This window comes from Alteromonas sp. OM2203 (assembly GCF_048517045.1).
GTDB lineage: Bacteria > Pseudomonadota > Gammaproteobacteria > Enterobacterales > Alteromonadaceae > Alteromonas > Alteromonas gracilis.
Genome location: NZ_CP183209.1, coordinates 2593248 through 2650918, shown reverse-complemented (window position 1 = coordinate 2650918; position 57671 = coordinate 2593248). Strand labels below are relative to the sequence as shown.

At 43.2% G+C, this 57671-nt stretch carries 53 protein-coding genes and 2 pseudogenes (2 of these 55 cut by a window edge); 33 read left to right on the top strand and 22 right to left on the bottom strand.

Annotated features, from left to right (window positions below):
* The 3 genes in view from recC to recD are tightly spaced (at most 8 nt apart) and all read left to right on the top strand, a layout consistent with a single transcriptional unit that may run on beyond the window.
* Positions 1-22 carry the 3' end of an exodeoxyribonuclease V subunit gamma gene (recC, locus tag ACM0P2_RS11865; RefSeq protein ID WP_419226630.1) on the top strand. It extends 3608 nt beyond the left edge of the window, so 22 of the gene's 3630 nt are visible here — the last part of the coding sequence; its start codon lies off the left edge, out of view; it ends in the stop codon at positions 20-22.
* On the top strand, positions 19-4023 hold the full coding sequence (gene recB / locus ACM0P2_RS11860; protein WP_419226629.1) for an exodeoxyribonuclease V subunit beta: 4005 nt from the start codon (positions 19-21) through the stop codon (positions 4021-4023). The genes recC and recB overlap by 4 nt, the downstream gene beginning before the upstream one ends.
* An 8-nt stretch (positions 4024-4031) precedes the next feature.
* Complete coding sequence (recD, locus tag ACM0P2_RS11855; protein ID WP_419226628.1) at positions 4032-6179, top strand: exodeoxyribonuclease V subunit alpha; 2148 nt, start codon at positions 4032-4034, stop codon at positions 6177-6179.
* Between the two features lie 47 nt (positions 6180-6226).
* Here recD and ACM0P2_RS11850 read toward each other — a convergent pair whose 3' ends face one another.
* A complete protein-coding gene (locus ACM0P2_RS11850; RefSeq protein ID WP_173359951.1) occupies positions 6227-6634 on the bottom strand; it encodes a hypothetical protein in 408 nt (135 codons plus the stop codon).
* Between the two features lie 162 nt (positions 6635-6796).
* On the opposite strand from ACM0P2_RS11850, the gene ACM0P2_RS11845 reads away from it, so the two are divergent.
* Positions 6797-7114, top strand: coding sequence for a hypothetical protein (locus ACM0P2_RS11845; protein ID WP_159117668.1), 318 nt, complete (start codon positions 6797-6799; stop codon positions 7112-7114).
* Positions 7115-7132: 18 nt separating this feature from the next.
* Here ACM0P2_RS11845 and ACM0P2_RS11840 read toward each other — a convergent pair whose 3' ends face one another.
* From ACM0P2_RS11840 to ACM0P2_RS11830, 3 genes are all read right to left on the bottom strand, one after another.
* Positions 7133-7705: a DNA-3-methyladenine glycosylase gene (locus tag ACM0P2_RS11840; RefSeq protein ID WP_419226627.1), complete on the bottom strand. Its 573-nt coding sequence runs from the start codon at positions 7703-7705 to the stop codon at positions 7133-7135.
* 15 nt (positions 7706-7720) lie between these two features.
* A complete protein-coding gene (locus ACM0P2_RS11835) occupies positions 7721-7939 on the bottom strand; it encodes a DUF2945 domain-containing protein (RefSeq protein WP_159117670.1) in 219 nt (72 codons plus the stop codon).
* A gap of 116 nt (positions 7940-8055) precedes the next feature.
* The gene (locus ACM0P2_RS11830) at positions 8056-8928 is read right to left on the bottom strand and encodes an EamA family transporter (RefSeq protein WP_159117671.1); all 873 of its coding nucleotides are present in this window, start codon (positions 8926-8928) and stop codon (positions 8056-8058) included.
* A gap of 438 nt (positions 8929-9366) precedes the next feature.
* Here ACM0P2_RS11830 and ACM0P2_RS11825 point away from each other — a divergent pair, with 438 nt between their 5' ends.
* Positions 9367-10221, top strand: coding sequence for a hypothetical protein (locus tag ACM0P2_RS11825; RefSeq protein ID WP_419226626.1), 855 nt, complete (start codon positions 9367-9369; stop codon positions 10219-10221).
* Positions 10222-10350: 129 nt separating this feature from the next.
* Here ACM0P2_RS11825 and ACM0P2_RS11820 read toward each other — a convergent pair whose 3' ends face one another.
* From ACM0P2_RS11820 to ACM0P2_RS11810, 3 genes are all read right to left on the bottom strand, one after another.
* Entirely contained in the window at positions 10351-11391 is a 1041-nt protein-coding gene (locus ACM0P2_RS11820) for a methionine synthase (protein ID WP_419226625.1), read from the bottom strand.
* Positions 11392-11522: 131 nt separating this feature from the next.
* Entirely contained in the window at positions 11523-12509 is a 987-nt protein-coding gene (locus tag ACM0P2_RS11815; protein WP_419226624.1) for a DUF1852 domain-containing protein, read from the bottom strand.
* A 172-nt stretch (positions 12510-12681) separates the two neighbouring features.
* Positions 12682-12945, bottom strand: a complete 264-nt coding sequence (locus ACM0P2_RS11810; protein WP_159117674.1) for a DUF7218 family protein — start codon at positions 12943-12945, stop codon at positions 12682-12684.
* Positions 12946-13299: 354 nt separating this feature from the next.
* Between ACM0P2_RS11810 and ACM0P2_RS11805 the strand changes: the two genes are divergently transcribed.
* Entirely contained in the window at positions 13300-14031 is a 732-nt protein-coding gene (locus ACM0P2_RS11805; RefSeq protein WP_159117675.1) for a hypothetical protein, read from the top strand.
* Positions 14032-14328: 297 nt separating this feature from the next.
* Complete coding sequence (locus tag ACM0P2_RS11800) at positions 14329-15510, top strand: pyridoxal phosphate-dependent aminotransferase (protein ID WP_419226623.1); 1182 nt, start codon at positions 14329-14331, stop codon at positions 15508-15510.
* A gap of 160 nt (positions 15511-15670) precedes the next feature.
* Here ACM0P2_RS11800 and ACM0P2_RS11795 read toward each other — a convergent pair whose 3' ends face one another.
* The 4 genes from ACM0P2_RS11795 to yegQ form a co-directional block, all read right to left on the bottom strand.
* Positions 15671-16846 carry a saccharopine dehydrogenase family protein gene (locus tag ACM0P2_RS11795; protein ID WP_419226622.1) on the bottom strand — a complete coding sequence of 392 codons (1176 nt, stop codon included), beginning with the start codon at positions 16844-16846 and terminating at the stop codon, positions 15671-15673.
* Between the two features lie 136 nt (positions 16847-16982).
* Positions 16983-18194 (bottom strand): aminotransferase class I/II-fold pyridoxal phosphate-dependent enzyme, encoded by a 1212-nt coding sequence (locus ACM0P2_RS11790; protein ID WP_419226621.1) that lies wholly within the window; start codon positions 18192-18194, stop codon positions 16983-16985.
* A 117-nt stretch (positions 18195-18311) separates the two neighbouring features.
* Positions 18312-18557: a YfhL family 4Fe-4S dicluster ferredoxin gene (locus tag ACM0P2_RS11785; RefSeq protein ID WP_120959039.1), complete on the bottom strand. Its 246-nt coding sequence runs from the start codon at positions 18555-18557 to the stop codon at positions 18312-18314.
* A 3-nt stretch (positions 18558-18560) separates the two neighbouring features.
* Positions 18561-19934: a tRNA 5-hydroxyuridine modification protein YegQ gene (gene yegQ, locus ACM0P2_RS11780; RefSeq protein ID WP_419227702.1), complete on the bottom strand. Its 1374-nt coding sequence runs from the start codon at positions 19932-19934 to the stop codon at positions 18561-18563.
* A 399-nt stretch (positions 19935-20333) separates the two neighbouring features.
* Between yegQ and ACM0P2_RS11775 the strand changes: the two genes are divergently transcribed.
* The 4 genes from ACM0P2_RS11775 (at position 20334) to ACM0P2_RS11760 (ending at position 24088) form a co-directional block, all read left to right on the top strand.
* On the top strand, positions 20334-22781 hold the full coding sequence (locus ACM0P2_RS11775) for a zinc-dependent metalloprotease (protein WP_419226620.1): 2448 nt from the start codon (positions 20334-20336) through the stop codon (positions 22779-22781).
* A gap of 15 nt (positions 22782-22796) precedes the next feature.
* Positions 22797-23453, top strand: coding sequence for a hypothetical protein (locus tag ACM0P2_RS11770; protein WP_419226619.1), 657 nt, complete (start codon positions 22797-22799; stop codon positions 23451-23453).
* Positions 23454-23546: 93 nt separating this feature from the next.
* On the top strand, positions 23547-23804 hold the full coding sequence (locus ACM0P2_RS11765; protein ID WP_159117682.1) for a type II toxin-antitoxin system Phd/YefM family antitoxin: 258 nt from the start codon (positions 23547-23549) through the stop codon (positions 23802-23804).
* Positions 23792-24088: a type II toxin-antitoxin system RelE/ParE family toxin gene (locus ACM0P2_RS11760; RefSeq protein WP_159117683.1), complete on the top strand. Its 297-nt coding sequence runs from the start codon at positions 23792-23794 to the stop codon at positions 24086-24088. Before ACM0P2_RS11765 ends, ACM0P2_RS11760 begins: the two co-directional genes overlap by 13 nt.
* Before the next feature lie 314 nt (positions 24089-24402).
* Here ACM0P2_RS11760 and ACM0P2_RS11755 read toward each other — a convergent pair.
* Positions 24403-25563, bottom strand: a pseudogene (locus tag ACM0P2_RS11755) (serine hydrolase domain-containing protein).
* Between the two features lie 662 nt (positions 25564-26225).
* Here ACM0P2_RS11755 and zapE point away from each other — a divergent pair.
* On the top strand, positions 26226-27701 hold the full coding sequence (gene zapE / locus ACM0P2_RS11750; RefSeq protein ID WP_159117684.1) for a cell division protein ZapE: 1476 nt from the start codon (positions 26226-26228) through the stop codon (positions 27699-27701).
* Between the two features lie 116 nt (positions 27702-27817).
* Here the strand turns inward: zapE and ACM0P2_RS11745 are convergent, their stop codons facing one another.
* From ACM0P2_RS11745 to ACM0P2_RS11735, 3 genes are all read right to left on the bottom strand, one after another.
* Entirely contained in the window at positions 27818-28924 is a 1107-nt protein-coding gene (locus ACM0P2_RS11745; RefSeq protein ID WP_159117685.1) for a methyl-accepting chemotaxis protein, read from the bottom strand.
* A 444-nt stretch (positions 28925-29368) separates the two neighbouring features.
* Entirely contained in the window at positions 29369-30487 is a 1119-nt protein-coding gene (locus ACM0P2_RS11740) for a succinylglutamate desuccinylase/aspartoacylase domain-containing protein (protein WP_159117686.1), read from the bottom strand.
* A 91-nt stretch (positions 30488-30578) separates the two neighbouring features.
* A complete protein-coding gene (locus ACM0P2_RS11735) occupies positions 30579-31349 on the bottom strand; it encodes a HesA/MoeB/ThiF family protein (RefSeq protein WP_159117687.1) in 771 nt (256 codons plus the stop codon).
* Positions 31350-31473: 124 nt separating this feature from the next.
* Here ACM0P2_RS11735 and moaB point away from each other — a divergent pair, with 124 nt between their 5' ends.
* The 7 genes from moaB to ACM0P2_RS11700 all read left to right on the top strand — a co-directional run bounded on the left by moaB (position 31474) and on the right by ACM0P2_RS11700 (position 36389).
* Positions 31474-31980 (top strand): molybdenum cofactor biosynthesis protein B, encoded by a 507-nt coding sequence (gene moaB / locus ACM0P2_RS11730; RefSeq protein WP_014949775.1) that lies wholly within the window; start codon positions 31474-31476, stop codon positions 31978-31980.
* A complete protein-coding gene (gene moaC / locus ACM0P2_RS11725) occupies positions 31977-32456 on the top strand; it encodes a cyclic pyranopterin monophosphate synthase MoaC (protein WP_159117688.1) in 480 nt (159 codons plus the stop codon). Before moaB ends, moaC begins: the two co-directional genes overlap by 4 nt.
* A gap of 158 nt (positions 32457-32614) precedes the next feature.
* Entirely contained in the window at positions 32615-32863 is a 249-nt protein-coding gene (locus ACM0P2_RS11720) for a MoaD/ThiS family protein (RefSeq protein ID WP_159117689.1), read from the top strand.
* A gap of 2 nt (positions 32864-32865) precedes the next feature.
* A complete protein-coding gene (locus ACM0P2_RS11715; RefSeq protein ID WP_159117690.1) occupies positions 32866-33339 on the top strand; it encodes a molybdenum cofactor biosynthesis protein MoaE in 474 nt (157 codons plus the stop codon).
* Positions 33339-34478 (top strand): molybdate ABC transporter substrate-binding protein, encoded by a 1140-nt coding sequence (gene modA, locus ACM0P2_RS11710; protein ID WP_159117691.1) that lies wholly within the window; start codon positions 33339-33341, stop codon positions 34476-34478. The genes ACM0P2_RS11715 and modA overlap by 1 nt, the downstream gene beginning before the upstream one ends.
* A gap of 2 nt (positions 34479-34480) precedes the next feature.
* On the top strand, positions 34481-35176 hold the full coding sequence (gene modB, locus ACM0P2_RS11705; protein WP_159117692.1) for a molybdate ABC transporter permease subunit: 696 nt from the start codon (positions 34481-34483) through the stop codon (positions 35174-35176).
* A 1-nt stretch (position 35177) separates the two neighbouring features.
* Positions 35178-36389: an ATP-binding cassette domain-containing protein gene (locus ACM0P2_RS11700; RefSeq protein ID WP_159117693.1), complete on the top strand. Its 1212-nt coding sequence runs from the start codon at positions 35178-35180 to the stop codon at positions 36387-36389.
* Here ACM0P2_RS11700 and hemN read toward each other — a convergent pair.
* Positions 36376-37752: an oxygen-independent coproporphyrinogen III oxidase gene (gene hemN / locus ACM0P2_RS11695; RefSeq protein WP_159117694.1), complete on the bottom strand. Its 1377-nt coding sequence runs from the start codon at positions 37750-37752 to the stop codon at positions 36376-36378. The two genes, ACM0P2_RS11700 and hemN, sit on opposite strands and share 14 nt — an antisense overlap.
* Positions 37753-37832: 80 nt before the next feature.
* On the opposite strand from hemN, the gene ACM0P2_RS11690 reads away from it, so the two are divergent.
* The 7 genes from ACM0P2_RS11690 (at position 37833) to ACM0P2_RS11660 (ending at position 44761) form a co-directional block, all read left to right on the top strand.
* Positions 37833-38585 carry an SGNH/GDSL hydrolase family protein gene (locus ACM0P2_RS11690; RefSeq protein WP_159117695.1) on the top strand — a complete coding sequence of 251 codons (753 nt, stop codon included), beginning with the start codon at positions 37833-37835 and terminating at the stop codon, positions 38583-38585.
* A 124-nt stretch (positions 38586-38709) separates the two neighbouring features.
* Positions 38710-39348, top strand: coding sequence for a DsbA family oxidoreductase (locus ACM0P2_RS11685; protein ID WP_419226618.1), 639 nt, complete (start codon positions 38710-38712; stop codon positions 39346-39348).
* Between the two features lie 27 nt (positions 39349-39375).
* Positions 39376-40368: an XdhC family protein gene (locus tag ACM0P2_RS11680; protein ID WP_419226617.1), complete on the top strand. Its 993-nt coding sequence runs from the start codon at positions 39376-39378 to the stop codon at positions 40366-40368.
* A 343-nt stretch (positions 40369-40711) separates the two neighbouring features.
* Entirely contained in the window at positions 40712-41398 is a 687-nt protein-coding gene (locus ACM0P2_RS11675) for a histidine phosphatase family protein (RefSeq protein ID WP_159117698.1), read from the top strand.
* Between the two features lie 11 nt (positions 41399-41409).
* On the top strand, positions 41410-42639 hold the full coding sequence (locus ACM0P2_RS11670; protein WP_105930104.1) for an acyl-CoA dehydrogenase family protein: 1230 nt from the start codon (positions 41410-41412) through the stop codon (positions 42637-42639).
* Positions 42640-42659: 20 nt separating this feature from the next.
* Positions 42660-43712, top strand: a complete 1053-nt coding sequence (locus ACM0P2_RS11665; protein ID WP_159117699.1) for a phosphotransferase family protein — start codon at positions 42660-42662, stop codon at positions 43710-43712.
* 74 nt (positions 43713-43786) lie between these two features.
* Positions 43787-44761: an NADPH:quinone oxidoreductase family protein gene (locus ACM0P2_RS11660; RefSeq protein ID WP_159117700.1), complete on the top strand. Its 975-nt coding sequence runs from the start codon at positions 43787-43789 to the stop codon at positions 44759-44761.
* Between the two features lie 108 nt (positions 44762-44869).
* Here the strand turns inward: ACM0P2_RS11660 and ACM0P2_RS11655 are convergent, their stop codons facing one another.
* The 3 genes from ACM0P2_RS11655 to ACM0P2_RS11645 form a co-directional block, all read right to left on the bottom strand.
* Positions 44870-45013, bottom strand: a complete 144-nt coding sequence (locus tag ACM0P2_RS11655; protein WP_159117701.1) for a hypothetical protein — start codon at positions 45011-45013, stop codon at positions 44870-44872.
* Between the two features lie 78 nt (positions 45014-45091).
* Positions 45092-45694, bottom strand: a complete 603-nt coding sequence (locus ACM0P2_RS11650) for a YchJ family protein (RefSeq protein WP_159117702.1) — start codon at positions 45692-45694, stop codon at positions 45092-45094.
* 186 nt (positions 45695-45880) lie between these two features.
* Positions 45881-46291: a deoxyguanosinetriphosphate triphosphohydrolase gene (locus ACM0P2_RS11645; protein WP_159117703.1), complete on the bottom strand. Its 411-nt coding sequence runs from the start codon at positions 46289-46291 to the stop codon at positions 45881-45883.
* A gap of 328 nt (positions 46292-46619) precedes the next feature.
* Here ACM0P2_RS11645 and ACM0P2_RS11640 point away from each other — a divergent pair, with 328 nt between their 5' ends.
* Positions 46620-47018 (top strand): YqaA family protein, encoded by a 399-nt coding sequence (locus ACM0P2_RS11640; protein ID WP_159117707.1) that lies wholly within the window; start codon positions 46620-46622, stop codon positions 47016-47018.
* Positions 47019-47032: 14 nt separating this feature from the next.
* On the opposite strand, the gene ACM0P2_RS11635 is transcribed toward ACM0P2_RS11640, so the two are convergent.
* The 3 genes and pseudogenes from ACM0P2_RS11635 to ACM0P2_RS11625 all read right to left on the bottom strand — a co-directional run.
* Positions 47033-47701 (bottom strand): sulfite oxidase heme-binding subunit YedZ, encoded by a 669-nt coding sequence (locus ACM0P2_RS11635; RefSeq protein ID WP_159117704.1) that lies wholly within the window; start codon positions 47699-47701, stop codon positions 47033-47035.
* Positions 47702-47808: 107 nt separating this feature from the next.
* Positions 47809-48816 carry a protein-methionine-sulfoxide reductase catalytic subunit MsrP gene (gene msrP, locus ACM0P2_RS11630; protein ID WP_173359960.1) on the bottom strand — a complete coding sequence of 336 codons (1008 nt, stop codon included), beginning with the start codon at positions 48814-48816 and terminating at the stop codon, positions 47809-47811.
* A 465-nt stretch (positions 48817-49281) separates the two neighbouring features.
* Positions 49282-50292 (bottom strand): annotated as a pseudogene (locus tag ACM0P2_RS11625) (anti-phage deoxyguanosine triphosphatase); the annotation flags it as partial.
* A gap of 86 nt (positions 50293-50378) precedes the next feature.
* Between ACM0P2_RS11625 and ACM0P2_RS11620 the strand changes: the two are divergent.
* The 6 genes from ACM0P2_RS11620 to dgt all read left to right on the top strand — a co-directional run.
* Positions 50379-51653: a hypothetical protein gene (locus ACM0P2_RS11620; protein WP_240701318.1), complete on the top strand. Its 1275-nt coding sequence runs from the start codon at positions 50379-50381 to the stop codon at positions 51651-51653.
* Positions 51646-53940 (top strand): hypothetical protein, encoded by a 2295-nt coding sequence (locus tag ACM0P2_RS11615; RefSeq protein ID WP_130051677.1) that lies wholly within the window; start codon positions 51646-51648, stop codon positions 53938-53940. Before ACM0P2_RS11620 ends, ACM0P2_RS11615 begins: the two co-directional genes overlap by 8 nt.
* Positions 53941-56046 carry a hypothetical protein gene (locus ACM0P2_RS11610; protein ID WP_419226616.1) on the top strand — a complete coding sequence of 702 codons (2106 nt, stop codon included), beginning with the start codon at positions 53941-53943 and terminating at the stop codon, positions 56044-56046. It begins immediately after the preceding gene.
* The gene (locus ACM0P2_RS11605) at positions 56043-56630 is read left to right on the top strand and encodes a hypothetical protein (RefSeq protein ID WP_419226615.1); all 588 of its coding nucleotides are present in this window, start codon (positions 56043-56045) and stop codon (positions 56628-56630) included. Before ACM0P2_RS11610 ends, ACM0P2_RS11605 begins: the two co-directional genes overlap by 4 nt.
* Positions 56627-57148 carry a hypothetical protein gene (locus ACM0P2_RS11600; RefSeq protein ID WP_130051675.1) on the top strand — a complete coding sequence of 174 codons (522 nt, stop codon included), beginning with the start codon at positions 56627-56629 and terminating at the stop codon, positions 57146-57148. Before ACM0P2_RS11605 ends, ACM0P2_RS11600 begins: the two co-directional genes overlap by 4 nt.
* Positions 57149-57254: 106 nt before the next feature.
* On the top strand, positions 57255-57671 hold the beginning of the coding sequence (gene dgt, locus ACM0P2_RS11595; RefSeq protein ID WP_130051674.1) for a dGTPase. The gene runs 1062 nt beyond the window's last position; 417 of the gene's 1479 nt are visible here — the first part of the coding sequence; its start codon is at positions 57255-57257; the stop codon falls past the right edge of the window.

Below are 57671 nucleotides of genomic sequence, written 5' to 3'. Positions count from 1 at the left end.
ATCTCGAGAGGAGAAGTTATGAGTAATTTTACCCCATCCTCTGGTAACGACATGTCAATCGATACGCAGCCTCACGCCAATGAGCAAGGCAAAGATAATGCACGGCTACTCGATGTTGTGGCAATGCCGCTTAAGGGGCGTCATCTTATTGAGGCCAGCGCGGGCACAGGTAAGACGTTCAATATCACCCGATTGTATTTACGTTTGCTGCTAGAGAAAAAACTTACCGTAAAAGAAATATTGGTAATGACCTTTACCAAGGCTGCCACCGAAGAGATAAAAGGGCGCATTGCTAAAACCTTGAGAGAAGCGTTACTGATTTGGCAGGAAGCTAAAGATAATGGTAATAAAATTAAAGACGACTGCGACCCAGTCTACCAGCATCTGTTTAATAGCTTTGATATTGATGAGAGTTTGGCTTTATTAAAAGCAGCGCAACTTGAGCTGGATGAAGCGTCGGTATTCACCATTCATGGCTTCTGTCAGCACGTGATCACGCAGCTGGCGTTTAACAGTGGCTTTGCCATGTCGTTAAATTTAGGTAATGACACGGGCGACTTGTATCTTCAGGCAGCAGAAGATTACATCCGAAAGGTGAGCAAAAGTGAAGATGATTTTCGGCTGTTGGCAGAGTCTGGTTGGCATACACCTGAAAAGCTATTGCTTGAATTTGGTACCAGCATAAAAAGTACTCTGACCCCACTAATGCTCAGCGAGCAAGATATCGAGCATGCCTTTCAAAAGCGGTTGGATGAATTACCCGATACATCATTGGCTTATGTAAAAACCTTGTCGCAAAGTGTGGAAGAAAACGAAGGGCTATTGGTTGAGCAGCTTATTAAAACCCCCGCACATAGAAAAGAAAGGCCGCAGGAATTAGCTGCGCTAAAAAGCTGGTTGCGCTCGTGCGTAGATAACGCACAGTATTATTTACCACCGCCTGAAGCGGAAGCCTTTGTTAAAGGAACTCGCTATGCGAGAAATTCCTCTGGGGTTAAGGAAATTCTAACACCTGTTAAAGAATTTGCTGCTACGTTGAAAAAGGTATTTGGCGAAAAAGAAAAGGCCCTTGCTAAAGTGCCGGTATTTAAGCTGATTGTAGAGGCTATTGGATTTATCAAAGGGCGTGTTGATAAGCAGAAAAAGCAGCTTGGCCTTATTGATTTTGATGATCTAATTCGCATGCTGGCTGATGAGGTAGTGAAGCCAAGCAATACACTAGTACCTGAACTTCGCAAAAAGTTTCCGGTGGCGCTTATCGATGAGTTCCAAGATACGGATGCCAAGCAATACGCTATTTTGGACGCGGTCTATCCCAATGCATCGAGCAATTCGACCTCACAAACAGAAACAGACCGTTTAAACGATAACGAGGAGAGCGCCTCGGCTAGAGACAGCGCGCTTCTAATGATAGGCGACCCCAAACAAGCTATATATCGCTTTCGCGGAGGAGATATCTTTACCTATTTGAAAGCCGGTAGGCAAGCTGACTATCGCTGGGTAATGAACACAAATTGGCGTTCAGTAGAGGGAATGGTAAAAGCTTATAACCGACTATTTTATGGCGCACCTGTCGCATCGAATGAACCTACAGATGTGTTTGGCTTCGACATCAAATATAACCCCGTTGAATTTACGTCTAAAGCGGCAGCGGCTAAAACACCGTTGGTTGACCCTGCTAATCAACGCAGTGCAATGAACTACGTAAGCATGTGTTTGGAGGAAAAAGAAAATACCAACATCATGCGTCGTAAAATGGCCCAATGGATTGCGCAAGAGATTTACCGCTTACTTAACGAGGCACACTTTGAATTAAGAAATGGCGAGACTAGGCCGGTAAAACCTCAAGACATCGCTATTTTGGTGAAAGACAGAACCGAGGCTGGGGCTATTAAAAATGTGCTTCAGCAAAAAGGGTTAGCCTGTGTGTATTTGAGCGACCGAAGCAATTTGTTTGCTAGTGCCGAAGCGAAGGATGTCCTCAGGCTTCTTAACGGTATATGGCACGCAAACGATACGAGTAAAGTTGCTTCTAGTTTAGCGTCCCCGCTTTGGGGCTATAGTCCACAGATGCTTATCGAACTGCTTTATCACGAAGATGATGCAACATGGGATAGGGCGATAGACAAAGTATTGTCTCTGCGGGATATGTGGCTGCAAAAAGGATGTATGAGTGTGCTGTTGCACTTAATGCAAGATAGCTATTTCCCTCACGCTGATAGCGTGGAGCGAGCGCTAACAAATTATCAGCATCTTGCAGAAGTGCTGGAAAAAGCCAGTACCACTCACCAGCGACCTGAACAGCTACTCGACTGGCTAAATAAACAAATTCACAAGCCAGAAAGCGACGAAGAGCTTACGTTACGTCTTGAAAGTGATAGCCAACTAATTCGTTTAATAACGCAGCATGGCTCAAAAGGCCTTGAATACCCCATTGTGTTCATTCCTTATGCAACGGGCTATCGTGATGCGGCAAAAAATGGTAATTCGACGTCTCAAATATTTACCTACTACGATGAAGAGAAGCAAGATTTGCAAATGCAGTTAGGTCAAACTGCGCAAGCCATATCTCGAGTGCAAAGTGAAAGCGAGGCAGAAGACATGCGCCTTGCCTATGTTGCGGTAACGCGTGCGGCACATCGTTGTTACATGGGGGTTATTCCTCTTACAAATAACGAAAAAAGCGCATTGGCGCGCGCTTTAGGCGTGAGTGGGGAAGAAGGTTTGGGTAATGACTGGTCGAGTGTATTACGCCGTGTGGCCGAAGAAGATGAATCTCATGCAAGCTATATAGACGGTGATGAGTTTGTGGAAGTGTATTCAGGCTTTGAACAAAATGAAGTAACTCCTAAACTTACGGCACTTCAATTTACGGGCACCGCGAGCGAGGAATGGCGGCTTTATTCGTTTTCCGCCATGAGCCGTTTAACAACTACTGGCCCAGTGAATAATACTGAAATAGCCGAAGATACAAACCAAAACCTTCCTAGTGTCCCTGTACTTCAAACTATTCGTGATGAAGAAATATTCGCGCTCAATACATTATCTGCTGATGGTGAGATTCTCGACGGGATGACGTCACACCACAACCCGTTTGTTGAAATGAGTTTAGTGACCCGAAGTGACCTGCGTTTTACGCTGGAAAAAGGAGCAAGCGCGGGTAATTTGCTCCACGATATTTTAGAGCATAGCGATTTTAGTGACCCTACTTGGGAAGAGACGGGCAAAGAACTGGTAAATCGTTTTGGATTAGATGAAAAGCGCACGCCTTTTCTATATGCGTGGTTAGACGAAGTCTTACAAACGCCGTTATATCCTAATATGCAACTAAGTTTGAGTGATTTGACCCTTGAGCAAACCCTGCGTGAGGCGGAATTTTACTTCCCAATGAACGACACACAATGGGCGTTGCTTAAAGAGGTTCTAACAAGCCATCGACAAGACGTCGCAGCTACCCTAGGTGGTCAAGCTGAAGTCGCTCCACAGTTAATGACCGCAAAACTACAAGGCATGATGCATGGTTTTATCGATTTGATTTTTGAGCATGAGGGGCAGTTTTTTGTTGCTGATTACAAGTCGACCTGGTTAGGAGATACGTTAGAGAGCTACACACCTTCAGCGCTTTTTGATAACAATCAGCATCACCTTTATGACCTGCAGTATTTAATTTATTGCTTGGCACTGCACCGTTATTTAAACAATACATTGCCAGATTATGAGCCCGATATTCATTTTGGAGGCGTCTACTACCTTTATTTACGCGGAATGCATCCAGAAAACGAGCAAGGGGAAGGCGTGTTCTATACTGATATACCCTCATGCTTACTTAACCAACTCGATGCTATTTTCGCAAGTAGGGATGGTACGCACACCTATCAAGACAAAGCCTATGAGCTTGAAAGCGAAGTGCCTGCATGTGAAGCGCAATCGGATGGCACGCTGAAAAGTGATGCGAGGGTAAACTCGCCAAGCTCAAACAATGGAGCTTCAGGTCAGCAGCAATTTAGTTTCGACGACGAGTAGGAGATGTCATGAACAACTATCAACAATGCGTGTCGTCGTTTTTCGATAATTTATTTGGCATTGAAGCCATCGATAAGTTCGTCGCAAAAGAGTTTGGCTTTGTAGAACCGCTGTCTGAAAGTGATGCTTTAATTTGGGCAGGTTTATTGGTACACCTGTCGTACATGCAGAGAAATGGCCATAGCTGTGTTTATTTAAAAGATGTTGCGGGAACTACGCTTTTTAAAGAGGTAGCACCTTCGGCGGCAAGTAGTATTGCTGAGCAACCATCTGGCGACGTACTTCAAACAGACGAAATTCATGCAAGCGGACGAGAAGAAAAAGCGCTTAAAACAGGCTTTGTGTTACCAGAATTAACGCCTCTACTTAAAATTGTGAAAAGTGCGCTTAAAAACGAGCAGGTTGCTCAGCTGTTCGTCTATGACAATGGCAAACTTTACAGCCGTCGCTACTATGAGTTTGAACAAGAGGTAGCGAGAAACGTTGTGATGCGAGCAGCGCTTGAGCCGTTAACTGAAGAGGCTAGCGAAAAAGTTAAGCAGCTTTGGCCTGCTATATTCCCCACACAGACCACAGAGCATCAAGACTGGCAGCAAATCGCCGTTGCTAAGAGTTTGATGCAGCGCTTTTGCGTGATAAACGGCGGGCCGGGAACGGGGAAAACCTATACTGTGCTGCGCCTTTTACTCGCGCTCCAGGCAAGTAATGAGAATTTAAAAATTGTACTGGCAGCTCCTACCGGTAAAGCGCAGCAGCGCATGACTGAGTCTATTATAAGCAGTATAGAAGGACTTCGGGGGAAGGTAGACGATAGTGCCCTTGATAAAGTGCCTACCGACGCCGTAACCCTGCACAGATTGCTAGGGCTTCGCGAATTCGGCGTTTCAACAAAGTACAACCATTATAACCAATTGACTGCTGACGTCCTCATAGTAGATGAGGCAAGTATGGTCGATTTAGCGTTAATGACTCGCATCGTTAGAGCGTTGCCAGAGCATGCTCGACTTTATCTTATCGGCGACGCCGACCAGTTGCCTGCGGTAGAGCTTGGCAACGTGTTAGAACAACTTGTTAGCGACGAAACAGAGGTTTTTGACAAGGGTGATAATGCTATATCAAGTAACGCAAGTACTCGTGATGACGCGCTTTCAATGGGAGGAGTGCCTTCTTTAATGCGACAGAGTATCGCAACGCTTTGCCCACATATCCCCTTGTTGCCTGTAAATGAGGAAGCCAAAACTTATGTGGCGACACTTCAGGCACCGCAGCGCTTCAAGGGGCAGGTGGCGAAGGTGGCGACGGCCATTCAGCGTGGCGATGCTAATGAAGCAATTGCCGCCATTGGTGAAAATGACAGTGGCGATGAAAAGACAAAAATTACGTCAAATGCTCTTTTAGGCTTGAAAGCTGGCGTTCATCTATTGCCAGAACAACAAGTAAATACTCGAGATTTACAGAAGCTTGCAAAAGAAAGCTTCTTGCCAATATTTGATGCGAAAAGCGCTGAAGAAGCGCTTAGTTGTCTGAATTTTGTCCGATGGCTCACACCAGTACGAAAGGGTGTAATGGGGGTTGAAGGTTTGAACAGTCTTGTATTCGACGCCATCAAGCACAAAATTAAAAAGCGAGAAGGGCACTTCTACCAGGGCCAGCCGATAATGATAGTAAAAAATCATCATCCTCAGCGGCTTTCAAACGGCGAAGTTGGCGTAATTTGGCCAGACAACAAGGGTAAACTTTATGCTTGGTTTTACCAAGATACAAAAAATGAAGGCGAAGTTCCAAGTGCAGATAACAAACAAAACGTAAATGTGAGTAACGGGCAGCAAAAGCAAGCGCTTCGCAGCATATCACTGTCAAGAGTTCCGCAGTTCGAGACCGTATATGCAATGACTATTCATAAATCCCAGGGCTCTGAATTTAACCATGTAGTACTTATTTTGCCGAAGCCTGACAGCGAGAAGGCCGCTAACCTTTTTCATCGAGGCTTGGTTTACACTGGGTTAACCCGTTCAAAAGATGGTTGCTTAATCATTGCTGATAACAACACTTTCACTGGTATGGTTGCGAAGGTTGACAAGCGTTATTCTGGGCTGTCAGAAGCGATAAAACGAATCACTGCCAAAGAGCAGGTCCTCGTACTAGAAGACGATTAGAAATAAGTACTCTGACCCCCTAAACTTTTGAGGGGCAGAGTACTTTTCTATCTCACAGGGGTAAAAAGGCACAGGCCGTGTTTGTTGATATCTATGGGTGTTTTGCTTATTAAATAGATGCGGGTCGGTGACGTGACGCGAAGGATCCCGCCTTCTGCTTTTAAAAACTGAGAAGGAAGGATCACTGATTTGTCGTCAGAGTCACTGCTGGTTGTTTCAGTTTTCACCGCAAAGTAAGATAATCCGCCGTGATCGAGCCAGCCTAATATATTATCTGGCGTCGCCACAAAATTATCGTGTTTTAATACGCTACTGTGCAGCGTAATGTTGGCCCCAAAAACCGGCTTGGTTTCTATTGCCATTTGAGTATTGGGTCTCAGGTGCAGCCGATAAAGACCATGAGGTTCTGGTACGATCTCGTCGTTTGCATCTGTACTGTTCACTAACGTAAGCATACTAAGTTTCGCATGGAAGTTCTGATGGTTTTATTGTGGTGGACTTATGGCTAGGCTGCATTGACGTGGATCAAGTAGATTTAAAAGCCGTGGTGGGTTGGCATAAATCGACCAAGCCCACTTTAAAAAGTAGAAGTAATTCAGTAATTATTGAGAGACGTAGTGACAGATACCCTAATTAGCGTGCACTTTCGCTTAACAAAGTTGGATGCCATGCAAGCATATACACTAAAACGTGAAATTGAGGGCGCGTACTTCATTAAGCGCGATGGCTCTGATGTGTTTGTAGGTATGGTGCCTTTAAAAGAAACGCTGTTCGACGAGCTAAACGATTATGTTATTCGTCAGCAAATTCAATATGATGCTTGCGATATACTTGTAGAGGCGAAAAATACAACAGGGGAAGTAGCGGTACCAAGGGAGGTAAACAAACTGCTCAAATATATCGACTGTAAGCTAACTTACACTTGCTCCGCATAGCATCAACACTCTCTAACCTTAATGCTTCATTACAAACCGCCAAGGCAATTTGGCATCATGCTCGGCATAATCAATACCAATACGAGGTGAGCTTATAATATTCTCATGGCAAACCGGCGAGGCGTTGCCTTCAATCCAAACAGTGGTTTTATCTAAAATAGATATGCCATTCAGTGCAGGCGTTAAACCGAGAGCTTGAGACAGCTTTGCAGGGCCGGTACACAAAGACCGAGTTGGTGTTTTTATTCCTCTACGCTCTCGCATGGTGTCTAAGCCGACTGTGGGCTTTATTGCCCTAACGAGAACCGAGTCCGCATAGCCCGATTCATTCGTGACTATATTAAACATGCTGTGATAGCCATAAACGGAATAGATATAGGCAATACCACCTTGGCTTTTGAGTACATCAACAGATAAGGGTCTTCGCACAAGGTGCTTTTGCATGGCTAAATCGCAGCTTTCACAATATGCCTCGGTCTCGATAATGATACCGCCAGTAAGTGTGCCGTCTACCTTGCTATAAAGGGAGGCGCCAATGAGCGACTTGGCGATACCAACAACATCGTTATTAATGAAAAAAGACCGTTGCATAACAAGCAAAACCGATTAAGACGACTTCTTGAGCTCACTATGAGACTTTAAAACCTTGCTGCCATCATCTTGCTCTATGAGGTAAGCTGGGTCGCTATCGCTTGCTTCACGTTTAACTGATGAGCCCTTAATTGTGCGCTCAACATCACTGGTAAACTTTTCTCTAATATTGCCAGAAGCGCTACCGTTACCCCATTCCCATTCAACTTCTGTGTTTACAGCGTAGTGTTTCATCGCATTATTCCCTGTGTTCTTGAACGTTAGCGCCATATACTGCTTAAACGGTACGGGTAAGCGCTAAGTTCATAAATCAGAGAAAAAACGATAAAAAGCACGGCAAATTTTAAGAGCTAAGATAAGGTCTCGACCTGTTTTTGCCTCTGAGTAATAGAGCTGCCAGCAGTAGCGATAACCACCAACGCCACAGCAAACCACTGCGAAAGGGTGAGGGTTTCATCAATAATGATAAATGCCGCTATTGCCGCGACGGCTGGCTCGACACTCATCATTATACTGAACGTTTGTTTGGGCATATTGCGCATAGCACTCATCTCTAATGTATAGGGGATAGCAGACGAAAATATGCCCACAGCGCAGCCTATAAGAATAACGTCGATGTTTAGTAAAGCGCTTCCTTGGCTTATTATGCCAATGGGTACAACGCACATAGCGGCTACCAACATGCCCAAGGTTACCGTAACACCGCCCGACCCTTCGTTACCTGTTTTGTTACCAAACACGATGTAGCCAGCCCAGAAAGCACCCGCAGTAAGTGCAAAGATAACACCGAGTGGATCTAAGCTTTCTGAAGAGGCTCCGCCAATATCAGGAAGTAGCAAGCAAACGCCAGCAACAGCTAAAAGAGCCCACGCAAAATCTCGCTTTTTTCTCGCACTAAAAAAAGCGACAGCTAGCGGGCCAGTGAACTCAAGAGCAACACCAATACCAAGAGGAATGCGGGCAATGGCAAGATAAAAAATGATATTCATTGCACCTAAGCAGGCGCCATAAAAGAAAACGTTCCGCCATCCCTTCGCGCTTAAGCGTGCACGCCAGGGCCTAAAAATACCTGTTAAAATTAATGCGGCGAAAAAAGCGCGAAGGGCGCTTGTTCCCTCAGGTCCTACAATTGGAAAGAGCTGTTTGGCAAACGAAGCACCGGATTGAATAGTTATCATGGCCAACAGCACTGCGACAATGGCCAGTAAAAAACGTTGATTCACAATGTATTACAACTTGGATAAGACAAAATTAAATTATATTTCTTCTAGAAATGAAAAGCTTGTCTATTAGGGAAAGTAGTGAAAATTAATGTTGAATAGCAGAGGGTGTCTAAAGTGAGGTTTGGCGTTACTTTACGCAAGAAAATACAGCAAAGCTGTAACGCGTTTAAAAGAGTATGCACAGTAGCTTTTTAGCACAATGCTAACGGCAGTTAAATTGATGTTTAAATTGCGGTGTAGCAACGCTCTATTGTGCTATTACGTTAGCTTAAAACGCATGAACTCTTGAATATTAGTATGTATCGCTACCATCACCTATACTGAAGTGCGAACGTAATTCAGGCCATTATTTTTCTAAATACATTGTTCACCGTATCCACCAATCAAGAAGTGTGGGTGATAGTAGTCGGTTGATATTTCCTAATTTAAGGAAAGCACTTGTTTACAATTACCCAGTTACATATCGATATTGCGCGCAACGCCACTGATGATTTTAACTTATTTCACGACCCTATGCGGTGGCAGCGAATATCGGGCAATCCATTTCATGGCACTATCGCGCTTGGGTTTCAACTTGGTTTATTCATAGAAACTCAAATTCATCGAGGTGCGTCTAACATCAAACCAAGACGCTATTCAGTCTACGAATTTACCTTCGTAAATCCCGCCAAAGAGGGAGACGAGCTAAGCTTAATGTTCAAGGCTCAAAGGGTTTCACAGACGGAGCAGGGTGAACAGGAGTCACAGCGTTTGATTTTAAAGGCGTCGGGTAAGGCGAGTTTAATGGGGTTTTATCGGCAGTCAGATTTTATGTCGGTAAAAAGCCCTTTAGTTAAATATAAAAAAGAAGACTTAGCTCGACTAGCGGACAGGACGTTGTTAGATGGGGATGTGTTTCTAAAGCGGAAATGGATGATAGTCGGTAATGCTAAAAATTATTTGTTGAGCGCCTTTGCTGACCAATCGCTATATATTGACGAATTCGCAGATAAAGTGCGCTTTCCACAATTTTACCCACTGTCTCTGATGTCTTCAGCCATGCTAGAAAGAGCCCAGGCTCTTAGTTACGATTTAATTAAAAACCCCATGATCTACGTATCGCAAAATTTATGCATTGACAACGACCAGCTCGAGCAACTTAAAAGTAACGACTGTTTAAATATGCTTGTTGCGCCTGTGGAGTCTGACTCTGGCCATCTTACTTGCGCGGGATGGGTAAAAAGTGAATCTCCACTTTTTTGCGCCGAAGTGAGACTTATGCCTCTATCAGATATGCTCGTTAATAATCGTTAACCAGGCCAAATTTTCAGAGCAAATTTTTAATTTGTAAAAAAACGGCGCTGAAAAACGCCGGTTTTACTTTTACTCTATAAGAATTGATTTACATTTTGTACGCTACAGGCACAACCGAAACGGCCCCTGTTAAGCAGTTCGTCTTAGCGCTAATTCTTGTCTTACAATGTCGGCACCTGCACTTAATGCCTCAAGCTTACCTCGCGCAACAGCGCGAGAAAGTGGCGCCATACCGCAGTTAGTGCAAGGGTAAAGCTTGTCTGCATCCACGTACTTTAATGCTTCACGCAATGTAGCTGCTACTTCTTCGGGTGTCTCTATCGAGTCTGTAGCAACATCAATAGCGCCTACCATTACCTTTTTGCCTTTAAGAAGCGAAATCAGCTCAATAGGAACATGGGAGTTATGACACTCTAGCGAAACCATATCAATATTGGACTTCGCTAGTTTAGGAAAGCTTTCTTCGTATTGACGCCATTCCGTACCCAGTGTTTTCTTCCAATCTGTGTTGGCTTTGATACCGTATCCGTAGCAAATATGAACAGCGGTTTCACATTTCAGCCCTTCAATAGCACGCTCTAATGCGGCGATACCCCATTCATTAACTTCATCGAAGAACACGTTAAAAGATGGCTCGTCAAACTGGATTATATCTACACCCGCTGCCTCTAGTTCTTTCGCCTCTTGGTTTAAAATTTTTGCAAATTCCCATGCAAGCTTTTCGCGGCTTTTATAGTGGTCGTCATACAAGGTATCGACCATAGTCATTGGGCCTGGAAGTGCCCATTTAATAGGTTGATCAGTCTGGCTTCGTAAAAACTTGGCATCTTCAACAAATACCGATTTTGGTCGCGTAACCGCTTGGGTTACAACAGGTACGCTAGCATCGTAACGATTGCGAATACGCACGGTTTTACGGTTTCCAAAATCTACGCCATCAAGATGTTCTATGAAAGTGGTCACAAAGTGCTGACGGGTTTGCTCACCATCGCAAACAATGTCGATGCCAGAAGCGGTCTGCTCCTGAAGCGTAACGCGCAGCGCATCTTTTTTACCTTCTTCCAGCGTTTCACTTTCTAACTTCCAAGGCGACCATAGCGTTTCGGGTTCTGCCAACCATGATGGTTTTGGAAGACTGCCTGCAATAGAGGTGGGGAGTAGTTTTTTCATGTAGTTTGGTTTCTTTTAATCAATAATTCGGATAGGTGAATACAGGGCAGGGCGTACTGCCCTTTTCATCGACATTTCGAATTCAATTAGCCCTGTTTGAACGTGATGAGCCGCGCTAAAAGAGGAAGCTTTTAAGCATAGCTAGCCGTAAATTGCTGTAGCTTGTGTTGATAAGGCTTCAGAAAATTATCTTCTACAAACTTGCCTTGCTCAACAGCGAGCTGGCTGCGCTCTTCACGGTCATACACAATGCGCGTTACCGAATGGTCGCTATTTTTTAAGTCCGGCTTGTAGCTTAGACCTGCTTGTGCGTTTGCGTTGTAAATTTCTGGGCGATAGATTTTCTGGAACGTCTCCATGGTCGCAATCGTGCTAATAAGCTCTAAATTGGTGTAGTCGTTTAGCAAGTCGCCGAAGAAATAAAAAGCAAATGGCGCGGCGCTGTTGTGCGGCATGAAATAGCGCACGTTTAAGCCCATCTTTTTAAAATACTGCTCAGTTAGCGACGTTTCATTAGGCTGATATTCCACACCTAATACAGGGTGCTGGTTCTCTGTTCTGCGGTATGTTTTATTGTCAGAAACACTCAAGCAAATTACTGGCAGCTTTGAAAAGTGTGTTTTATAGGCTTCTGAATTAACAAAGTATTTAAAAAGTTTGCCGTGCAGGTCGCCAAAGTCGTTGGGTATACTAAAAGATGACTGCCCACGGTTATGATTTGATAGACGAACGCTAAAATCATAATCGCGCACATAAGACGAGAAGTTGTTACCCACGATACCTTGAGTGCGTTTTCCGGTTTGCTTATCGATGATATTGGTTTGCAATATCTCGATAGTGGGAAAGGTGTTGCCGTTTCTTTCTATATCAATATCTACCGATACTATTTCTAGTTCAACGGCATAGCGGTCACCACGTTCATTGTCCCAGCTAGCTAGTGCATTAAAGCGGTTGTTAATCATGCTCAATGCATCGCGTAAATTCTCTTTTCGGCGCTCACCCCGCGCTAAGTTAGCAAAATTTGTGGTAATGCGCGTATTGTCTGACGGGCGATAATCTTCATCAAACTTAACGCTGTTAATAGTAAAAGAGAAATTTGTGTCCACGTTACTGTTCATGAGAATGCGCTTCTATTCAAAAGATTAAACCGAGTAATGTAAAGGCTGTAAAAGCTATAAGTACGTTATACGTGGTTTTATTTATGAATAAAAATGACTTAATTTCATTTTTGTATGAAATATTCTCATTGATTTTTTTAACGCTGCTATTTAGATAACGGTGTGCCCGCCACTAGTGGTTGCGCAGAGCGTCGATTAGCTCGTCTTTGCTCATGTTTGAGCGACCTTCAATACCTACCTCTTTTGCTTTTTGGTAAAGCTCATCTTTAGTGCGGTCCTCGTACTTCTTGCCTTTTCCGCCATCCTTTGAAGGCGTTTGTTTGCTGTTTGCCTGTGCATTGGCAATACGCGCTGACTTTTCTTTGCTATACCCTTCATCGCGAAGCGCTTCGTAAGTATCGTCGTTTTTAATTTGAGCACCGTGATCCTTAGCCATTTTGAAACTCCTGTTTAATGGTGATAACAAAGTTTTGTACTTAAGTTGTCGTATTAAAGTTTAAAGAATTATGCGGAGGACACTCTGATAAATACAATTCGTTACATGCTGTATCCATTTGGATCTCAAACGATTGCTGCTTTATTTTTTGCTTCGTGAAATTTAAAAGATGTCGTAGCTTGTAGTGCTTGTCGAGTGTCGATAAAATTTACAAAAATTCAGAGAAAAATTATAACCTTATGAAAAATATAAAAGTAAAACATGGATTAGAATTTGCTTATGTCTCGCAGCAATTAAGCTATTAAAATTAAAAAAGGAATTAAAATGTATTTTAAAAATATATGTCTTTCATTAGTGCTCATAGGATTAGCATCGTCAGCATCGGCTGGTTTGATTATTGAAACCGATGCTCAAAACAGAACGATAATTAGCTGGACTGGAAGTTGTTCTGATTGTTTAGGCACAAAGGGTGACAATAGTTTTTCAGATCCAATAGATGTATCAGGTAACATTGTTGTAGATGGCTTCACTTATGGCCAAGACTTTCGTTTTAATTCGTCTAACCTCTATTCATTTCAATACGATGGCCCATCAAATCACGTAGACAATTTGATCATATATAACGCGGGGTATTCCTCTGACGATGCTTGGATAGATAGCTCTGATGCTCTATTTAGTATAATTGGTCGAACAGATTACTCCACGTCAATAACAGGTACGGTTCCACCAGAGGGCTATTATGCTGAATTTGGCGAAAACTTGACCGTATCAGGTAAAATTACAGGTAATTTAGAAAGTTATTTCTTATCAATATCTTTCGATACTTACGTTCCTGTAAATTCGTTGACAGGCGAATATATTAAAATGAGTACTTTAGTCAACACAGGTGAAGAAGCTCTTCTTACGTTGATTACGTTTGATCTAGAGTTTTTCGATGATGGAACTTGGTATATTAGGGCTAATGACGAGGCTTATGATATCGGCCGAAACGCACAACTTTCAATTGCCCAGGTTTCTGAGCCTGCAACATTTGGTATCTTTTTGTTGTCTCTAGTCGCTTTCTCGAGAGCTAGACGCGCTAAATAAACTCTCTCAAGCATCGTCTTGTTAAAGACAATTTGTTAAAGCGTGAGTCTTCACGCTCTAACTCCCCTCCAGTTTGTTTAAAAAATGTCATTCGTCGCAAACGCTCAAATGCTCAAAATACCACTGCACCGCAATGTAACAGCTTAACACCTTAAAACTTCTTGTATTGTCAACTTTAGTGCGTTTTATGCACGCAAAAAGTGCATTTGAGTCAATGGTTTACGTTTTTTATCCTATTGCACGTTCAAAATTAAGTCTTTAGTCTAAAGATATTGTAGATGGAAGGCAGAGCGAAATATGAATAAAAATGTACAACAAACCACGGTGAATTCTTCACGTCGCAATTGGTTGAAGTCAGTGGGTTTAGGCGCTGGTGCAGTGGCATTGACGACCAGTGTCGACAGTATTATGGGTGACCTTCGAGCAGCAGGTATGCCAACCGAACACTTTCCATCAGCCACCCCTAATGTGAACGACGGTCTTATTCGCTTGTCGTCAAACGAAAATGCCTTTGGCCCATCAAAGAAAGCTGTAAAAGCGATGCAAAGCGAGCTTTTAAATCTAGCACGTTACACTGATGCTACCGTTGAAGTATTAGCGCAAAAAATTGCAGAGCAAGAGGGCGTATCTGCCGACCAAATTGTTATTACAAACGGCTCATCACCTATTCTTTTTGGCTACGCTGACTGGATCACGAAAAATGGCAACAAACTAGTTACCTCTATGGCAACCTATGAAGGGGTACCGCGAGGCGCTGAGTTTATGGGGGCAGATGTCACTTATGTCTCCCTTACGGCAGATATGACATTTGACCTTGATGCGATTGAGGCAGCTGTAACCGACGATACGACCGCCGTTTATGTATGTAATCCCAACAACCCCACGGGGAGCATGGTCGATGCAGCCAAACTGACTGCTTTTGCAAAGCGCGTGTCAAAGAAAGCACAGGTGTTTATCGATGAGGCCTACATTGAAATGTCTGATGCTTATCCAGCTAATGTGCAGTCTAAGCTAGTAGCAGAAGGTCACAACGTGGTGATATGCCGCACCTTTTCTAAGATTCACGCGATGGCAGGCCAGCGTTTAGGCTATGCCATTATGCCTGCCGAACAAGCTAAAACTATGGGTGGCATGCTACGCATGGGTGGTGTGAACTATTTGGCATTAGTGGCGGGTATGGCAAGTATGGACGACCATGCTAACTTAAACACAATGCGTTCACGCATTAAAACCGAGCGTGAAAAACTAGTGAAAGTGGCAAAGGAGTTGAACCAGCCGTATGCACCAAATCCGCAAGGGAATTTCATCTATATGGATACGGGTATGCCGCACGATGTATTCGCGGAAAAAATGAAAGCTCAGGGTATAAAGGTGGTAGGGCGCACATGGCCAGGCTACGACTCGTGGTCACGGATCAGTGTCGGCACGCCTTCAGAAACAGATGCGTGCGTTAAAGCATTAAAAGCAGTACTTGCTTAGAAAAAACAATAATAATACCTAGCGCAGAAAGAACAGGCTGAACACTATTAGTGTTCAGCCTTTTTCATATTAGTTGTGCGAAAATGCAACCTACGTTTTGATAGAGTGGAACAAAGTTTGAATTTTACTTAAGTCTTTGCTTTAGCTCTTATTTTAGCTCTTATTTTTCGATAGCAAACGTTAAGCCTGCTTTCTCTTCTAAGCGGTTTATTAGCTTATCACCAAGAGCAGCCGCTGGTGTGAAAAAGCCGCCAGATAGGTTTACGTCTTTACACAAGCAAAGCGCCGACTCTGAAATCATCTTACTAGTAGAGCCATAACCTGGGTCTTTATCACCTTTTACCGATACGGCTAGCATATCGCCATTCGTTGCGGTACCCACAAACATGACATCGTAAAAACCGTTTTCACGCTCTTCTTTGCTAGGGCCTTCACCTGGCTTAGGACCATCGTCGCTTGCAAGCGATTTATCTTTAGCAACGTGGTTGGCCATGGCCTCACCTTTTTCGCCAGGACCTGTCATCATCATTTCATCGTACTGGAAGTTTTTTCCATAGGCATAGCCACCTAAATAGTTCGTGCGGTGAACGTTTTTCGTATTGATTGCCGCCATAATGAAGGGGGCAACCCATGTACCTAATTGCTCGTCGAAATAAGGTTTGTTGCCGTCGGGCTGAGGCTGGTTTGATGCGCCATCGGTTAACGAATGCGGGTTGATAAGCGCGGCCATTACCGATTTATCTTTGTGAGCAGCAGCCATGGTTGCTTTTAAGCTGGCAGCCGTTCCACCAGAGAAGGTTCCCTGCATCTTGCGAACGCGACCTTTGACGTATTCAATCACGTCGCCAGTTTGCTTTTTAGCATGCGCTTGTAAGTAGTGAACACCTAAGTCAAATGGTACTGAGTCGAAGCCGCAAGAAAATACAATGTTTGCGCCAGTTTCTTTGGCCTTCGCTTCATACTTATTGATCATTTGGTGCATCCACGCCGGCTCACCGCATAAATCTGTATACCCCGTACCATTATCAACACACGCAGAGAGTAACTTTTCACCGTAAATTTGATAAGGGCCCACTGTGGTGAGTACAACCGCAGTTCGCTTAGTCATAGCATCTAGCGCGTCGGCATCATCACCGTCGGCTACAATACTGGCAACGCTATCACTGATACCTAGCTCCTGTTTTACGTCGTTAAGCTTAGCTTCATTACGACCTGCAACTGCCCATTTAACGCTGCTGTCATTGCCATACTGTGCCTGAAAGTATTCAGCTACTAGTTTGCCCGTAAAACCTGTAGCACCGAAGATAACTACATCAAATTCCCGTTCGTTACTCATTGTTTTGTCCTGTTTTATTTCGTTTTGACACGTGTCATCAATATACGATATCCAATATACGCACAAGCGCGGATATCTATCATTTTTTTCGGTAATATTTGTCTATTCACGAAATTAAACGGCAGGCGATAAACCGTTAGTTTAATGACTTAACAAACTTAGCCAGACGTGTTAATCCTTCGTTTAAGCGGTCCATATCCGTAGCGAAAGACAGCCTTACATAGTGGTCGGCATTGTGCTCGCCAAAATCATTGCCGGGCGTAAGTGCAACATGATGTTGTGAGAGCAGGGCGTCACAAAACTCAATAGCACTTAGCCCTGTGTGTTTAATATTGATGAAAGCGTAAAAAGCACCGTCTGGCTGGGCATCTAAACTAATGCCGATTTTTTCAAGTGCATTAAAAACGAAAGAGGCCCGCTTTGTCAGGTTTACACGATTTTGTTCGCATTGCGCCAATGCCTCAGAAGTAAAACAAGCAAGGGCGGCTTTTTGTGAAAGGGTGGAGGGGCAAATGAACAAGTTCTGCGCGAGCTTTTCAACGATGGGTGTCATCGCTTCAGGCACAACACACCAGCCGAGGCGCCAGCCGGTCATGCCAAAATATTTAGAGAAGCTATTGATAACCACTACAGTGTCTTCCAGTTTAGCGTTAGCAAGTACGGTTCGAAGCTTGGCGTTCTTGTTGCTGGTTGATTGGGTAGTATCGTCATTAATAGAAAGTGAGAGATCCAAGTAAATCTCATCAACAATTAAAAAACCACCGTTGGCATTGCAGTATTCGCCAATTTTAATCAACTCGTCTATATCAATCGCCGTACCTGTCGGATTGGCAGGGGAGGCTATAAGCACGCCTTTCGTGTTTTGCTTCCAATTATCGGTAACACTTTCAGCGGTTAATTGAAAGTTATCCTCGCTGCGTGTTGGCACCAGCGTTACTTCTGCGCCAAATGCGTTCAAAAAGCGTCGGTTACAGGGGTAAGACGGGTCGCCCAATATCACATTATCGCCGGGTTCAACCAAGGCCGCGCTTGCCAAAAGTAACGCACCAGACGCGCCGGCGGTTACGACCACCCGTGAAGGACTTATCTTTACGCCGTGTTTAAATTCGTAAAAGCGGGCTATGGCTTCTCGGAGTTCAGGCATACCTAGCGCAGACGTATAAGGAAAATCTGGGGTATTCAAGCTTTCTTTCATTGCTGCAAGTACAGGCTCGGGAGCGCCAAAATCTGGCTCACCAAGATTAAGACGAATAACATCTTTACCTTGCTTTTCCAGAGCAGAGGCCTTTTCGCCATAGGCCATGGCAAGAAACGGAGAGATAGCGGTAGCGCGAGAGGCAAACTTCAAAACAAAACCCTTATTAGTTGTGCCAGTTCAAACAGTTCTGCAATTAGGGATCACTCTTGAGTAGGATTCAAGAAAATTCTTTGAATAGTATGTTTAACTTATTGGCTTACATCGTTGCTAAGTAGTTAAACGTATAAATTTCTCAGCTAACTCATCTAACGTTTCTTTCTTGTTAGGGTCTGGTTTAACTACATCTATAGGGCACACTGCCACGCAGGTAGGGGCATCGTAATGCCCCACGCATTCGGTACAACGATTAGCATCTATTTCGTACACGTTATTTCCCATGCTAATTGCTGAATTAGGGCACTCAGGTTCGCACATATCGCAATTAATGCAGCTATCTAGAATAAGCAGTGCCATGAATTATACCTCGCTTACGCTCTGTTTTTTTACGGCACTATCCGTTTTGCGAAACGGGTTACGAGTGTCAACGCCTTCATCCAGATTACGTAGCAGCAGAGCAAAATCTAGGTCTACATCGCAAGGTAGAGGTATTCTAACCTGGTGCCCTGAACCTTTGGCATCGCTAATATAAAGGCTTTTCTTATCCAGCATTTCATTAAGCGCAAAGGTAATGTTTCCGCTTGGTGTCATCAGTTCTAACGAGTCCCCTACACAGAATTTGTTTTTAACATCTATAATCGCAAAACCCGTTTCGTCGCAGCGGCCTAGCACTTCACCAACAAATTGCTGTTTATCGCTGACAGAATGCCCGTATTCGTAGTTCTGATACGTTTGGTGTGAGTGACGACGCAGGAAACCTTCCGTATAACCTCGATGAGCCAAGGTTTCCAAGCTTCCCATTAACGAGTTGTCGAAGGGTTTACCTGCTACTGCGTCGTCAATGGCTTTGCGATAAACTTGCGCTGTTCGAGCGCAGTAGTAGTGTGATTTTGTGCGGCCTTCTATTTTTAAGCTATGCACGCCCATTTTGGTTAGGCGGTCGACATGCTGAACGGCACGCAAGTCTTTCGAATTCATAATATAAGTGCCATGTTCGTCCTCAAAGGCAGGCATCAATTCGCCGGGCTTTTCTTTTTCTTCTAACATAAACACATGAGTACTTGGCGCGCCTTCGCCAAGGGTGGGAATGACCGTTTGAGGTGCCGAAACGGCTTTATTAATTTCGGTGGCTTGAACGATATCACCGGTTTCGTTTTCGCTTCCCGCCTTAACATCATAAGACCAACGACAAGCATTGGTACAAGTGCCTTGGTTGGGATCTCGTTTATTCATGTAGCCAGACAATAAACAGCGCCCGGAATACGCCATGCAAAGCGCGCCATGAACAAACACTTCTAATTCCATGTCTGGCACTTGCTCGCGGACTGTTTCAATTTCTTCAAGCGATAGTTCTCGCGATAAAACAACGCGCTCAATGCCTTGTTTTTGCCAAAACTTCACCGTGGCGTAGTTCACAGCATTGGCCTGAACACTTAAATGAATTGGCATGCGAGGGAATGCATCGCGCACCATCATAATTAGTCCGGGATCTGACATAATTAGCGCGTCAGGTTTCATAGCAATTACCGGCGCAATATCATTAAGGTAGGTGCCAAGCTTGCTATTGTGGGGGGCAATATTGCTCACCACGTAGAATTTCTTGCCTAGGGCATGCGCTTCTTCTATACCTATCGCTAAGTTTTCGAGGCTAAATTCGTTATTTCTCACGCGTAGCGAGTAGCGGGGTTGACCAGCATAAACAGCGTCTGCTCCATAGGCAAAAGCGTAGCGCATATTGCGCAAGCTACCTGCTGGGGCTAGCAATTCTGGTGCGTTAAACGTTTGGTCGGAAAGTTTTAACGCTGAATCTTCGTATTGAATTGAAGAACTGTTACGAGAAGAAGTGTTTGAAGTCATATATAAAAACCGCTACTAGACGCCTTTAACAAGGCGGCGGATTCTATAAGTACGCCGTGAGGCCCTCAAGGCAAATCAGGCAAGGGGTTGATGGAGATCAAATTATTTCTGCATATTAGACTGAGCAGCAAGACAAATGCACTAAGAAAAATGTTATGAGAACTTATAGCAAAACTAATCTATCACCTCAATTGACGTACTTAAACGACGAATCACCATGGGCAAAAGCCGCCACATAGGGTAGGCTAGAAATTCACAATAATAAGGACTAACTGCATGCTGCACTTGAACATTTTTCATAAAGCGGCGCGACAAATAAAAGCCTCCGGCAAATCGGCCATTGCCATTACGGTATTGTTTGTTGTGTCTACGTCTTCAGCTTGGGCAGCGCTGCCAAGCATTGGTGAATTCACTAGCGATATGACCAAAAAAGACGGTCTAATCCCTGTTTACTATGACGATGAAAGTGACAAAGTTTATTTGGCGGTGCCAACAGGTAACGCCGAATATTTGTTTCAAAGCAGCTTGCCCTACGGTGTAGGCTCGAACGACATTGGCCTCGATCGCGGACAGCTTGGCGAAACCCGCTTAGTAAGTTTCGAAAAGTTTGGTAACAAGGTTTTGTTGAAGCAGCACAACACGAAATACCGTGCGGCCCACGGCAGCGATGCCGAAAAGCAAAGTATTGATGAAGCTTTTGCGGATTCGGTCATTGCCGGTTTCACGCTGGTAGCAAAAAGCGACAACGCCAGTCTTATCGATTACACGCCTTTTTTACTCAGTGATATTCACGGTATCGGTAACCGCATGGCGCGCACCAATCAAGGTAGCTTTAGCGTAGATAAAATGCGAAGCGGGGTGTACTTACCAAAAACCAAAGCCTTTGAAAAAAATACCGAGTTAGAAGCATTAGTCACTTTTGCTGGTAAAAAGCCTGGTGAATACGTTCAGCAAGTTACCCCCGACCCAGAAAGCGTGTCGGTGCACTTACATCATTCCTTTGTGGCACTGCCTGACGACAACTATACGCCTAGGGAGTACCACCCATATTCAGGCTACTGGAAATTTAGCTATTTCGATTATTCAACACCTATTAGTGAACCTACCGAGCAGCGTTTTATTACACGCCATCGCTTAACCAAGAAAACGCCCCATGCAGCAATGAGCGAAGCAGTGGAGCCAATTGTGTATTACCTAGACCCAGGTATCCCAGAGCCGGTAATGACCGCGCTTAAAGAAGGCGCAAGCTGGTGGAACCAAGCCTATGAAGCTGCAGGTTACAAAGATGCGTTTCAGGTAAAAGTACTGCCTGAAGGTGCCGACCCTATGGACGTGCGCTACAACGTTATTAACTGGGTACATCGCGCAACGCGCGGCTGGTCTTATGGGTCGTCGGTAGTTGACCCACGTACAGGGGAAATTATCAAAGGTCACGTTACTTTAGGCTCTCTGCGTGTAAGACAAGATTATTTAATTGCCCTTGGCCTAACTAGCCCTTTTAAAGACGGCAACACCGACACCACTTTGCAGCAAGAAATGGCGCTGGATCGCATTAGGCAGCTTTCTGCTCACGAAGTAGGGCACACACTAGGCATAGCGCACAACTTTGCGGCAAGTGAAAATAACCGTGCGTCGGTAATGGATTATCCTCACCCTAAAATAAGCATTAAAAACGGCAAGATTAGCCTTGAAGGCGCCTATGACAAAGGCATAGGCGCATGGGATATTCACGCCGTAGCGTATGGCTATCAAGACTTTGCTAGCGATGTAGAAGAATCCGAAGCCTTGGCAAAAATTATCGTTAAAGGTCGTAATGAAGGGTTAAGCTTTAAATCAGACCCAGATACCCGCAGCAGCCGTCATGCGTCAGCAAATGGTCATATGTGGGAAAATGGTAGTAACCCGCTAGATGCCTTCGATGAAATTTCACAAGTGCGCCAACTGGCGTTAGCCAATTTAGGTTTAGATACGTTAAGCCCGAACAGCAGCTTGTCGTCACTCGAAAATGCTTTAGTGCCCATTTACTTGTTACATCGCTATCAACTAGAAGCCGTAGCAAAGCAAGTAGGCGGCTTAGTGTATGAATATGAACGCAAAGGCGATTACACCCAAACGCAAGGGCAGCAGTTTGTAGCACCCGCGGTTCAGCAGAGAGCTATGCAGCAGTTAATCACTGCTACTACGGCCGACTACCTTACTATACCTGAATCGGTTCTCGCGCTTATTCCACCTACAGCCTACGGTGACGACATTACCCGCGAGCACTTTAAGGGTAAAATGGGGTTAATGTTAGACCCAGTTTCTGCGGCCGCTTCGGCGTCGAACTTTGCGTTTGAGTTGTTATTACACCCAGAGCGCTTGAATCGCCTAGAGTGGCAAGTAAAAAGCAGTAAAGATAGACGCAAAAAAGTGGGCGTTTCAATGCTGGTGAAGCAAATACTTAGCGTACACTGGTATAAAAATAAGTCGCAAAGTCCACTAGCAAAGCGCTTACAGTTAGTTGCATTAAATGCCGTGATGAAAGCGGTCACTAACGACAAGCTGGCGCCAGAAGTAAGAATGGAAGCTGAACTTGCTTTACTTGAATTTAGCGAGTGGCTAGATGATGAAGCTGACGACAATCAGTATGAGATACTAAAAGAGCAGTTCGATACCTACTGGTCCAGTAAAACGTGGCCAAGTAGCTTCGAAGTAGAGCCACTACCGCCAGGTTCGCCGATTTAAGGAAGCTGATAATTAATGTTAGGGACAACGCAATTAGAGCAAAACTATAGCCCGAGTAACAAGCAAGTGCCGCAAAGAACCTTTGCGGCCTTATTCACTCATTTACTCGCTGTGTTACTTCTAACAATAGTTCCATTAGTAGAAAGTCTGCATGGTAGTGTGCTGTGGGGCTTTAACTACCATTCCCCCAAGTTCATGTCACAGGTCGGCGACGCGTTAGCCTTAATTAAACTTATAGCGCTTTGCGCAGGTGTGTATCTGCTTTTTAAGCAATACGGTGCATTTAGGCATCTTGTTAAAAGTAAATGGTTATCTATTCTTTTGAGCAGTGTTTTAGCAATAGTGGCGCTCATTCAGATAGCGATAGGTCTAATAGGTGTATTGATTGATGCAACACTAGGAACTAACCGAGACTACTTTCATAAAGAATTTGCAATAGAAAATAACACTATTTACGTGTTTACCGCAGATCCAGGCGCGATGGGAACGGCCTACCATTATTTTTATTTAGAATGCCCACTTCCTTTAAACCGCTATGAACTAAAGTTTATTGAAAAAACAAATTGGGTATGGGAGCTAGAGCTTAAAGCTTCTGATAATGGTTTTGACGTATTTAATCAGCGTGGTGAGTTTAAATACCGCGTTAGTTTGGGTGAAGAAGGGTGTGGTTAGTTACCTTGTAGCTCTGCTCTGAGTGAATGAAATCTTGTGTGGTTATTGTTAAGTGATACTATAGTGGTACATTTGAAAGCTGGAACCTGCATCGTGAAAGTAGAATTAGTTACTACATTGAAGAGACAAGCCACAAAAATTTTGCAAGACCTGCACACTTCAAAAGAGCCTGTTTTGATTACTGAACATGGTCAGCCATCGGCTTACTTAGTTGATGTTGATGATTATGAGATGATGCAAAAGCGCATGTCGATTCTGGAAGGTATTGCAAAAGGTGAGCAGGCAATAAGAAATGATGACGTTTTAACTAACCTGCAGGCCAAAGCGAAAATGGATAAATGGCTGAAATAGTATGGACGGAACCTGCTCTAATTGACTTGGACAATATTGCTGAATACATAGCGGTATCTAATTTAGTTGCGGCAAAGAAACTAGTTAAAGAAGTCTTCGCCAAAGTAGATATGCTTGAGGAATATCCTAAGTCAGAAAAGTCAGTCTCTGAATTACCATCCCTCAATTACCGCGAGCTTTATGTAAAGCCCTGTCAAATTTTTCATAAATTTGAAGACAATAAAGCCTTTATTTTGCACGTAATGCGGCACGAACAAGATCTTAGGCGCTTTTTATTAGATTAGCGTCGTTACTATTTAATTACGTTTGAGTGGTTTAGCTATCTTAAACTAAACGGGCTAAAAACCAATGGCAGCTAAGTTTGTTTGACCCATTTTTTCTGAGCCGTCTGCATTCGAGCAGGTTTCTGAAAATTCGCATTCTTTCGCACAGTACTTTTTTCGATTTTTAGTTTATATACCAGTATTAAGGTTTTATAAAGTATCTATTGCGACATGTTAATGATCGTTTGCCTATTGACGGTAATGTTGACCTTCTCAGCATATAGAAGAGTTAAATCTCAAAACTTCACGTATAACAAAATAATTTAGGTAGGTCTCTATTTATTGAAATACCACTTATCTATCTCATCAGCAATATTCGTAGCATTAATTGATGTATTACTGCACATTACTAAATTCATAAATTGATTGTCAGGGTAGCGACGATACATGATATTTGCCCCTAACCATCCCCCAGAGTGAGATACCAAAAGACCATTTTCACTCTTAGAAATGCCCTGGCCATTTGCGTAAAATATGTCAGCCCCACTATCTGGATTAACGGGAAGAGAACTATTTGGTAACATGAACTCTTCCATAAAAGTTACCGGATTCTTACCTAGTTTAGGTGTATAAAACTGCGCATCCCACTTTTGCATATCATTAATGGTTGTATGTAGCCCCCCATCTCCTACAACGAATAAGTTTGTCATATCGTTTACATAGTTACCGTCCACATCCTTGGAATATCCGTAAGCTCTATTTTTAATCAACTCTACCGCATCGTCTGCAAAAAACGTGTTATCCATACCAAGGGGTTTGAATACATATTTATCGGTATATTCCCGAAGTGTTAATCCGCTTACTTCCTCAACGAGAATGGCTAACATAATGTAACCCATATTGCTGTAACGCCACTCAGTGTCAGGTTCGACTACTAAGGGAAGCTTTTTAACTACTTCATGGAATTCTTATACGCTTAAATAATCTTCATTGCCGATTCGCATTGGATGACCGGAAATTGCTTTCAAATTAAGAGCTCCTTCCTTTGCTTTAAAATCTTCAGGGTAGCCATATGTCGAAATTAAATCATAATCGCCCATCCCTCCCGTATGCCCAATAATACTATTGATTGAAACCTTGGTACCGTAATCAGGTAGATTTTCAACGTAGTCAGAGATGCCGTTCTCTAATTTTATTGCGCCTTGATCGGCCAATAAACGAACCGCCATTGCTACGAATTGTTTAGAAACTGATGCCATGCGATGCACATTATCATTAGACATAGCAACATTTAGTTCAACGTTTGCCAAACCGTAACCGTCTTTAATTAATGCATTTCCATTTTCAAAAACACCTATCGAACAGCCCGCCTCATTCGCGGGTATCAGCGATTTAAGTTTTTCATCTAACGAGCCAATCTGGTGTGACTCCGCATAAGAAGACGCATTCAGAACTAGAAAAGGAAGCACAAAAACTAAGAGAGTAAATCTTTTCATACAAATGCTTTCCCTAGATCTAACTGATGAAAGTGAGTTTAACTTTTAATGTACTTTAGCTTAGTTTATGACTCTAAAAGATCAAACTCCTACTTTTTTACGGCATTATTCAGATTCAAGTACGCTTGAATATTAAAAATATAAAAACTATGCACCAACCCGCTGTGTTGGCTGTATTTAATGTTTGTTGTACGAGTGTCTAAATGGATTACACTTTTTAAACTTTGTGCCCATGACACACTTCGCGCCTGATAAGGCATATCTAAATCTTTCAGATGTTCTGACAATCGAGGACTATTTTTGCCCTGTCGTGAGACAGTCAATTCTGCACGTACATGAGCATTTGGGGGGAACACGCAATGGCCGGTCACCTGAACCCTTTAAGGCTCAGCCTGGAAGGGGGCACAATGCAGCGAGGCTGCCGAGGAAATCAAAACATGAGGCGTCATGTATTTTAAGTTTATGAAAAATAGCGCATTATTTTACCTCTATCCTAAAGCTTCTGCGTTGCCATATTGCACTAAACAGATTGCCGACTCGAATATCGGCGGATAAGAGAAAAACTGTTGTTAAAAATAGAGAGGGTGTGGATGGGTATCAATTGATACTCATGCAGAAATCCAGCGTACATACTTTCTAGTTAATAAACGCATGAGGCCATAATGAAGACGGTGATGAAGAAGATGACAGCACAACATCGCGTCGCTCGGCGGTGCCTCCCGACTGGGGCTGTGACAGCAGCGTATGAACGCAAGGTGGATGCGGGGGAGGTGCAAAGAGACAACGCGCAAGTCGCTCTGGCAGCAAAACTCGATGCCCTGCACGAGTCTCTTGCTTCGCTCCCACCAGTACCCATGCGCACCGACCATCAAATAGAGGGCATTTGTAAAAGCAGCGGCCCTCAATTACTGGGGCGTTCCCTGGCATCCGCCCAGTCCTTTCTTCGAAAGAAGCTCCATTTGTGGTCTTTTGGTCCACCACCGCGAGGAATGTATATTCATGGGCCTGTCGGGGTTGGCAAGAGCTTTCTAATGGATCTTTTTTACGCCTTGGTTAATGTTCCTGATGATGCTTCTTGCTGTAAAAATAACAGCCACAAACACGCAAAAATTACCAAACGCCGCGTCCACTTTCATGAATTTATGCTAGACGTCCATCATCGAATATTTGTCTACAAACAGGAACACCCACGTGGCGATGCGATCCCCATTGTTGCGCAACAATTGGCACAAGAAGCCCAACTTCTCTGTTTCGATGAATTTCAAGTGACAGACGTTGCCGATGCCATGATTTTGAAACGACTTTTTTTACTCTTATCGTATTGGAATGTCGTGGTGGTGGCCACCTCAAATCGCTCCCCCGATGCCTTGTATGAGGGAGGCATTAACCGCTCTCTCTTTTTGCCATTCATAGATATGTTAAAACACACGTTCGACATCATTTCCATGGAGGATTCCAAGAAAGATTATCGACTCGAGAGTAGTGCGGATGGCCAATCCTATTTTTGGTCAAATAAGGATATTCATGGCGATAATAGTATTAACAACAACATACAGGCGCAGTTGGACGAAATATTTGGTGGCACTGCATCCATAACTGAGGCCGAGAGCATTTCCGTCCTCTTTGGTCGCAGCGTCCGGGTCGCCAGATTCAATGACCGGTGCGCTTGGTTTGACTTTTCCGAGTTGTGCTACCAACCGCTCGGGGCGGCCGATTATATTTCCCTCTGCCGGCGATTTCCGGTCATCATCATTGAACGCGTCCCCCAACTAGACGCCAATCACCTCAACGAAGCACGACGATTTGTGACTCTTGTCGACGCGTGTTATGAATCTCGTACCCGCTTGGTGCTGGCGGCACAAGTCCCGCTCGACGAATTGTTTGTTGATTTTGAAGCGCAAGTCGAAAGCAGTGACGGCGATGGCGAATTGATTGTTAATGACAAGGGAGGAAACTCGAGTTCCTTTGCGACTACTATGATCCGCACCAAAGAAGGGAAATATTATGAGTGGTCGGCGACGGGACGAGTTGGCGTGTCACTGGCACAATTTTCGTCTGCCAATGATCTCGCCTTTTCCTTTCGACGAGCCGCGTCTCGGTTGGTAGAAATGGGGGGAAAGGGATGGGGACGGCAATAACCTATAACGACAAGGTGCCCCACCAACTAAAAAAACCTCTTATCAGTTACAGAGCCAAGAGTTGCGCTTGCAGCTCTGTTTTTGTCCATAGGTTTACAAGCTTTGCGAAAGTATTTTTAATGCCCCATCTCGTTTTTCACTTTGTTTTCTAATTTATTTAAGAAGTCAAAAACTCGAGCGCTGGCTTCTTCCATTTTGTTTAGGTGCGTGATTAACGTTGTTCCATCCCCGTTTTCATGTGCATTTAGAGCCGCAATGCCTGACTGGTGGACTAATGCATGGGGCCCCTCTAAATGTGAATACTCCGTGTAATGACTGTAATGTTTTTTACCATCTCCTTCATAATACCACTTACCCAATCGACACTGGTGATGGTCTGCAAAATCATCTTTTGTCTTTTTACTTTCTCCCCGGATAGTTCGATACACTTCAACCTTCCAAACCAGATGATCTAATTTAACGGTCTGGATAAAAGTACTGACGCTAGAAAGAGAAATAACATTAGCCATGTCTTCAGCAATATGGGCAACGTTATCAAGGGATGCGCTTATTTGCGATGCAGAACTGGCTACTTGCAAGGTTTGTCGTGTACTTTCCTTGATTTGATGATAAGTACTGTCTGTCCTTTCAGAAGCTTTTACCGTCAAATCTGAAATTTTAGACGACGCTTCAGACGAACGACTAGCAAGCGTTCTAACTTCATCCGCGACTACAGCAAAACCTCGCCCTTGCTCCCCAGCTCTAGCTGCCTCAATGGCTGCGTTTAACGCTAAAAGGTTTGTTTGTTCTGAGATACTCTGTATTTGCCCTATAAACGACTCAATATCTTTACTGGATTGTGCAAGCGACTCAATTGAACCATTGATAGCGTCTGAATTTCCCGTCATTGCATTAAGCACTTCAACACAGTTTGAAAGGGCTGTACTAGTGCCACTAATATCTTCAAGCACATTGTCTAAACGAATTTTTTCTGCGTGCAGTTGAGTCGCAGAATGAGCCACGTCATGCCTCACCAAATCTAATGAATCAAGCGAGTGAAAAAAGTTTTTTACAATGGTTCGTTCGACATTAACTTTTCTGGCGAGTTCTTCAGCTTCTTCATAAGACAGGTGTAAACGAGACTCCATTTGCAAGAGCTGCCCTTGCAGCCTTTCGTTTTCCTTTTTGAGATTCTCCATCTCAGTGTTTGAATTCGTCGCTACAGGCTTTTTATTAAACCACATTAGTTTGCGTCCTTGGCTTCGTTTAGGATTCTGTGCATTTTTGTTTAGCTTAGACTAATTAATTTAAAACAGTCAAAAATGAATAAAGTGTTTGTAGCTAAAGAGAAATATCCTTTATTGTATGAAAGTATTCAACGCGAGCTAAATATCGCTTCGCCTACCGCGCCTGCAAATATGTTTGCAAAAAATTCATTTTGGAATGCTTTCAACAGTTCGGCACTGTTTATTTACTTACTAACACCACCAACTAAGATGATCAGTCTTGTTCTGATGCGACAGTCTGTCAGGTTTCTAATCGAAGGCTGGTGTTTTTGTATTTTGGCGTTCGTCGCCTCTAAAATTGCTTCTTCGAAACGCGTGTGTAATCTCAACGCGTACTATCAGGTTTTTGTTACCTTTCTAGTTATACGCGTTGAGTAAACGTTTTTACTGGCACATAAAAACCTACAACTCCCTATAGTTAGTAAACACTTTATATAACTGTGTTCCACTTAATACCGAAGCAGAAGGGAAGTGCAGGATGGGAATTAAATCGCAAGGGGCTTCTAGCGTCCTGCTGCCGTTGTCGGTATCTAGGTCGTCGATATTTAAAATTTGCGCCAGCGGTTCGCCTTTTTTCACGGTTTGGCCGGGTTTTGCCATGTATTCCACCATGCCGCCCCAGTTGGTGTATAGGGTCTTGTAGTCTTTTAAATACACACCTAAACGCTGCATTGCTTTCGGTTTAATATCGCATTCGTGCAGTACGCCTTTGGCGTTCAAGTAGCTAAGAATACTGGTGGCGTCTATATTACCTTCGTTAAAATCGATCACTTCTTGGCTACCCATTTCAAGCGTAAAGGCTTCAACGTTAAAGCTAATCTCACGCGCTAAATTCGTTTTTATGCTTTCTTGCAAGGTCCACCACGGGCAAAATGTCGCTTCGTCTAATGCCCCAGCAAATACGTTTGGAATAAAAATACAGTGAGGAATGTTAAATAGCTTGGCGCTGTCTTTGGCGTATTCGGGAATATAAACGTGGCGGGTAGACACCGGGCCGTTGTGGAGATCTAACACGAAATCGGCGTTCACCGCCATTTGCTGTAGCTTTAGGTTCAACTGCTGCGCTAGTCCTAGGCCCCATGGTTCAGCCAGTTTGTTGTCGATAGCGTTAGACAGGTGAGCACGAAAACGTTGTTTTATGCCTTCAATTGACTCTTCGCGGGTGACGGTCTTGGCGAAGTGCTCAACCGCGCCCTTGTCAAAGAAATAGCCGCGATTCCAGTTTGTGCCGTTGACAGGGTCGAACCGGCCTAACGTATACTCACCGGCTTTAATATTAGTTCCAATGGGATTACAGTTGGGTACTAGGATAATTTCGCCGCAAATATCCATATCTTTTAAGCGCTGAATGAGATGGTAAATAACCACGTTCCCTTGCACTTCAGCACCGTGAATAGAGCTTTGAATGTACACGGTGGGGCCGGGGCGCGCGCCCTTCATACGATAAATTGGCACGTTCATGTTGCGTCCAGACGCGTTTTGCGCCACTACCATGTGTTTTTTCACTACTTGGGTTGTCATTTAAATCAACCTATTTTCTGTCTTGTTCTTTGTTTTAGTCTGTTGCTTAAAACTACTGCTTTGAGCATTAACACTATAAAAGCACGTAAACTTAGCAAGCACATAGCTCGCAATCTAAGCCTTTAGGTAACTTCCAGCTTCGCCACTCGTGCGACAGTGCATCAAACGTCATTAACGTGTTTTTAGGGATGTTATCGAAATCCATCAATACTTGCATAGCTAGCATTGCTTGATAAGTACCAACAATGTTCACTACAGGCGAGAATATACCTGCTTCGACGCAGCTTAAATCGGGTGATTCAAATAGCGTTCTCAGACAAGCATAGCAGCGGCTCTCACCGGGTATAGCTACGAAAAGCTGGCCTTCAAAGCGAATGGCTGCACCAGATACTAGCGGAGTATTTAGTTTAAAACACAATAGGTTTATTAAATCTCGTGAGGCTGTATTGTCGGTGCAATCAAGCACAACGTCAGCACGCTCTATGGCCTGTTTTAACGCTGGTGACAGCTGGCTAATGCCGGGCGCCGAAAACTGTTGTGCGATAATGGTAACGTCGCAGTCACTGTTTATGGCAGTAAGCCGCGCTTTTGCTGCCTCTACTTTACTTGTGCCAACATCTTGTTCGCTAAACAAGGTTTGCCTTGGCAGGTTAGTGGCCTCGACTGTGTCGTGGTCGATAAGTGTAAGAGAGCCAACGCCACTGGCGCAGAGACTAGTGGCGGCCGCGGTGCCAAGCCCACCAATACCAATGATACAAATATTGGCGTTTAGCAGCGCTTCTTGACCGTCTAGGTCCACTTTGGGAAGCACAATGTGGCGGTTATAACGCATAGCCTGCTGATTAGTTAGGCTTTTAGACATAGTTTATGCCAACTTAGTTGTTGAATTCATGGCATGCACCCTTATAAAGTGATTACCAAATAGTATTTTGGCTGGTACTTTATCAAAAACCGCCAAAATGTCGCATATCAAATTAGGATTTCATATGTCAGTTGTCAGCCAACCCCTTAATATAGCCGTACTCACTATTTCAGATACGCGCACCCTCGAAAACGACAAGTCAGGAGACTATTTGAAAGAGGCGCTTACCTCGGTTGGCCATAACCTTTACGATCGCGATTTGGTGAAAGACGATATTTATCAGCAGCGCGCCGTGGTGTCGAAATGGATTGCCGACAAAAACATTCACGCGGTATTAATTACCGGTGGTACAGGTTTTACCCACCGCGACTCAACGCCAGAGGCCATTAGCGTGTTGTTCGACAAAGAGGTCGACGGCTTTGGTGAGCTATTCCGTCAAATTAGCTATGAGGAGATTGGTACATCAACCATTCAGTCTCGCGCAGTAGCGGGCTTTGCCAATAATACGGTTATTTTCTGCCTGCCAGGCTCTACAGGCGCGTGTCGTACTGCATGGGAAAAGATTATTTCTAGCCAACTTGATGCTGACTTCAGACCGTGTAATTTTGTAAAGCATCTGGTGGAAGCATGAGTACATTTAGCCATTTAAACGCTGGCGGCGAAGCCAATATGGTCGACGTCAGTGACAAAGACGTTACTAAGCGAGAGGCCACAGCAGAAGGCTTTTTATACGTAAGCGAAGACGTTATTCGCCAAATCTCTGAAGCAAAAATTGCCAAAGGTGATGTATTTGCGGTTGCCCGTGTAGCGGGTATTCAAGGGGCGAAACGCTGCGCCGATCTTATTCCTCTTTGTCACCCACTGGCGCTGTCGAAGGTGGATATAAACTTTGAAATCCAAAGTGAACAAAACCGAATTAAAGCCACCTGCTATTGCAAGCTAAGCGGTAAAACCGGTGTTGAAATGGAAGCGCTCACGGGCGTAAATGTGGCGCTGTTAACCTTATTTGATATGTGTAAAGCCATCGACCCTGGCATGCATATGGAAGGAGTACGGGTGCTGGAGAAAAAAGGCGGCAAGACAGGCCATTGGCAGTCTGCTAACTAGTGGGCAAGAAGAAAGGTGCACTTTAAAAATAACGTACATACGTGTTCGCGTGCCCAATAGAAAAGCTGTTTTAGGATTAACGTCTTTCAGAAAATTAAGACAAACCAGTCAACACACGCGAACAAGGCGTCGTTAAGAACTTATAAAAAAGGCAGAACATGCGTATAACGCTTAAAACATTTGCACAAACCCGAGAGATTACGGGCGAAGACAATATTACGCTTAATTTAAGCGACAACAGCACCATTGAAACCGTGTTATCGCAGCTTAAAACTCGTAGCGACAAATGGGCGTTAGCATTAGAGGGCAGTGTGCTGACAGCTCGAAACCAAGAACTTTGTAATACTGAAACTGTACTTAGCGACGGTGACGAACTTGCGCTCTTTCCTCCTGTGACCGGGGGATAGCTATGTTCGCGCTAGTTCAAGTTGAAGACTTCGACCAAGGTGAGTTGTACGGAAGGCTAAAGCAGTCGGCAGACGAAAAGGCGTGCGGCAACACCGGCGCTATCGTTACTTTTACTGGGCTGGTGCGAGATTTTAATAGCGCTGGCGATATAGACGGTATTGAGCTAGAGCACTATCCGGGCATGACTGAAAAAGCGTTAATGCTGTTGGTTGAACAAGCTATTGATCGTTTTTCACTTAACAGTGCTGGCGCGCTGCACAGAGTAGGGCGTATATACAATAATGAGCAAATTGTATGGGTAGGCGCTGCTGCCCCCCATCGCCAAGCGGCGTTTGATGCTGCGAGCTATTTAATGGATATGCTTAAACAGTCTGTGCCCCTATGGAAGAAAGAGTTCAAGGGCGATAGTTCTGAGTGGGTTGCGGCAAAAGCGTCTGACGATAAAGCTGCACTCAAGTGGATGCATAAAGAGTAATGGCTTTTTCTTTCGCAACGGTACATGCAAGCTTTTTCAAGTCTGTTATGTTCCTTATGACGAGCCTTAGTTTGTTTACAGGAGCCATGGCTTTTACGAGCTTTGCAGCGCAAGCGGACAGTGTTGAGGCAGCGTATGTGCCTGAAAATGAAAACAGCGGTACTAATGCCGTTGAGCTGAGCCATCCTGACGCGTTTGAGCGGGATGAAAAGATAAACGTGGCTGTAGCTGCAAACTTTGCAAAACCGCTTAGAAACATCGCAAAGCAGTTCACCCTGCTCACAGGCATAGATGTAGCGGTAACCGTGTCTTCTAGCGGTACCTTGTATGCGCAAATTCAACATGGTGCGACGTTCGATGTGTTTTTATCGGCAGATCGCGCTAGGCCACAAGCCTTGGCGGAGAATAACCTAGTACATAAAAGCAATGTGGTGGATTATGCGAAAGGCAAGTTGGCGTTTGTTTATTCTGGCGACTTGTCTGATGCACCAAGCTGCGAGCATGTTATTGGAGAGGCAATAGAACAACGAAATGTTCAGCGTACTGACTGTTTGTCTAAGCAGCTTATTCAGTTAATCGGAAATCCACAAAACAAATTGGCTATCGCCAACCCAAAGCTAGCGCCCTATGGCATTGCTGCACAGCAAACGTTGCAGAACTTATCTCTATGGCAATCATTTTTGCCACACAGAGTAATGGGCAAAAACGTCCTACAAACCCTTCAGTTTTATACCACGGGTAGTGTTAAAGGAGCCTTTGTCGCGTATTCGCTTGTTCTCGACGTACCTTCTAGTTTTGCGAGTGCCGTTGATATAAATAATGTCGCCCCCACGACGGTCATTAGTCCTGTGCCAGAAATCTTGTACCAACCCATCATTCAGTCGTTAGTCGTTAACAGCAAAACAGCGGCAGCTCTTACGCCAAATCTGTTTGATGTGATGGCGACGAGTGAACCACAGGCTTTAGAAGAGCGTGGTAACGAACACAAACAAAAAGCTCTAAAGCAGTTCAATTTAAGTGACGCTAATGGCGTGCCATCTGCTAGCCTGTTTGTGCAATATTTGATGTCGCAAGGGGTTCAGCACAGCTTAATTGAATGGGGTTATGAGCCAGTGAATACACTTGGTGTTGGTCAATAGATATGTTTGGTGATTTCTTTGGAGCGTCGACCCTTGAAGCCATATTAGTTACTCTAAAACTGGCTTTTATCACCAGCGGTTTGCTGTTGTTCATTGCATTGCCGCTAGCGTGGTTTTTAGCGAATTGGCAGAGCAAAGCCAAGCCTTTGGTTATGTCGATACTCGCGTTGCCGTTGGTGCTACCCCCAACAGTACTTGGGTTTTATCTGCTTGTTGCGTTTTCGCCACAAAGTGCGTTAGGACAGGGATGGCAAAGCCTCACTGGCAGCAACCTAGCATTTAGCTTCGAAGGTTTGGTGCTGGGCTCGGTAATCTACTCGCTTCCATTTGCTTTACAACCTTTGTACAGCGGCTTCTCTCAATTAGATAATCGTTATTTAGATGTGGCAAAAACGCTGGGGTTTTCGGCTACCGAGGCTTTCATGAAAATAGTGCTGCCTTTAAGCAAAGCGCCCATTGTCGTGGCGTTAGGCTTAAGCTTTGCCCATACCATTGGAGAGTTTGGCGTGGTGCTGATGATAGGCGGTAACATTCCTGGGGAAACCCAAGTACTATCTATAGCGCTCTATGAACAGGTAGAGGCGTTGGAATACGATAGCGCTCATAACCTCTCTATTGCGCTTTTGGTATTTTCATTCCTAATGCTCGCGGCACTGTATCGCTTTAATGGCATTACTCGTAGTGAAGAAGGGCGCTAACATGAGAATATCAGCGCATTTACCAAATCGCATTGATGCACAAATCTCACTGCAACCAGAAAGCCGTTTTATCGGCGTTACCGGTCCATCAGGTGCGGGAAAAAGCAGCTTATTTCGGGCGCTGGCTGGTGTGGAAAAAAGCGCAAAGGTCGAAACATCATGGGCGTCTCAAAAAGTCGGCATCGTCTTTCAGCAGCCTATGTTGTTTCCTCATACCAATGTTCGGGGCAATTTAGCCTTAGCGCAGCGTCACGCAAGCCCTACTGCAATGCCTATCGATGCGTGTTTGCGCGCTTGCTATTGTGAACATTTAATCGATAAGCCGATTCATGCACTATCTGGTGGTGAAGCGCAGAGAGTCGCGATTGCGCGAGCGCTGGTCAATGGGCCAGATGTGCTATTACTCGATGAATCGTTGAGCGCCATTGATGTCTTTACCCGTCGTAAGATTTGTCAGTTTTTGAAAAATTTGTGTGTGTCGGGCCAGCTTACCTGCTTTGTGATTTCTCACGACCTAGACGATCTTGCCCTGTTCAGCGATGAGTTGATTTACATTGATCGCGGCCGCGCTGAGCTCTGTGGCCAAACGCGCAATGTGCTGGCTCGAGTGTTCGAACGAGAGAGCTTTACAACACCCTCTAGCGTGCTTGAAGGAGAGACGGTAGCCACGCCACACAAAAGCGACGGTAATAACCAGAACAAAAACGCCAGTAGCAATCACGATACCAACAGCGACAGGCAAGAAGGTCAATACGGCTCTGCAATTTTGCGCCAATACAAAAGTCAAGCTGACAACGGAATAGTGCTGATATTAGTAGCGGGGCACGAGATTTATGTAAGTGAGGAATCTGTATCGTATTTCCCCCAACATGGCAGTGAACAGCTATCTGCCCGTTTCGCGGTTAAGGCCTGTGATGTCAGTATCGACACCAACATTGCTGATTTTGGTAGTGCCAGTACAATTAGCATTTTAAATGCGCTGCCCTGCGTTATATCGAGCATTAACCCTGTATCTACAACGCTAATCACTACAGAAAGCGAACCCCAAACTGTCCAAACCCAGCAAGGCAAAACTCACAGCGCCAAGGTGCTGCTAAAGCTTAACATTATAAACACCAACCAAACGCTTTATGCCAGTATTAGCCACCTTTCTTTAACGCGCCTTCACCTTCAAACGGGAATGCAGGTAATAGCCAGGTTTAAATTGCCTTAGAGTAGTTGACGAGTTTTTCATCCACGTTGAGATAGGCATCGAATCGAGCGCAAATAGCACGTATATAAATTCGAGCTGATTCGGGAACTCTAATGTACTCAGGCGTAATTTCAACAAGACCATCTTCATGTAGCCCTGCTAAGTTTTCCAACGACTGTGAAAAATACTCATCAAAGATGATGTGATGCTCGTCTGAAATCTGCTGTTTGTCTACGAACAAGTTGCACATCAAGCTTGATATCACGTCTCGGCGAATAAGGTCGTCTTGCGTTAGTGAAAGCCCAACTTTGGCTGAAGGCAAATGGTTGTCCAATCGCTGATAGTACTCTTTTAAATCTTTCGCATTTTGTGCAAAGGCATTACCAATTGTACTGATAGCCGATACGCCGACCCCAATTAAGTCAGTATCGCCTCGCAATGTATAGCCTTGAAAATTTCGGTGAAGCTCGCCTTTATTTTTGGCAATGGCTAACGCGTCATTGCTTAAGGCAAAATGATCAAGGCCAATCATCTCATATCCCACGCCAGTAAAGCTATTTACCGCAAGGGTATAAAGCGCCGCTTTTTCTTCGCTGGTAGGCAGTGTTTCTTCTGCAAACTTTCGCTGCGCCGCGAATCGTTCAGGTAAATGAGCGTAACTAAAAAGTGAGATACGATCGGGCATCATGGCTTTCGTTGCAGCTATAGTCGATTTAAACGTTTCTAGGGTTTGGTTCGGCAGTCCGTAAATGAGATCTAAGTTTACTGAATCGAAGCCTAGCGTGCGTGCTTCAAACACCAAATTAGCAATATGTGACGTGCTTTGTACTCTATTTATTATTTTCTGCACATTGTAGTCGGTGTCTTGAAGGCCAAAGCTTATGCGGGTGTAACCTAAGCGTCTAAGGCACTTTAAATAGGCACTGTCCACGTTTCTAGGGTCTAGCTCAATAGACAGCTCCGCACCTAGTTCAAACGTAAAATGCTTCTTTAAAAGATAAATCAAAAATGTGTGCTGTATTTCGCTCAGAAAACTGGGTGAACCACCCCCTAAGTGAAGCGAAACCACGCGCTTGCCCTCTGCTAAATAACGCTTAGACAAAATTTCTTTCTCTAGGTAGTCTAAGTAGTCGTCGGCTTTTTCACTGTGGCGAGTGACTAATTTGTTGCACCCGCAGTAATAACAAAGCGTTTTGCAAAAAGGGATATGTACGTACAAACTTACGGCTGGCGCTTTGGAAACAGCCAGTGCTTGTGGGTATATATCTTCTTCTAGCGGTTCGAATTTAAGAGCCGTAGGGTACGATGTATAGCGCGGGGCGTGCTGGGCATACTTTTTTACAGTAGATGCGTTGTGGCTTTGCTTTACAGCATTGGTGTTCATTTTTTATATACCCTATTGAGGTGGCTTTGCGCTTATTAAGCGAAACACGTTGAGCATATCGTATTGGGTAAGGGAAGAAATTGATCTACTTCAAAGTTTTATGGTTAAACGCCGCAATTATTCTTTTGCTTCCAATCGTTTTCTTCCAAGCGTTATGGGTACGAAGAAAAACTGCCGTGTTGCCAGAGCCTAGCGGAGACAGGGTGCTTTGTTCAATAAATGAAAAGGAAGCACCAAAAATCAACGTACTAGTTATTGGGGACTCGGCTGCAGCAGGTGTAGGGGCGGCAACGCAAGAAGGAGCGTTAACTGGGCTGATTTATTCGAGCCTTTCACAACACGGTCCAACCCGTGTTTTGTTGCACGCTAAAACAGGCTACAAGAGTGAAGACGCACTCAACCTTTTACAACAATTACCAAAGCAACACTTTTCAACAACGCTCATTTCCATTGGGGTTAATGATGTTACCAAATTTGTTTCGTTAAAACGCTGGCAATACAACATCTCGGCAATCGAGTCTCTTTTAAGCCAAAAGTTTGGCTGCCAAAATATTTTATTTACTGCATTGCCGCCTATACATGCGTTTCCGGCTTTGCCCCAACCTTTAAGAAGTTTACTCGGCTTTAGAGCGCTTTTGCTAAATAAAGCGATGGAAGATCGTATTGCCAACTGCCCGAATTCTGAAGTGCTTTATGTTAGTGCACTAAAGCTAGGTGGAAATGCAAAGGAAGTAAAACAAAGCGGCTTGATGGCAGAGGATGGCTTTCATCCATCTTCCAAAGGCTATGGTATTTGGGCGCGGTCAGCGCTAACACGATTTCGATCATCTTAGCTTTCCAATACGTATATTAATTTCATATAGGGTTGAAGTTTCTTTTTGTAACCTCATCTAAAGTGGCTTAAGTCAATGAACACAAAGAGAACACGGATAAACGGGTTCTAAAAGGGGAGTTGTTATGCAAAAAGTAACGGTAAACATGGTATCTGACGTAGTGTGTCCATGGTGCATTGTTGGGTATCAGCGATTACAAGAAGCGATAAAAACTCTCGATAATATTGAGGTGGATATCAAGTTTCACCCATTCGAGCTGAATCCAAACATGCCAGAACAAGGGCAAAATCTGCGCGAGCATATAATGGAAAAGTATGGCATTAGCGAACAGCAAAGCGCTGATAACCGAGCTCGTCTTGTTGAAGCGGGCGAGGTGTTGGGGTTTGCGTTCAACTTTACTGACGATTCACGTATGCAAAACACGTTCAAAGCCCATCAACTTATTCATCTAGCGGCAAAAAAGGGCCTTGAAGAAGAGATGAAACTGAGCTTGTTTAAAGCGTATTTCACTGATGGTAAAGATGTGAATGATCAAAAAGTGTTGGTCGAGATTGCTGACGCAATAGGTCTTGATGGGGGAGAAGTTAAAGAGGTACTTCAAAACGGTAAATACGCACAAGCAGTACGCGAAGAGGAAGCGATCTGGATGCAGCGGGGTATTCAAAGCGTACCCACGTTCGTGATAGGTAACCAAGGAATAGCCGGTGCCCAAGAGCCAGCGACGCTCGCCGCATTTATCACCCAAGCAGCAACACAGCAGTAAACAGGTTTAACGGGGTTTGAGGTAGTTATGAGTAATCACGTGAACCACTTGCTAGCACAATGGCTTCCGCTAAAAGACAAGCATAAGTGGGTGCTGGGTTTCATTTTTAAAACTGAAGGCTCTTGCTATCGCAAAGCGGGAGCCATGATGTTGTTCAGTGATGCTGGACATCAACTAGGTATTCTAAGCGGAGGTTGCTTAGAAAGTGATATTGTAAAAAAAGCCCAGCGCGTAATGATAGACGGTGTTAGCCGCACTGCTGTCTACGATGATGAAGATGAGGAAGATATCGCTTTTAAGCTGGGTGTAGGCTGCGGTGGCGTGGTGCACTTGGCGTTAGTGCCGGTCAACAAAGACAACAACTACCTGTCTCTGGATGAAGTAAGCCAGAATCTATCGAAGGGCCACGTATGCGAGTGGAATGTTGCGGTAGATGGGTCAGAAGGTGCGTGTAAGGTAATGGAAGCCGATGCGGGTTCTCCCAGAAAAGCCGTGTTGGAGACCGTAGGCGGTAAGCGCAGCTTATCTGTTTTGATGATACCGCCCATTCACATACTTGTTGTTGGTGGTGGTTACGATGCTACTTTTATGACGAAGCTTGCCAGTTTGCAAGGCTATTTGGTTAGTCTTTGGGACCCGCGGCCTGCCCAAGCGAGAGTTGAACACTTCCCCGAGGTTAATTATTTAATCGACGACCCGACCACTGAGGGGGTGCGTTTACACCTAAACGAACATAATATTCAAGCGGCGGTGCTTATGTCACATCACCGCGAGATTGACGCCAAAGCACTTCAGTTACTCAGTATGCAGTCGCTAATTTATACGGCAATGCTTGGGCCGCTTCATCGCAAGAAAGAAATTATGGATTTAGCTGGGCTTAGCGATACTAACTTTACGCAATATTTTGCCAGCCCCGCAGGATTTGATATTGGTGGAGAACTTCCTGAGCACATTGCTCTGTCTGTGATAGCGCAATGCCACGCAGTATTCCATACGAAGCCTACGCACCTAAAACGTTAAGCGTACTCTTTTAGTGTTGCATCAGTTCTTGGTGCAACTGTTCCTCTAACAATGAGTCTCAAGCGATGCAGCAAAGTCTCGCTTGAATGTTCCTCTATAGCTCAGTCTTATTTCTTTCCGATAATGTTGAACGCAACCTAATCTTCTCGTTAAAGGCTCAACAAAACAACCTTCGTCTCAACGTTTAATAAGGGGGGCGTTTAAACGATGCACCGTGATATGAAATCAAGCTACATAGTTTCACATGATGCATACTCATTCAAAATATCAATTAAACTTATAACGTTGTTTTCCTTAGTATGTGATTTGACAAGTTAACATATTAATAACATCAGGCAGCGGTATGACAGACATCTATCTAGTACGCCATGGCCAAGCGTCTTTTGGTAAAGCGAACTACGACAAACTGAGCGAATTGGGTGGGCAGCAAGCCATCTGGCTTGGTGATTATTTTAAACATCGCAATATTCAGTTCGATGCGGTTTTCTCTGGTGATATGGTGCGGCATCATGAAACCAAAGATGGCATTGCCGAAGGTATTTCTACAAATGGATATTCTCTTCCTGACGTCACAGTTAACAGCGCCTTGAACGAATTCAATTTTCAAGCCGTAGCGAAAGCGTATTTATCACGCTACCCAGACGCGAAAGTGCCAGAGGGCGCATCACCTGCCGAGTATTATCGACTGCTTAAAAAGGCCATGCTTGCGTGGTCGCAAGACGAATTAGCGCATGATCTTCTCGATGAAACATGGAGCGAGTTTGAAGAACGCGTTTATTCAATGCTTACTCACCTTCAAAAACTTGATGCTAAACGGGTACTGGTGGTTAGTTCTGGAGGTGCTATCGCGATGATGCTTAAACACATTCTTGGCTATGATGCCGCCACGGTTATCAATATGAACTTGCAAATACGCAACGCCAGTTTTTCACAATGCTTCGCTAATTCGCGGGGCGTTCACTTAAATAACTTCAACAGCGTACCTCACCTGGATGTGATTGACAGGTTGCACGCCATTACCTACAGCTAAATGGGGCAATTATGAACTTTGAATATAATGAAAAGACCCAAGCACTTTTAGAAAAGCTAAAAGCGTTTATGAAAGAAGAAGTGTATCCAATTGAAAAGGAATATATTCACGCCGTAGAAGGTGGTTCTGCGAACAACGGTGAAGGTCGTTGGAAAACGCCTGAAATGATGCAAACGCTTAAGCAACGAGCCAAAGATGCGGGCCTTTGGAACCTGTTTTTGCCAGAAGAGTATAAGCCCTATGGTGCAGGCCTGACAAATGCCGAGTATGCGCCGCTGTGCGAAGAAATGGGCCGTGTGTTGTTTAGTGCTGAGATTTTTAACTGTAGTGCGCCTGATACCGGCAATATGGAAGTGCTCGCTAAGTATGGCAATGAAGCGCATAAAAAGCAGTGGCTAGAGCCGTTACTTAACGGTGAAATTCGCTCAGCGTTCGCAATGACTGAGCCTGCGGTAGCTTCGAGTGATGCGACTAACATTGAAACCTCAATTAAGCGCGATGGTGACGAGTACGTTATTAATGGTCGTAAGTGGTATACCAGCGGTGCCATGAACGAAAACTGCAAAATTATGGTGGTGATGGGTAAAACGGATTTCGATGCACCTCGTCACCAGCAGCAGTCGCAAATCTTGGTCCCAATGGATACAAAAGGCGTAACTATTGTTCGCCCCATGGCGGCGATGGGTTATTACGATGAGCCGGTGGGTCATGCGGAGGTCTTGTTTGAAGATGTACGTGTTCCAGCTGAGAACTTATTGCTAGGTGAAGGTCGTGGTTTCGAAATTGCGCAAGGGCGTTTAGGACCGGGTCGAATTCACCACTGCATGCGCCTTATTGGATGTGCACAGCGCGCGCTTGATATGGCATGCGAGCGAGTTGAACAGCGCGTAGCATTCGGAAAGCCTTTGTCAAAGCAGCAGTCAATTAGGGAAAATATTGCCCAGATGCACTGTGATATTGAGCAGGCTCGTCTACTTACGCTGAAAGCCGCTGACAAGATGGATCGCTATGGCAATAAGATATCTCGCGATCTTATTGCTGCTATCAAAATTGTAGCGCCAAGTATGGCATGCAAAGTCATTGACCAAGCCATTCAGATGCATGGCGCAGCTGGCACCAGTCAAGACTTCGTGTTATCTGCTATGTACGCCTATGCACGCACAATTAAGTTAGCTGATGGTCCTGACGAAGTTCACATGATGCAGTTAGGCCGTAATTTGATTGCAGAAAAAAACGCATAAAAAGTGCATAAGGAGTGAGTGTGTCAAAAGATAATGCCCCACATGCAATTGATTTAGTGGCGCTAAACAACTATCTATCTACAGCGTGCCCCAGCATTGGGCACGTTGAAAGCGCAGAAAAGTTCGCGGGTGGACAGTCGAACCCTACGTTTAAGCTCACCACAGATAACGGCGTATACGTCTTGCGCCGCCAACCCCCTGGTAAATTACTAAAGTCTGCTCATGCGGTAGACAGAGAGTTTCGCGTTATCAACGCGCTACAAGACTCTGAGGTGCCTGTGCCTAAAGCTCATCATTTGTGTGAAGATACCAGTGTTATCGGCAGCATGTTTTACATCATGGCGTTTGTTGAGGGCGAAATATATTGGAATAGCGCATTACCTGAAATAGCGTCTTCTGATACCCGCGGTGCCATGTATGACGAGATGAATCGCGTGTTGGCTGCACTTCACAGTGTTGATATTGAAAACGCCGGGTTGAGTGATTATGGCAAACCTGGTAGCTACTTTGAACGTCAGCTAAGCCGTTGGACAAAGCAATATCGGGCATCTGAACTTGAGCATATTGAAGAAATTGAAAGTCTTATCCACTACCTCGAAGCAAACCTGCCAGAGGATGACGGACAAGTGTCGTTGGTACATGGTGATTTTCGATTAGACAACATGATGTTTGATATGTCTGATACCGACAAACCGCAAGTGGTTGCTGTATTAGACTGGGAGCTCTCAACCCTGGGACACCCTTATGCCGACCTAGCCTATCAATGCATGCAGCTGCGCCTTCCTTCTGATATAGCACATGCAGCGGGATTAGGCGGGCTTGACAGAAAGCAGTTGGGTATTCCGAGCGAACAAGAATATATCAAGGCTTATTGCGAGCGAAGAGGCATTGATGCCATAAGTAACTGGACGTTCTACCTCGCATTTAGTTTTTTCCGTTTAGCCGCTATTTTACAAGGTGTTGTAAAGCGCGCCCACGATGGCAACGCGTCAAGCGAGAAGGCCATGCAATTAGGCGCGATGGTGCGTCCTTTGGCGCAAATTGCGAACCAAACTATACACCAAAGCGAATAAACGCCATATAACGTATTTAATGACCTGCCATGCTATATGAAGCGTGCAGGTCGAACAAATTAACTGGAGACAGTATGAAAGCAATTGTATGCGAATCTTTTGGGCCGCTTGACGATCTTCAATTTAAAGATGTGGCAGATCCAGAAGTAAAAAAAGGCCATGTGGTAGTAAACGTTGAAGCTGCAGGGGTCAACTTTCCAGATGGGCTGTTGGTGCAAGGACTGTATCAAATGCAGCCAGACTTTCCGTTTATTCCTGGTAACGAAGTCGCTGGTACCATTGCTCAGGTGGGTGAAGGCGTGAGTCACTTAAAAGAAGGCCAACGTGTTATCGCGTTGTCGAATTTAGGTGGTTATGCAGAAAAAGCATTAATCCCAGCCACTCATGTAATGCCGCTGCCCGATCCCATTCATGTTAACGAAGGCGCAGCCCTTGTAACTGCGCATGCGACTGCTCATCACGCATTAAAACAACGGGCGAAGCTGCAAGCAGGTGAAACGCTGGTTGTTACTGGTGCGGCTGGCGGTACAGGCCTGGCTGCAGTGCAAATAGGCAAGATCATGGGCGCCAAAGTTATTGCGGTATGCTCAACAGAAGAAAAGTTAGCGCTCGCTAAAGAGTATGGTGCTGATGTTCTAATTAATTATAAAGAGAAAGATTTAAAGGAAACACTTAAAGAAGTGACGGGTGGCAAAGGCGTAGACGTTGTCTACGAATGTGTTGGCGGCGATACCTTCCACGCATGCAGTCGAAGTATGGCTTGGGAAGGGCGTTTGCTTGTTGTTGGCTTTGCAGGCGGTGAGATCCCGAAATTCCCAGTTAATCTAGCGCTGGTAAAAGGCTACTCGGTTATGGGCGTATTTTGGGGCTCATTTACTCAGCACGATCCGAAAGGCTTTGCTGAAAACATGCAAGAGCTTTTAACGTGGTACGTGCAAGGCAAAGTTAAGGTTGTGGTAGATGAAGCGCTGCCGCTCGAACAAGCAACGAAGGCCATGGCTAAAGTTATGAACCGCGAGGTTAAAGGTAAGATGGTGCTTGTTCCGTAACGTAGCTCGCTAGCTAAGTCTCTACGTTAATTTGGATAATACGCCAGCGTAAAAAAAGCCTGAATACAATAATATTCAGGCTTTTTTGAGTACGTTAAACTGCCAAAGCTATTCAGGTATTAACTCTACATTAAGCTCTCTGGTTAATACATGGCATAGGTCTCTACCAATGCCTAAGCTTTCCATTTGAAAGTCTTGATACTCTTGTTTTTGAACTGACAGCGTATAAAAGCCGGCGCGCTCGTCTAGCATAGCTATTAAGTCGCTGCCTTCGCACAACGCATCATTGTTAGCAATTGTTTTAGTAATAAATTTTGAAGTGTTGGTTTATCAGCGGTTTTTAAGAGCACAGCACTGTTTAAATTTCTTATTGCTACCGCAAACACAAGGAAGGTTCCTTCCATACTTAATTTTGCCGCAGTCTTCGTGAAGTTCACCATCGTGATAACGCCATTTACCATCTTCGACAATGAAGTTTGATGTTTCGTGAAGCTGATACATGCTTTTATTTTCAAAATAGTAAGCAGTGAATTCGACAACCGTTTTGTTGTCATTGAGATTAGGCTTGGAGTTTTGCTCAGCGTCAGCCGCCTCAACATTAGTGTTAGCGTACACCGAGTTGCTTATCGAATTATTTACAGGTTTATTTACCAAGCTATTAACGGTGCTATCTACGGAGCTAGCCGCAAGAGTGGGGTGAACTTTCAGCGCGAACCACTTAGCACCTTGTGCGCTACTGGCCAATTCCTCTACAGAGAGAGCCTGCTGCTTTTCTTTGGTGTAGGTGTCTAAAATATAGTGATAATGTGCTGTAGCATAGGCCGAAAAGCGTGAACGCATAAGTTGCTCTGCAGAATGAGGTAATGCTTCACCTTTGATAAAAGGCTCGCAGCATTCTTTGAAAGATTTTGACGAGCAACAGTAACAGCGCATAGGAAGACTCACAGCTTAAGAGAATAACAAAGCGCCACAGTATAATAATAAGTTACGTAAGCCCCAACTTTTTTGAGAGTAAATAATTGGTGTATTAATCGAGTTCAGGCAATCCGTGCCTAAGAAGTGAGAGAATATAAACGCTAATTTATTACTTAGCGTAACTAGGCATTAATAAGGCAACTCTTACCACGGGCCTAATGCAACATTCTTTTCGTCGTTAAAACTGTCAACACGTACATTAACCAAGCTTACTGAGTAAAGCTTGCAAAGTTTTCTGATCATTTCACTGTCTGTTGGCTGAAGATCCAAGTCGATGTTTTCTACATACAGGGTTTTACACTGTCCACCAGTAATAAGTTTGCTGATCCATTCTGGCATTTTTTCTTTTTCAGGCTTTTGAATACGAATAGCGTGATCTACGGTTTTCGAAAACGATACCGTGTTTGAAAGCAGATAATTCCAACCTTTGTCGTTACTTCCTTTTCCATTACCTTGTTTTTCGCCAGGAAACCCTTCAATAGGTAAAGGAAGTTGAACTACATTTGAAACCGAAGCGCGCAAAGCATTGAATCGTGAAACTGAAGATGTGTTCATTGTAAAACCCCTTGTGTATTTGCCCTCAAGCTTATGAAGAAGACTTAAGAAATACCGTTGTTTATAAATACTGTTCGCATATACAGTGTGTATGTGTATACAGTATTAATAAAAGGGCGGTTTGGCAAGCATTTAGTTGTACTTTTTTCACACAAATTGGTCGTTTTTCAGTAACTATCTAAAAGATAATGGTTTTTTCGTTGTGCCGTATTCTAAAGGAAGCATTCAGACGCGTGTTGAGGTAATATGCGCGCGAATTTCACATAGAAAACTTCTGTATAGAATTGGAGGAGAATTGAGCGCGTTAATACATTTAGGCTATGTAGGCATGTTCTTGTCGGCATTCTTAGCTGCCACTATTTTGCCTTTTAGTTCTGAGGTTGTCCTGAGCGCTTTATACAGTAGTGGCTTAAATGGCCCGTTGCTGCTCATTATAGCTTCTGTCGGAAATGTACTTGGCTCGGTGGTTAATTATGTCTTGGGTTTTAGGTTCGGAAAAGAAATTGCGACGCAAAAGTTAAAAGTAAGCGATGCGGCGTTTAAACGCGCAAGTGATATTTTTACAAAGTGGGGGAAATGGAGCTTGTTTTTGTGCTGGGTACCTATTATTGGTGATCCGATTACGCTTGTAGCGGGTGTACTCAGAAGCCCACTATGGTTCTTTATGCTCGCCGTGACCATAAGTAAAACAGCACGCTATGCTGCGCTGCTTTATGTGCTTGTTTAATAAGTTTTGCGGCTTTAATGTTCTCTCGCCACCGCGCTTTTGTCTTTAGACTTCTTTTGGCTTTTTTTTTGGTACGTAACATACCAATGCTTCATTCTTGGGCTCATTAGAAGCAATCCCAACACCCAATACCAAACTGGCTCTTGCCAAAACGTTTTCTGCGACCAGCTAAAATGAAGAAGTGCGAGGGGCAGTATCAGGTAAATGCTGTTGTGAAGCTTTTGCCACTTTCTTCCCATGATGCGCTGTATACGCTTAAACGACGTAGCGGTGAGTGCAAAAAGAAGAAGTAACGCTACCATGCCAACGATTATGTAGGGTCTACTTACTAGCTCGCTAGCGACTAACGCCATATCAAGCTGTAATTCAAAGAATACATATGTGAAAAGGTGTGCAAAGGCGTACACAAAGGTGTAAACCCCAATCATGCGCCTGAAATGCATCGGTTCAGGGCTTGGGAGCCATTTTGCAAGTGGGCTTAGGGTAAGTGTTAGCAACAGAAAGTGAATTGCCCAGGTTCCCGTTTCGTTCATAAGCGTGTTGACAGGATCTGGACCAAGCTGGTCGGTAACGCCTGCGAAAAACAGCCATGTGATGTAACCCAGAGCAAATATGTGAATAAAGGCCTTTAGCCCGCGACGCTGCCAGAGGGTAAGTCGAAAGGGCTTTTTTCTACATGTCATTAATGATGAAACCTACTAGTGTCACGGCAGGCATGTCGTAAAAACAACGCTAATTCAGCACACATGCCCGTGCAAATTGATGAGTTTATTGTCTAGCTACAGCAAAGTTAATAATAACGCGCTAAGTCCATATCTTTATAAAGCGGCGCAACTTCGCTGTAGCCGTTGAACATTTGGGTGTCGATACGATTTCTTGCGAGAAGCCCGCCCGTGGTTATTCTACGTTCACTGGCTTGACTCCATCGTGGATGTGATACGTTTGGATTTACATTGGCGTAAAAACCGTACTCGTTGGCGGCTAGTCTATTCCATGTGGTAGGAGGCTTCTTGTCGGTAAGTCGAATTCTCACAACAGACTTAATGCTCTTGAAGCCATATTTCCAAGGTACAACAAGCCTAATGGGGGCGCCATTTTGAGGTGGCAAAGTTTTCCCGTAAAGACCAACCGACATGAGCGTTAACGGGTGCATGGCTTCATCAAGTCGCAAACCTTCCACGTAAGGGTAATCAATACCGCCACCGGTAAAGCGACTTCGCTGGCCAGGCATTTGTTTTGGATCGTATAGGGTTTCAAACGCTACATATTTAGCCGACATCAACGGGTCAGCTTGTTTGAGTAAAGCACCCAATTCAAACCCAATCCATGGCACTACCATTGACCATGCTTCAACGCAGCGCAAACGGTAAATACGCTCTTCTAATGGAAAGCGTTTTGTTAAGGCATCGTGATCAAGCTCAATGGGATTTTTCACCATGCCATCAATTTTTAACGTCCACGGGTTGGTTTGAAATTCAGTCGCATTTTGGGCTGGTGCGTCTTTAGAAGTACCAAACTCGTAAAAATTATTGTAACTGGTGACTTTATCTTCAGGCGTACGGGTTTCCGTTATTTGGAACTTGGGTGGTTGGCTAAACTCAAGCGCCTTTCCTTTAAACGCTGCTTTCTCTTCCTCATCTTCCCAAAACCAACCGGCAGCCCCCGCAGACTTTGCTAACAGTGTGGACGCGCCCACAAAGCCCATAGATTTGAGCAATGAACGGCGATTCATATAAACGCTTTCATCAGTCACATGGCTTTCGTTCAACTTCACTGAGGGTTTAAATGGTTTTGGCATTTACATCACCTTACTATTGGAAAATGGCAGACTTACTTTAACGTCGTCTAGACAACTGAATACTGTTCACTACGTAAATGATAAGAGTAAGTTTCAATAAAGTTGTTATTTACTGAGTTCGATATAGCAAAAAGACCGTGAGTCCGGCCTTTTTATTTCAATTAAATTAGTAAAGTTAAAATTTGAAGAGCAAACAATCTTATACCAATCCGCATAGATAAGTGCCCACTCAGAAGGCGCTGGCAAGTTTCCTAGCGAAGCGTGGGAACGCAGGAATGGCTGTTCCCTTTCAAATTCCCAGAATGAAGCTAGGAAGCTTGCCAGACCTTCCCGAAGGGCGAGTTTAAAATGTCCGTACTCTTTGTTGTGTCACCTTGATGTAGAACCACTATACCTGCGGTAACACGCCGCGATTACGAACATTTTAACTCTCGCTGAGTGGGTAATTATCTATGCGGACTGGTATTACATATGCAAACTATCTTGAATGCCGCCTTGTTTAGGGGAAAATATATTACTGTATAAGCGAGAGGCAAATTCATCCGTCATACCTGATATATAGTCGGCGAGAACGCGCATTCCATTACCGTTCTCACAGGCTTTGCGCCAGCGCTCCTGTGTGTTTTCAGGGAGAAGGCGGTCGGGATCTGACGCAAATGCTTCAAATAGCTCCATAACCACCAGTTGCCCTTTATATTCAAGAAGCTGAACGTCAGGGCGGCGTATTACTTTGTTAAACACGAAACGTTTAAATAGCTCCAAGGCTTCTGCAAATTTTTCCGGCATCACGGCGTTGAACGCAAGTAACGGATGAGCAAAACCCTCCACACCTTTAATTTCAATGGCCGTGATAAAGCTATTTACCAGTGCCCCAATAGCATTTTTTCTTTCGTGATGTGCTGCGCTAAATAGTTTGTTGGTTAACTCTTCTATATTGTCTGATAACCAAGGCACGTCAAGGGCCTTAAGTGGTATGGTCACATCATCAACAAAATGATGCTTGCTGACCATATCCATAACAATGGCGTCTTCTAAATCGTGAATGCCATAGGCGATATCGTCAGAGAGCTCCATAATTGAGCAGTCGAAAGATTTAAATTGCGTTTTGCTGTGGCCTGAGGATTTAGGCGTAAACTGCATTAACGTGTCTTTATCTTGATTGCTAAATGGCGAAAGCAGCCAGTCGAATAGAGACTCATCGCAGCGAAACAGACCCTTGGGCGGGTGCCAGTCGTGAGCCTTAACCTGACGAAGTGATACAGGGCGTTCAGGCACGGGCCCCTTACTATGAAGAGCATCAATAAAGTTAGGGTATTTTACCAAGCCCAATACGCTTCTTCTGCATAAATTCATCCCGTGTTCGGCGGTATAGGGCTCAAGCTGGGTAATGATCCTAAAGGTTTGTCCGTTGCCTTCAAACCCGCCGTATTGATGCATCATATAATTGAGCGCAATTTCACCGCCGTGCCCGAAGGGAAATGGACACCCACTAAAAAAGATAAAAATGTATCTTTTGTTGGAAAGGTAAATTAGTATGTAATTAGATTGGGTATGAGAAATAGATGATGTATAACTTTCAAAGTGAAAAATATAAAACAAAGATGGTGTGTGACGATGATGGTATTCCATTGTTGCTACCCAACTTATATTTACATTCACTTTATAAAAATAGACAAGTATACAAATTAACATGGGTAGATGGGTCTGGAAAGCGAAGAATAAAAGATGCAGAGCTTAATAAAGTAACATTATCAAAAACAAAAATTACCGAATGCTTTTACGAGTTAAGAAAGTTTCTGTTGTGGCTTGAAAGTTATTCAGAAAACTCACCTTCAATTTCTCTAAGTACACACCATAACTTACCTGAAGAAATCCTCAATTATTATATAAATAACGTTTTGATTCTGGAGAGCAATACCAGCGAGAAGATGGTCGAGAAAGCAGTTTCAGGCTTGACGTATTACTACAACTATTTGGCTTTCAATGGGTTTACCAACATTAAAGAGATCCGTGTAAAAGACGATAAAAAATCTATTGCAAGGGACAATACAAAAAGAAGAAATGTAATTAAGTATCTGTCTCCACGTATGCGGGCTGAACTTTATGCCAATGCTAAAAGTCTTCGAGTAGAATGTACGTTGCGGGCAGGTGGAGAATGTGGCCTACGTACGCAGGAAAATATGGGATTATTACTTAATGACTTTAAAGTTGGTGGTCAATCATATTTAGGTCTGAAATCGTTTTTCAAGGAAATAGATACAGAATTAAAACTCAATACGCGCATAGACAAACAAAAGCAAGAGTTCAAGTATTGGCTTCAAGGTAAATATACTAAAGGCCGCAGAGGTGGTGTTGGCGGCATTTCTAGGTGGATTTATATTCCACGTGACGTCATGTTGCGTTTTAAACTTTATTACGAGACAGAAAGACCCGATTGTGGTGAAGATAGTTTGTTTTTGACTGATCCTGCAAGTCGTACTGTACATGGAATAAAGGAATACCAAGGATCTAGAGATTTTAAAGATACACGTGCTTTGGTAATTGACAAACAAAAGGAAGGATTATTACCAACATACCTTCATTTGTTAGACGAAAAACATACATACCACATCCTTAGACATTCTTACGGTACTGATAAGTTTCATGATGCGGTTGAAGAGGATGGACTTGAGCTTGAAAATGTTACGCACTTATCTAGACCATATTTACTAGTTGCAGAATTATTAGGTCATGAAACTCAAGGCAAAGATGCTCCGACAACAACGAGAAAATACATTAGGTCTGTAAAAGAAAAGCTTGATCAAGAAAAATCATACTTGGAGTGCTCAAATGGATAGTGTAGAAGCGAGCTTATTAAAACAACAAGCTGAAATGCTGGCAGAGTTTTCAAGTAAACAAACGGTTAGAGCTGTTGAATTTGAGCCATTTGAGACTGATAAATTTATTGTTCCCGAATATGAGGGTGCAAAGTCGCAAATCGTAACTCTTGAAGATTTAGAATCACACGAGAAGCGATTAATATTTTCGGCTTTATACGCTGCCAATTATATAACTTTTGTTCTTGATGAGGGGACTAGTGGTAATCGTCAAGCATTGTCTTATACCGTCCCTAAATTCATGAGTTACTTGAATGCACTTAAGGTAGATCAATTAAATCGCGTAAACATTTTAAAGTGTTTTGAATCTTACCGGGTTAAAAACGATGGAGTGAAGACTCAAAGCACTGGAATGATTGAATTAATACGACTGATAAATAAAGCGCTTAATTATGTACCATTTGGTAATGAATTACTTGCATCAGATGATTATAAATACCTAGATCTTCTATCAAAAAATAAACCCGCAGCTAGTGATGATAGTGATCAAACTACACTTACTGATTACTTTGGATTTCACTCTTGGTTAAGAAGAGACGATATCGGTGTTGGGTCACAGCTATATCAAAGAGCTGGATCACCAAAATTATTGATGCGGTCATTCCAAATTACAATAAGCAGCGCATTAATTGAAATTAATAAAGCAAAACACGCGCTTATTGATTTATTTCACAAGAAAAAGGTTAAACCAAACTACTTTCCTGCGAAGTTGATTCGCCCTCATCTAGATAATTATAGCGGAGGTCGCAAAAGTAAACAGTTTCGTGTAGATGAAGCGGCATTTAAAAATACTACTTTAAATAATCAAAGAGAATTTTTTGAGAAACTGAGAAATCTCCTTACTGGAATCACAGCAGATAGCATTATTAATACCGCTTTAGAGTCTTTAATTTTTTCTCAATGTGTAGAAGAGGCACATCAGTTTGCGAAGGATGAATTTTGGGATGGTGGAAAAATAGCAGCCCAAACAACAAAGATATCGAATAAAAGAGTCACAGTTTTTCGTCAGGTCACGGATTATTCACTTTTATTTAATCCTGACTTTATTCAAGAGCTAGTAGAATACTCATCTGAAAGACATAAAAAGATCCCTATTTCTAAAGGGGAAAATTACTTATTTGCTTTATTAATGTCATACCAAACGGTTCCATATAATGATTTGTTTAAAATAAAATTGAGTGATTTAAGATTTTCAAAAAGACAAACAGGGGAAGTTACTCAAATAGAATCAGACTATTTTAAGTCTCGCTCTAAAAGCTACCATGATCTTGAAACGGTTGAAGGAAATTCGTTATTAGGCACTTCTATTCTAGCGTTTCTAAATGACCGAACAGATAGACTTAAAGTTGATTGTAAGTTAATCGATAATGATGGTTCATTACAGTCCAAGATGGGAAGAACAGCAAGCATCTCACTGTTCTTCAAGTTCTTGGGAAAATTTTGTATTCGTGACGTGATAAATACCCATTTATCAAAAGAAAAGGTTTCACCCGTATTCATCGAGTGCGTTGTAGGTATATGCGAAAAAGGTATTCGAAAAGAGAATTATGAGAGAAAAAATACTAACTGGCTTTTAAATTGCGAAACACCAACGGTGACTCGAATTTTTAGCTCTGAAGCTGTAAAGAACTCAAGAGTACACTCTCAATCAGATAACTTTGACCCAAGTCGAATTACTAATTACAACTCTCATACAAATGAGGCAGAACGTACTAACTATCGTACTGAAGACAATCAAACTTGGATAGATAACTGCGGAAAAATCACTCGCACTGTTATGAATGATATTTCTTTGAATGTCTTAAGGCCCAGTAAGTCAGAAGTTTCTGAATATAACACAACAATAGAAAGTGCCTTACAAGCGATTAAACTAAGAGCAGATAATACCTTGGCGCTATTAAAAGTAGTTACTGGCAAAAGTAATGGCAAGGTCAACGGCCTTGGCTTCTTGGTATCTAATGAAGGCAGTGAAGGTAGTCTGCCTGACAATATTTATCTTGTTGATTCACCTGAAACTGTTCTTAAGCTTTTACACTATTTAGGCGAATTAGAACGCAGCCATCAAAAAATCTTTCAACGCGCACCAGAATATTTGTTTCTAGAGGCGTTACCCACGGCAGAATGGATAGAGACGGTTTTATCAAACAGATTGTTTAGTAAAGAAACGGTCATTGAAGGTCAGAAGCTTTATAAGAAGTATAAGAAAGATCTGCCACCTATTTTTACCGCATTTACAGGAGGTTACTAAGTGAATAGTTTGGTTAGTTCGGTCAGCAATATCAACAACTCTAAATCTAGGTTCGTAGAGCATTGTAATGACATGTTGCGTTTAATTGACCCTAAAGGACACGCTTCCTTTATAAGTGATAAATGGGTAATTCCTTTTTCTTCAACCACTGCCAGAGCAGAAAATTTGTATGCAACGTTAGATTTTAGCGACTTCAATAATGAAATTTTAAAATTTAAATCAAGTATTAGAATTGAATTTGAAGTCGGAGAGTTTATTAATTTAACGATCATAGACTTTGCCAAGTGGCTCTTTTTACAGCAAAGGCACAATAACTCGTTGGACTATAGAAGTGTTTGGCATTTGGAAATGCTAAGAATGCTTTTTGCGTATCTTCGAGAAAATAATATTAAATTACTTGATGAATCCAAGCTGGAGGACTTCTTTAGTTTAACTCTAACTCACGATTTTGTAGACAAAGCTTTTGTTAGACGCCTGTCATCTCCCGCTTATGGCTCTCGATTTAAAATGTTTAATTTATCAAGTATTACAAGAACTTTACGCCTTCATAGTGTAGAAAGTGTTGTTACTAATATCCATGAGGAGGATTTAAATAAGGCGTTTAATTCAGCATGTCTATCACAAATGGGTATGACTTTGGCAGATTACAAAAATGGAGGAACATTTGATTTTTTAACTTTGGATGTGGGTAAACATTATGTTGATTATTGTGCAAGCTTCTTTGAGCAACATATTGTTTTTGCTACAGCTCTTCGTTGTTCTGTTTTTGAACTAGGGTTTGATTTAGAAGAGAAAGGAAATCAATCTAAATGGGATGCGTTATTTAATGAAAATAAAGAGCAGCTCTGCAATTTAATTACCACTAAATTTAACGAAATAGTTTTGAAGTATCATGCGTTTAATATAGATAAGCTTAATAAAATAATATTAGAGTTAAAATTAGATGAAACTCGTTTTGATTCACATGAGTTTGTAAGAGCACTGATGTTTTCTCGCTTTTATGATAGTCAGCTAAAAAAAAGAGAATATATACTGTCAGAATATGCTGCGAGTATTAATAGTGATAACACAGGCTTTAAGGTCGACTTTTCATTACAAGAATTCGATGAGCATTGTGACAAAGTTTTAAGCGAACAAACTTTAGATTTAGAGAAAGCAGTTGCACTTCTGGACGAATACTTAGATCTATTTCGTGATAGAACTAATGTCAAAATGGGGAGTTTTTTCAGGGATGTCGAAGCTGCTGGTGTAACGGCTATGGTTGCTTATACTGGTTGGAGAGCGAGTGAATATGGCTTTCCTGAATCATCGTTAAATTCTGCTGTTAATAAAGAAATTTCAGATGCTGTATATTCACCGTTCAGATTTTATATTAAGTGGATTTCACCAAAGACAAATGGCGAGACATTACTAGAAAGAGAAATAACGTTATCAACTGCAATTCTAATTAAGCAATTGTCTGCCTTTACAGCAACAAATGACAACGGTTTTGCGTTGACTTCTGCCACACTTGGAGAAGCTACGCTAATTGAGAGTCATGTCAGTAGAATGGTAGCAAGACATTGGCAGAGTTTTCCTGAAAAATACGTAACGTTTTTAGAACTTGATGAACTTGAACTACTAATGGTTAAGGATACTCATTGTGATTTAGTAGAATTTAAAAGAAAGCAGTATTTGTCTGCTAAATACGATTTGAATAGTGCAATAATTCAGAATCTACAAGAACTAAGAGATAAGCTGAGAAATGATAACCAAGTCCTAGAATTAATATCTCGAAGTTATACGGTTGATCAGAAACACTTACGTTTTGCAGAAACCATCAGACGTTATATCAATGATGAACTTGATGAGATTGCAATTGAAATACTCGAAAATCGCTTATCTCAAGAAACTTTGGAATACATAAGAGTAACTCGTGAAAATATCAGCGATTCAGATATAAGAGCCATAATAGATGAACTTAGAATTGGAATATTTAACGCAACTCCTCACGCATTAAGGCATGTATGGGCCGAAGCTGTCTTGAGGCGATATAAAGGCGACATAGGCAAGTTTATTCGAGCAAATTTCAAACACATCGATGAACGTTTTTTCATGCATATTTGAAGGGGAAAGAAGCTAAAGCTTTAATGCAGGTCGCCAAGAGAACAACAATAAATCATATTGTAAGAAATAGAATCAAGAGTCTTAATGATGAAAGAAGGCATTATTCTGGTCTGTTTGATCGGTTCATAAATAAAGCTGTTGCTATTACTCATGTTAAAACACACGGAGAGTATGAAAAACTAACAAACAAAGTTTCGAATGACAGAATAATCGATATTAAAGTTAATCCTTGGAATACGTGTGTATTACGAAAGGGTACATTTGTCCACGCTAAGTGCTCAGAAGATGGTACACCTCAGCGGCACAAAGCTGAACCTAGCCTTTGCTTGGGCTGTATCAACGGTGATATCGAAGAGGGAAACTTCAACGGCATTGTTGTATATATCAAACCAGATGTCGAAGCTTGTAGAAACCCAAACCTCCCTCTGTTTATCAAAATGGCGCATTTAGTGACTGTTAGGCTGGCACTCAAACGTATAAAAGAACTGAGTAAAAATCACGATGTATCACCTTATCAAAAATATATTGATTTCTTAAATGAAACAATCGAAATGGTTGTCAGCTCTGAGGAGGCTCCCAAATGAGTAATAATTATTACGATGATTTCTTATTGAAAGAAGAAAGAAGCCAAGAGCCTGAGAGTACAGAAGTAGATAAGAAGTTAGAATGGATCAAGCTTCATCCCACTGCTGAAGAAGCTTACAAAGCGATAAATAATCTTAAAGAGGAAAAGTTACGCTACATCAGTGGGCATCCTAATAAAAGAAGTTATGAGGTTAAAAAGTACTGGACTATTTCAAAGGCAGAAGTCGGTAGAAAAATTGGAAAAGAGTCTCAGCCATTGTTTAATAGTAATACCTTCTCTGAAGCGTTGACCAAATACTATGATAAGACAAATAAGGAGCTACATAAATCTAAAGAAGCTAGATTAGATAAGCCTAACAAAGGTTATCAGCATAAGACTAAAGAAGAGTTAAAAAACAGTACTATAAAACTAACGAATGAAAATAAAAAATTACTTCAGAATACTTGTGAAGAGCTGTATGGAAGGTTGTTGAATGACATACCTCTCGATATAAAACGAAAACTTGGTTTAAATTAACGACACTTGCCCCAACAGAGATAGATATTGAACAAACATTCATAATGTTTGTGGGAATTGTAAAGTTTTTATTTTGAGTAATAACAATATTAAGGGAAATTTCAGTATGGATTATAACGAAAAGTTAAAGCATGAACGCTTTCGAGCATCTACGGCTCCTAAAGAAACATTTGATGAAGAAATGGAGTCAGATCGGGGGCGTTCAATTAATTCTGCTGCTGTTAGAAGGTTGCAACAAAAAACTCAAGTATTCCCTCTAGAATCCAATGCTGCGGTTAGAAGTCGTTTAACTCATTCTTTAGAAGTTCAACAAGTTGGTAGATATATCGCAAAACTGGTTTTAAAAAAGTTAAACGAAGCTGAAAAATTAAAAGCTTTAGGATTAGACGATAAAAAAGATGGCTTTACCAGTGCTATTGAAATCGCATGTTTGCTGCACGATGTTGGAAATCCAGCTTTTGGTCATTTTGGAGAAGAAGCCATAAACATGTGGTCTGAAACGTCACTGTTGAATGTTTTCACT

Excerpts from the sequence above, each read along its gene's own strand:
- ACM0P2_RS11640 (WP_159117707.1), top strand. The coding sequence starts at position 46,620 with ATGTTCTTGTCGGCATTCTTAGCTGCCACTATTTTGCCTTTTAGTTCT.
- ACM0P2_RS11650 (WP_159117702.1), bottom strand. The coding sequence starts at position 45,694 with ATGCGCTGTTACTGTTGCTCGTCAAAATCTTTCAAAGAATGCTGCGAG.
- ACM0P2_RS11720 (WP_159117689.1), top strand. The coding sequence starts at position 32,615 with ATGCGTATAACGCTTAAAACATTTGCACAAACCCGAGAGATTACGGGC.
- ACM0P2_RS11615 (WP_130051677.1), top strand. The coding sequence starts at position 51,646 with ATGGATAGTGTAGAAGCGAGCTTATTAAAACAACAAGCTGAAATGCTG.
- ACM0P2_RS11820 (WP_419226625.1), bottom strand. The coding sequence starts at position 11,391 with ATGAAAAAACTACTCCCCACCTCTATTGCAGGCAGTCTTCCAAAACCA.
- ACM0P2_RS11850 (WP_173359951.1), bottom strand. The coding sequence starts at position 6,634 with ATGCTTACGTTAGTGAACAGTACAGATGCAAACGACGAGATCGTACCA.
- ACM0P2_RS11795 (WP_419226622.1), bottom strand. The coding sequence starts at position 16,846 with ATGAGTAACGAACGGGAATTTGATGTAGTTATCTTCGGTGCTACAGGT.
- ACM0P2_RS11840 (WP_419226627.1), bottom strand. The coding sequence starts at position 7,705 with ATGCAACGGTCTTTTTTCATTAATAACGATGTTGTTGGTATCGCCAAG.
- yegQ (WP_419227702.1), bottom strand. The coding sequence starts at position 19,934 with ATGCGCTACGCTTTTGCCTATGGAGCAGACGCTGTTTATGCTGGTCAA.
- ACM0P2_RS11645 (WP_159117703.1), bottom strand. The coding sequence starts at position 46,291 with ATGAACACATCTTCAGTTTCACGATTCAATGCTTTGCGCGCTTCGGTT.
- ACM0P2_RS11600 (WP_130051675.1), top strand. The coding sequence starts at position 56,627 with ATGAGTAATAATTATTACGATGATTTCTTATTGAAAGAAGAAAGAAGC.
- ACM0P2_RS11680 (WP_419226617.1), top strand. The coding sequence starts at position 39,376 with ATGAGTAATCACGTGAACCACTTGCTAGCACAATGGCTTCCGCTAAAA.
- ACM0P2_RS11770 (WP_419226619.1), top strand. The coding sequence starts at position 22,797 with ATGTTAGGGACAACGCAATTAGAGCAAAACTATAGCCCGAGTAACAAG.
- ACM0P2_RS11700 (WP_159117693.1), top strand. The coding sequence starts at position 35,178 with ATGAGAATATCAGCGCATTTACCAAATCGCATTGATGCACAAATCTCA.
- moaB (WP_014949775.1), top strand. The coding sequence starts at position 31,474 with ATGTCAGTTGTCAGCCAACCCCTTAATATAGCCGTACTCACTATTTCA.
- ACM0P2_RS11760 (WP_159117683.1), top strand. The coding sequence starts at position 23,792 with ATGGCTGAAATAGTATGGACGGAACCTGCTCTAATTGACTTGGACAAT.
- ACM0P2_RS11800 (WP_419226623.1), top strand. The coding sequence starts at position 14,329 with ATGAATAAAAATGTACAACAAACCACGGTGAATTCTTCACGTCGCAAT.
- ACM0P2_RS11775 (WP_419226620.1), top strand. The coding sequence starts at position 20,334 with ATGCTGCACTTGAACATTTTTCATAAAGCGGCGCGACAAATAAAAGCC.
- zapE (WP_159117684.1), top strand. The coding sequence starts at position 26,226 with ATGAAGACGGTGATGAAGAAGATGACAGCACAACATCGCGTCGCTCGG.
- ACM0P2_RS11660 (WP_159117700.1), top strand. The coding sequence starts at position 43,787 with ATGAAAGCAATTGTATGCGAATCTTTTGGGCCGCTTGACGATCTTCAA.
- recD (WP_419226628.1), top strand. The coding sequence starts at position 4,032 with ATGAACAACTATCAACAATGCGTGTCGTCGTTTTTCGATAATTTATTT.
- ACM0P2_RS11715 (WP_159117690.1), top strand. The coding sequence starts at position 32,866 with ATGTTCGCGCTAGTTCAAGTTGAAGACTTCGACCAAGGTGAGTTGTAC.
- modB (WP_159117692.1), top strand. The coding sequence starts at position 34,481 with ATGTTTGGTGATTTCTTTGGAGCGTCGACCCTTGAAGCCATATTAGTT.
- ACM0P2_RS11810 (WP_159117674.1), bottom strand. The coding sequence starts at position 12,945 with ATGGCTAAGGATCACGGTGCTCAAATTAAAAACGACGATACTTACGAA.
- recB (WP_419226629.1), top strand. The coding sequence starts at position 19 with ATGAGTAATTTTACCCCATCCTCTGGTAACGACATGTCAATCGATACG.
- ACM0P2_RS11815 (WP_419226624.1), bottom strand. The coding sequence starts at position 12,509 with ATGAACAGTAACGTGGACACAAATTTCTCTTTTACTATTAACAGCGTT.
- ACM0P2_RS11620 (WP_240701318.1), top strand. The coding sequence starts at position 50,379 with ATGATGTATAACTTTCAAAGTGAAAAATATAAAACAAAGATGGTGTGT.
- ACM0P2_RS11745 (WP_159117685.1), bottom strand. The coding sequence starts at position 28,924 with ATGTGGTTTAATAAAAAGCCTGTAGCGACGAATTCAAACACTGAGATG.
- msrP (WP_173359960.1), bottom strand. The coding sequence starts at position 48,816 with ATGCCAAAACCATTTAAACCCTCAGTGAAGTTGAACGAAAGCCATGTG.
- ACM0P2_RS11635 (WP_159117704.1), bottom strand. The coding sequence starts at position 47,701 with ATGACATGTAGAAAAAAGCCCTTTCGACTTACCCTCTGGCAGCGTCGC.
- ACM0P2_RS11835 (WP_159117670.1), bottom strand. The coding sequence starts at position 7,939 with ATGAAACACTACGCTGTAAACACAGAAGTTGAATGGGAATGGGGTAAC.
- ACM0P2_RS11740 (WP_159117686.1), bottom strand. The coding sequence starts at position 30,487 with ATGACAACCCAAGTAGTGAAAAAACACATGGTAGTGGCGCAAAACGCG.
- ACM0P2_RS11655 (WP_159117701.1), bottom strand. The coding sequence starts at position 45,013 with ATGCTAGACGAGCGCGCCGGCTTTTATACGCTGTCAGTTCAAAAACAA.
- hemN (WP_159117694.1), bottom strand. The coding sequence starts at position 37,752 with ATGAACACCAATGCTGTAAAGCAAAGCCACAACGCATCTACTGTAAAA.
- ACM0P2_RS11685 (WP_419226618.1), top strand. The coding sequence starts at position 38,710 with ATGCAAAAAGTAACGGTAAACATGGTATCTGACGTAGTGTGTCCATGG.
- ACM0P2_RS11785 (WP_120959039.1), bottom strand. The coding sequence starts at position 18,557 with ATGGCACTGCTTATTCTAGATAGCTGCATTAATTGCGATATGTGCGAA.
- ACM0P2_RS11735 (WP_159117687.1), bottom strand. The coding sequence starts at position 31,349 with ATGTCTAAAAGCCTAACTAATCAGCAGGCTATGCGTTATAACCGCCAC.
- ACM0P2_RS11670 (WP_105930104.1), top strand. The coding sequence starts at position 41,410 with ATGAACTTTGAATATAATGAAAAGACCCAAGCACTTTTAGAAAAGCTA.
- moaC (WP_159117688.1), top strand. The coding sequence starts at position 31,977 with ATGAGTACATTTAGCCATTTAAACGCTGGCGGCGAAGCCAATATGGTC.
- modA (WP_159117691.1), top strand. The coding sequence starts at position 33,339 with ATGGCTTTTTCTTTCGCAACGGTACATGCAAGCTTTTTCAAGTCTGTT.
- ACM0P2_RS11675 (WP_159117698.1), top strand. The coding sequence starts at position 40,712 with ATGACAGACATCTATCTAGTACGCCATGGCCAAGCGTCTTTTGGTAAA.